At 69.8% G+C, this 56,562-nt stretch carries 53 protein-coding genes and 1 pseudogene (1 of these 54 only partly in view); 20 read left to right on the plus strand and 34 right to left on the minus strand.

What is annotated here, in order from left to right:
• A pseudogene (locus Q0568_RS11270) lies at nt 1–440 on the minus strand (DNA-directed RNA polymerase subunit beta); the annotation flags it as partial.
• A gap of 235 nt (nt 441–675) precedes the next feature.
• On the opposite strand from Q0568_RS11270, the gene Q0568_RS11275 reads away from it, so the two are divergent.
• The 3 genes from Q0568_RS11275 (at nt 676) to Q0568_RS11285 (ending at nt 2,666) form a co-directional block, all read left to right on the plus strand.
• The gene (locus Q0568_RS11275) at nt 676–1,545 is read left to right on the plus strand and encodes a spermidine synthase (protein WP_298866469.1); all 870 of its coding nucleotides are present in this window, start codon (nt 676–678) and stop codon (nt 1,543–1,545) included.
• Nucleotides 1,546–1,612: 67 nt separating this feature from the next.
• A complete protein-coding gene (locus Q0568_RS11280) occupies nt 1,613–2,143 on the plus strand; it encodes a hypothetical protein (protein WP_298866471.1) in 531 nt (176 codons plus the stop codon).
• 34 nt (nt 2,144–2,177) lie between these two features.
• Nucleotides 2,178–2,666, plus strand: a complete 489-nt coding sequence (locus Q0568_RS11285) for a SprT-like domain-containing protein (protein WP_298866473.1) — start codon at nt 2,178–2,180, stop codon at nt 2,664–2,666.
• A gap of 23 nt (nt 2,667–2,689) precedes the next feature.
• Here Q0568_RS11285 and Q0568_RS11290 read toward each other — a convergent pair whose 3' ends face one another.
• The 9 genes from Q0568_RS11290 to Q0568_RS11330 form a co-directional block, all read right to left on the minus strand.
• On the minus strand, nt 2,690–3,064 hold the full coding sequence (locus tag Q0568_RS11290) for a DUF3054 domain-containing protein (protein WP_298866475.1): 375 nt from the start codon (nt 3,062–3,064) through the stop codon (nt 2,690–2,692).
• 56 nt (nt 3,065–3,120) lie between these two features.
• On the minus strand, nt 3,121–3,783 hold the full coding sequence (locus tag Q0568_RS11295) for a 2-phosphosulfolactate phosphatase (RefSeq protein ID WP_298866477.1): 663 nt from the start codon (nt 3,781–3,783) through the stop codon (nt 3,121–3,123).
• Between the two features lie 131 nt (nt 3,784–3,914).
• The gene (locus tag Q0568_RS11300) at nt 3,915–5,384 is read right to left on the minus strand and encodes an ABC transporter permease (protein ID WP_298866479.1); all 1,470 of its coding nucleotides are present in this window, start codon (nt 5,382–5,384) and stop codon (nt 3,915–3,917) included.
• Complete coding sequence (locus Q0568_RS11305) at nt 5,381–6,142, minus strand: ABC transporter ATP-binding protein (RefSeq protein WP_298866481.1); 762 nt, start codon at nt 6,140–6,142, stop codon at nt 5,381–5,383. The genes Q0568_RS11300 and Q0568_RS11305 overlap by 4 nt, the downstream gene beginning before the upstream one ends.
• 85 nt (nt 6,143–6,227) lie before the next feature.
• Nucleotides 6,228–6,863: a response regulator transcription factor gene (locus Q0568_RS11310; RefSeq protein ID WP_298866483.1), complete on the minus strand. Its 636-nt coding sequence runs from the start codon at nt 6,861–6,863 to the stop codon at nt 6,228–6,230.
• A gap of 89 nt (nt 6,864–6,952) precedes the next feature.
• The gene (locus Q0568_RS11315) at nt 6,953–8,155 is read right to left on the minus strand and encodes a histidine kinase (protein ID WP_298866485.1); all 1,203 of its coding nucleotides are present in this window, start codon (nt 8,153–8,155) and stop codon (nt 6,953–6,955) included.
• Nucleotides 8,156–8,314: 159 nt separating this feature from the next.
• Nucleotides 8,315–9,106 carry a class I SAM-dependent methyltransferase gene (locus Q0568_RS11320; protein ID WP_298866487.1) on the minus strand — a complete coding sequence of 264 codons (792 nt, stop codon included), beginning with the start codon at nt 9,104–9,106 and terminating at the stop codon, nt 8,315–8,317.
• Nucleotides 9,107–9,122: 16 nt separating this feature from the next.
• Nucleotides 9,123–10,238: an AMP-binding protein gene (locus Q0568_RS11325; protein ID WP_298866490.1), complete on the minus strand. Its 1,116-nt coding sequence runs from the start codon at nt 10,236–10,238 to the stop codon at nt 9,123–9,125.
• Nucleotides 10,238–11,149 carry a 1,4-dihydroxy-2-naphthoyl-CoA synthase gene (locus tag Q0568_RS11330; protein WP_298866492.1) on the minus strand — a complete coding sequence of 304 codons (912 nt, stop codon included), beginning with the start codon at nt 11,147–11,149 and terminating at the stop codon, nt 10,238–10,240. Before Q0568_RS11330 ends, Q0568_RS11325 begins: the two co-directional genes overlap by 1 nt.
• Nucleotides 11,150–11,206: 57 nt before the next feature.
• Between Q0568_RS11330 and Q0568_RS11335 the strand changes: the two genes are divergently transcribed.
• Entirely contained in the window at nt 11,207–11,917 is a 711-nt protein-coding gene (locus Q0568_RS11335) for a peptidylprolyl isomerase (RefSeq protein WP_298866494.1), read from the plus strand.
• Nucleotides 11,918–11,979: 62 nt separating this feature from the next.
• Nucleotides 11,980–12,954 carry an o-succinylbenzoate synthase gene (locus tag Q0568_RS11340; RefSeq protein ID WP_298866496.1) on the plus strand — a complete coding sequence of 325 codons (975 nt, stop codon included), beginning with the start codon at nt 11,980–11,982 and terminating at the stop codon, nt 12,952–12,954.
• A 66-nt stretch (nt 12,955–13,020) separates the two neighbouring features.
• On the opposite strand, the gene Q0568_RS11345 is transcribed toward Q0568_RS11340, so the two are convergent.
• On the minus strand, nt 13,021–13,653 hold the full coding sequence (locus tag Q0568_RS11345) for a TetR/AcrR family transcriptional regulator (RefSeq protein WP_298866499.1): 633 nt from the start codon (nt 13,651–13,653) through the stop codon (nt 13,021–13,023).
• A gap of 138 nt (nt 13,654–13,791) precedes the next feature.
• Between Q0568_RS11345 and Q0568_RS11350 the strand changes: the two genes are divergently transcribed.
• Both Q0568_RS11350 and Q0568_RS11355 read left to right on the plus strand, forming a co-directional pair.
• On the plus strand, nt 13,792–16,752 hold the full coding sequence (locus Q0568_RS11350) for an efflux RND transporter permease subunit (RefSeq protein WP_298866501.1): 2,961 nt from the start codon (nt 13,792–13,794) through the stop codon (nt 16,750–16,752).
• Nucleotides 16,749–18,812, plus strand: coding sequence for a YhgE/Pip domain-containing protein (locus Q0568_RS11355; RefSeq protein WP_298866503.1), 2,064 nt, complete (start codon nt 16,749–16,751; stop codon nt 18,810–18,812). The genes Q0568_RS11350 and Q0568_RS11355 overlap by 4 nt, the downstream gene beginning before the upstream one ends.
• A 371-nt stretch (nt 18,813–19,183) precedes the next feature.
• Here Q0568_RS11355 and ccsB read toward each other — a convergent pair whose 3' ends face one another.
• From ccsB to Q0568_RS11380, 5 genes are read right to left on the minus strand one after another with little or no spacing between them, the layout of a single operon-like run.
• Complete coding sequence (ccsB, locus tag Q0568_RS11360) at nt 19,184–20,161, minus strand: c-type cytochrome biogenesis protein CcsB (RefSeq protein ID WP_298866505.1); 978 nt, start codon at nt 20,159–20,161, stop codon at nt 19,184–19,186.
• 1 nt (nt 20,162) lies between these two features.
• Nucleotides 20,163–21,854 carry a cytochrome c biogenesis protein ResB gene (locus Q0568_RS11365; RefSeq protein ID WP_298866507.1) on the minus strand — a complete coding sequence of 564 codons (1,692 nt, stop codon included), beginning with the start codon at nt 21,852–21,854 and terminating at the stop codon, nt 20,163–20,165.
• 34 nt (nt 21,855–21,888) lie between these two features.
• Nucleotides 21,889–22,677 carry a cytochrome c biogenesis protein CcdA gene (locus tag Q0568_RS11370; protein WP_298866509.1) on the minus strand — a complete coding sequence of 263 codons (789 nt, stop codon included), beginning with the start codon at nt 22,675–22,677 and terminating at the stop codon, nt 21,889–21,891.
• Complete coding sequence (locus tag Q0568_RS11375) at nt 22,674–23,294, minus strand: TlpA disulfide reductase family protein (RefSeq protein WP_298866511.1); 621 nt, start codon at nt 23,292–23,294, stop codon at nt 22,674–22,676. Before Q0568_RS11375 ends, Q0568_RS11370 begins: the two co-directional genes overlap by 4 nt.
• A gap of 51 nt (nt 23,295–23,345) precedes the next feature.
• Nucleotides 23,346–23,969 (minus strand): histidine phosphatase family protein, encoded by a 624-nt coding sequence (locus Q0568_RS11380; RefSeq protein WP_298866513.1) that lies wholly within the window; start codon nt 23,967–23,969, stop codon nt 23,346–23,348.
• Between the two features lie 195 nt (nt 23,970–24,164).
• On the opposite strand from Q0568_RS11380, the gene aspS reads away from it, so the two are divergent.
• Nucleotides 24,165–25,961, plus strand: a complete 1,797-nt coding sequence (gene aspS, locus Q0568_RS11385) for an aspartate--tRNA ligase (protein ID WP_298866516.1) — start codon at nt 24,165–24,167, stop codon at nt 25,959–25,961.
• A 124-nt stretch (nt 25,962–26,085) separates the two neighbouring features.
• On the opposite strand, the gene Q0568_RS11390 is transcribed toward aspS, so the two are convergent.
• The gene (locus Q0568_RS11390; RefSeq protein WP_298866519.1) at nt 26,086–26,913 is read right to left on the minus strand and encodes a TSUP family transporter; all 828 of its coding nucleotides are present in this window, start codon (nt 26,911–26,913) and stop codon (nt 26,086–26,088) included.
• A gap of 177 nt (nt 26,914–27,090) precedes the next feature.
• Here Q0568_RS11390 and Q0568_RS11395 point away from each other — a divergent pair, with 177 nt between their 5' ends.
• The 4 genes from Q0568_RS11395 to Q0568_RS11410 are packed head-to-tail and all read left to right on the plus strand — an operon-like array spanning nt 27,091 to nt 31,029.
• Nucleotides 27,091–28,233 carry an extracellular solute-binding protein gene (locus Q0568_RS11395; RefSeq protein WP_298866521.1) on the plus strand — a complete coding sequence of 381 codons (1,143 nt, stop codon included), beginning with the start codon at nt 27,091–27,093 and terminating at the stop codon, nt 28,231–28,233.
• Nucleotides 28,230–29,153: an ABC transporter permease gene (locus Q0568_RS11400; RefSeq protein ID WP_298866524.1), complete on the plus strand. Its 924-nt coding sequence runs from the start codon at nt 28,230–28,232 to the stop codon at nt 29,151–29,153. The genes Q0568_RS11395 and Q0568_RS11400 overlap by 4 nt, the downstream gene beginning before the upstream one ends.
• The gene (locus Q0568_RS11405; protein WP_298866525.1) at nt 29,150–29,947 is read left to right on the plus strand and encodes an ABC transporter permease; all 798 of its coding nucleotides are present in this window, start codon (nt 29,150–29,152) and stop codon (nt 29,945–29,947) included. The genes Q0568_RS11400 and Q0568_RS11405 overlap by 4 nt, the downstream gene beginning before the upstream one ends.
• Nucleotides 29,944–31,029, plus strand: a complete 1,086-nt coding sequence (locus Q0568_RS11410) for an ABC transporter ATP-binding protein (RefSeq protein WP_298866527.1) — start codon at nt 29,944–29,946, stop codon at nt 31,027–31,029. Before Q0568_RS11405 ends, Q0568_RS11410 begins: the two co-directional genes overlap by 4 nt.
• 67 nt (nt 31,030–31,096) lie before the next feature.
• Here Q0568_RS11410 and Q0568_RS11415 read toward each other — a convergent pair whose 3' ends face one another.
• Both Q0568_RS11415 and Q0568_RS11420 read right to left on the minus strand, forming a co-directional pair.
• On the minus strand, nt 31,097–33,511 hold the full coding sequence (locus Q0568_RS11415; RefSeq protein ID WP_298866528.1) for a DUF2156 domain-containing protein: 2,415 nt from the start codon (nt 33,509–33,511) through the stop codon (nt 31,097–31,099).
• Nucleotides 33,508–34,824, minus strand: a complete 1,317-nt coding sequence (locus Q0568_RS11420; protein WP_298866530.1) for an alpha/beta hydrolase-fold protein — start codon at nt 34,822–34,824, stop codon at nt 33,508–33,510. Before Q0568_RS11420 ends, Q0568_RS11415 begins: the two co-directional genes overlap by 4 nt.
• 196 nt (nt 34,825–35,020) lie before the next feature.
• Here Q0568_RS11420 and Q0568_RS11425 point away from each other — a divergent pair, with 196 nt between their 5' ends.
• Complete coding sequence (locus Q0568_RS11425; protein ID WP_298866532.1) at nt 35,021–35,200, plus strand: YegP family protein; 180 nt, start codon at nt 35,021–35,023, stop codon at nt 35,198–35,200.
• Nucleotides 35,201–35,257: 57 nt separating this feature from the next.
• Here the strand turns inward: Q0568_RS11425 and Q0568_RS11430 are convergent, their stop codons facing one another.
• The 8 genes from Q0568_RS11430 to Q0568_RS11465 form a co-directional block, all read right to left on the minus strand.
• On the minus strand, nt 35,258–36,013 hold the full coding sequence (locus tag Q0568_RS11430; RefSeq protein WP_298866534.1) for an amino acid ABC transporter ATP-binding protein: 756 nt from the start codon (nt 36,011–36,013) through the stop codon (nt 35,258–35,260).
• Entirely contained in the window at nt 36,010–36,750 is a 741-nt protein-coding gene (locus Q0568_RS11435; protein ID WP_298866537.1) for an amino acid ABC transporter permease, read from the minus strand. The genes Q0568_RS11430 and Q0568_RS11435 overlap by 4 nt, the downstream gene beginning before the upstream one ends.
• 70 nt (nt 36,751–36,820) lie before the next feature.
• On the minus strand, nt 36,821–37,642 hold the full coding sequence (locus tag Q0568_RS11440; RefSeq protein ID WP_298866539.1) for a basic amino acid ABC transporter substrate-binding protein: 822 nt from the start codon (nt 37,640–37,642) through the stop codon (nt 36,821–36,823).
• A gap of 203 nt (nt 37,643–37,845) precedes the next feature.
• Nucleotides 37,846–38,109 (minus strand): glutaredoxin family protein, encoded by a 264-nt coding sequence (locus Q0568_RS11445; RefSeq protein WP_298866541.1) that lies wholly within the window; start codon nt 38,107–38,109, stop codon nt 37,846–37,848.
• On the minus strand, nt 38,106–38,399 hold the full coding sequence (locus Q0568_RS11450; RefSeq protein WP_298866558.1) for a rhodanese-like domain-containing protein: 294 nt from the start codon (nt 38,397–38,399) through the stop codon (nt 38,106–38,108). The genes Q0568_RS11445 and Q0568_RS11450 overlap by 4 nt, the downstream gene beginning before the upstream one ends.
• A 103-nt stretch (nt 38,400–38,502) precedes the next feature.
• Nucleotides 38,503–38,601 carry an AURKAIP1/COX24 domain-containing protein gene (locus Q0568_RS11455; RefSeq protein WP_003792170.1) on the minus strand — a complete coding sequence of 33 codons (99 nt, stop codon included), beginning with the start codon at nt 38,599–38,601 and terminating at the stop codon, nt 38,503–38,505.
• Nucleotides 38,602–38,748: 147 nt separating this feature from the next.
• Nucleotides 38,749–38,940, minus strand: a complete 192-nt coding sequence (locus Q0568_RS11460; RefSeq protein WP_298866561.1) for a helix-turn-helix domain-containing protein — start codon at nt 38,938–38,940, stop codon at nt 38,749–38,751.
• 90 nt (nt 38,941–39,030) lie between these two features.
• Nucleotides 39,031–39,447, minus strand: coding sequence for a metalloregulator ArsR/SmtB family transcription factor (locus tag Q0568_RS11465; RefSeq protein ID WP_298866563.1), 417 nt, complete (start codon nt 39,445–39,447; stop codon nt 39,031–39,033).
• 120 nt (nt 39,448–39,567) lie between these two features.
• Between Q0568_RS11465 and Q0568_RS11470 the strand changes: the two genes are divergently transcribed.
• From Q0568_RS11470 to Q0568_RS11480, 3 genes are all read left to right on the plus strand, one after another.
• Nucleotides 39,568–40,998: a potassium transporter TrkG gene (locus tag Q0568_RS11470; protein WP_298866565.1), complete on the plus strand. Its 1,431-nt coding sequence runs from the start codon at nt 39,568–39,570 to the stop codon at nt 40,996–40,998.
• Nucleotides 40,991–41,662 (plus strand): TrkA family potassium uptake protein, encoded by a 672-nt coding sequence (locus tag Q0568_RS11475; protein ID WP_298866567.1) that lies wholly within the window; start codon nt 40,991–40,993, stop codon nt 41,660–41,662. The genes Q0568_RS11470 and Q0568_RS11475 overlap by 8 nt, the downstream gene beginning before the upstream one ends.
• 93 nt (nt 41,663–41,755) lie before the next feature.
• Entirely contained in the window at nt 41,756–42,826 is a 1,071-nt protein-coding gene (locus Q0568_RS11480; protein WP_298866569.1) for an alpha/beta hydrolase, read from the plus strand.
• 35 nt (nt 42,827–42,861) lie between these two features.
• On the opposite strand, the gene proC is transcribed toward Q0568_RS11480, so the two are convergent.
• The gene (gene proC / locus Q0568_RS11485) at nt 42,862–43,701 is read right to left on the minus strand and encodes a pyrroline-5-carboxylate reductase (protein WP_298866572.1); all 840 of its coding nucleotides are present in this window, start codon (nt 43,699–43,701) and stop codon (nt 42,862–42,864) included.
• Between the two features lie 64 nt (nt 43,702–43,765).
• Here proC and Q0568_RS11490 point away from each other — a divergent pair, with 64 nt between their 5' ends.
• Both Q0568_RS11490 and Q0568_RS11495 read left to right on the plus strand, forming a co-directional pair.
• Nucleotides 43,766–44,737, plus strand: a complete 972-nt coding sequence (locus Q0568_RS11490) for a cation diffusion facilitator family transporter (protein WP_298866574.1) — start codon at nt 43,766–43,768, stop codon at nt 44,735–44,737.
• 8 nt (nt 44,738–44,745) lie between these two features.
• Complete coding sequence (locus tag Q0568_RS11495; protein WP_298866578.1) at nt 44,746–45,648, plus strand: alpha/beta hydrolase; 903 nt, start codon at nt 44,746–44,748, stop codon at nt 45,646–45,648.
• A 193-nt stretch (nt 45,649–45,841) separates the two neighbouring features.
• On the opposite strand, the gene tadA is transcribed toward Q0568_RS11495, so the two are convergent.
• Nucleotides 45,842–46,294, minus strand: coding sequence for a tRNA adenosine(34) deaminase TadA (gene tadA, locus Q0568_RS11500; protein WP_298866582.1), 453 nt, complete (start codon nt 46,292–46,294; stop codon nt 45,842–45,844).
• 71 nt (nt 46,295–46,365) lie between these two features.
• On the opposite strand from tadA, the gene upp reads away from it, so the two are divergent.
• Nucleotides 46,366–46,998 carry a uracil phosphoribosyltransferase gene (gene upp, locus Q0568_RS11505; protein WP_298866584.1) on the plus strand — a complete coding sequence of 211 codons (633 nt, stop codon included), beginning with the start codon at nt 46,366–46,368 and terminating at the stop codon, nt 46,996–46,998.
• A 213-nt stretch (nt 46,999–47,211) separates the two neighbouring features.
• Here upp and Q0568_RS11510 read toward each other — a convergent pair whose 3' ends face one another.
• The 4 genes from Q0568_RS11510 to nadE form a co-directional block, all read right to left on the minus strand.
• A complete protein-coding gene (locus Q0568_RS11510) occupies nt 47,212–47,982 on the minus strand; it encodes a hypothetical protein (protein WP_298866586.1) in 771 nt (256 codons plus the stop codon).
• Between the two features lie 8 nt (nt 47,983–47,990).
• Nucleotides 47,991–51,500: a bifunctional RecB family nuclease/DEAD/DEAH box helicase gene (locus tag Q0568_RS11515; protein WP_298866588.1), complete on the minus strand. Its 3,510-nt coding sequence runs from the start codon at nt 51,498–51,500 to the stop codon at nt 47,991–47,993.
• Between the two features lie 87 nt (nt 51,501–51,587).
• A complete protein-coding gene (locus Q0568_RS11520) occupies nt 51,588–52,178 on the minus strand; it encodes a hypothetical protein (RefSeq protein WP_298866590.1) in 591 nt (196 codons plus the stop codon).
• A 175-nt stretch (nt 52,179–52,353) separates the two neighbouring features.
• Nucleotides 52,354–53,172, minus strand: a complete 819-nt coding sequence (gene nadE, locus Q0568_RS11525) for an ammonia-dependent NAD(+) synthetase (RefSeq protein ID WP_298866592.1) — start codon at nt 53,170–53,172, stop codon at nt 52,354–52,356.
• Nucleotides 53,173–53,232: 60 nt separating this feature from the next.
• On the opposite strand from nadE, the gene Q0568_RS11530 reads away from it, so the two are divergent.
• Nucleotides 53,233–53,802, plus strand: coding sequence for a nucleoside phosphorylase (locus Q0568_RS11530; protein WP_298866594.1), 570 nt, complete (start codon nt 53,233–53,235; stop codon nt 53,800–53,802).
• Between the two features lie 276 nt (nt 53,803–54,078).
• Here the strand turns inward: Q0568_RS11530 and Q0568_RS11535 are convergent, their stop codons facing one another.
• Nucleotides 54,079–56,562, minus strand: the 3' portion of a protein-coding gene (locus tag Q0568_RS11535) for an SMC family ATPase (RefSeq protein WP_298866598.1). It continues 609 nt past the right edge of the window; 2,484 of the gene's 3,093 nt are visible here — the last part of the coding sequence; its start codon lies off the right edge, out of view — the gene reads right to left on this strand; the stop codon is at nt 54,079–54,081.

The following is a 56,562-nucleotide window of genomic DNA, read 5'->3' on the forward strand; positions in this document are numbered from 1 at the left end:
AGCGGGAAGTCGCCCATGAAGACCGTCTGGGTCTTGATCTCACCGGTGAGGTGGTTCATGAACTCGGCCTCGACGTACAGCGGGGCGGCGTACGTCTTGCCGCGCTCCTTGCACTCGTCGATCGAGTACTTCTCGGGCTCGAGGTACGGGTTCGTGAACGAGAGCTGCATGGTCTCGCCCAGGTCCTCGATGGGGGAGATCTCCTCGAAGATCTCACCGAGGCCGGAGACCTGCGGGACGTCGTTGCGTCCGGCCTTCTTGGCCTCGGCCGCACGGGCCTTCCAGCTGTCGTTGCCGACGAGCCAGCCGAACGACTCGGTCTGGATTGCCAGCAGATCAGGGACAGCCAACGTGTCGGAGATCTTGGCGAACGAGAGGCGGGAGACTCCGCGGCCGTTCTTCTTGGTGGTGGATGTGGATGCGTTGCGAGCAGCAGCCAAGGGAGTAACCTCCGTGAGCCCGGGCAGGGGCTGGTAGTTTCCTAGACGTCGGTGGAGTGCGCACTCGAGACCTCGACGACTGCCGACCACCATATGAGGGCACGGAGATAGCGAGCGCAACTACCAACTATAGGCCCGATTCTGCGACATGGCAAGTATGATCCTTGACCAATCCGGAAAGCTGCGGTAAAAGCATCCGCATTCCCGGATCCGGATGCCGGATAGGCTCGTGCCCATGGGCAGAGCACGCGGGCGGGATGCCGAGAATCCGCGCATCCGGCTGCAGCACGGCGGCATCGCCGAGATCGCGCCCAGCGAGTTCACGAGCGGGTTCGAGCTGGTCGTCGACGGCACGCCGCAGTCCCACGTCGACCTCGACGACCCCCGGCATCTGCACTTCGAGTACGTCGTGCGGATGGGCGCGGTGATCGATCAGCTCGGCGCCACGGCATCCGCTCCTCTCAGCGCCGTGCACCTGGGCGCCGGCGCTCTGACCATCCCCCGCTACATCGCCGCGACCCGGCCGGGATCGCGGCAGCAGGTGATCGAGTGGGAGGCGCCGCTGGTCGAGCTGGTGCGCGAGCACCTGCCGTTGCCGAAGAACGCGGCCATCCGGATGCGGATCGGCGACGCCCGCGAGGGGCTGCGCCGACTGCCGCCCGCGCTGCGCGGTCACTGCGACCTGGTGGTCTCGGACGTGTTCTCGGGCGCGCAGACGCCGGCGCACCTGACCAGCGCGGAGTTCTACCGCGAGATCGCCGACCTGCTGGCTCCCGACGGCGTGCTGCTGGTGAACGTGGCCGACGGTCCGGGGCTGGCGTTCGCCCGCCGGCAGGTGGCGACGGCTGCCGCCGCGTTCGAGGATGTCGCGGTGCTGGCCGACACGCAGATCCTGAAGGGGCGCAGGTTCGGGAACCTCGTGCTGGCGGCATCAGCCTCGCCACTGCCGACGGAGTGGCTGCCGCGGATGCTGGCCGCGGGCCCGCATCCGGCGAAGATCGCCCAGGGCGACGAGGTGGCAGCCTTCGCCCGCGGCGCGCAGATCGTGACGGATGCCGACGCCACGGCCTCCCCGAAGCCGGATTCCTCGCTGTTCCTGAGGTGAGCCGGGCGTGCCTCGACGGGTTCTCGGAAGCGCGAGGCAGACTGGGACGACGCGGAGAGGAGCAGTCGTGAATGTGATCCAGGGTTATGACCCGGAGACTCTGCGCGAGATCGTCGACGAGCGGGAGTGCCGCATGCGGCTCGAGGAGATCGAGCACCAGCGCAGCCTGCCCCTGCTGATGGAGCGCGTGTTCCTGCTGAAGGTGCTCGACCGGCTCGACGAGGCGCTGGAAGCCGCCGAGGAGGCCGTGCGCCAGGCGCGCATGGCGGGCACGCGGAAGGACCTGCTGCGCGCCCGCGTGCTGCACGCGACGGTGCTGCAGAACCGTGGTGCGCACGAGGCTGCGGCCAAGGAGCTGCTGCACGTCGCCGACGAGGCGGAGGGACAGCGCTGGGCGGGCATCGCGGCGTTCGCGCACCAGCACCGCGGCCGCAACGCGTACGAGGCGCGGGAGTTCGCCGAGGCCAGGGAGAGCTTCAAGCGCTCGCTGTTCCTGCGCCGCGAGGCCGGCGCCGACGATGCCGAGCTGGAGAAGGCGCTGCGCGCCATCGAGGCCGCCGAGCGCCGCAGCACCGAGAACGTCGACGTCCTGATCTGATCCCGGTGTCGGCGGTCCGCCTTACGCTGATCTCATGGCCGATCTGAACCGCGTGCGCGTCTGGGCACAGGCGCTGATCGCCCTGCACCTCGACGAGTCGTGGACCTTCGATTTCGACCATGCCAAGCGCCGCGCGGGCCTGTGCGACTACCAGCGCAGGCGCATCACGGTCTCGCGCTATCTGGCGGCCCGGTTCGAGGACGACGAGATCCATCAGGTCCTGCTGCACGAGGTGGCGCACGCGCTGGCCGGGCACACCGCCGGCCACGGTGCCGTGTGGAAGCGCATCGCGCGCGACCTGGGCTACGTCGGCGGCACCACGCACCGCGGCGAGACCGCCACCGAGCTGGCGCCGTGGGTGGGGCGGTGCCCGTCGGGGCACACGACCTACCGGCACCGCAGGCCGTCACGCGAGACGTCGTGCGCGGTGTGCTCGCGCCGGTTCGACCGCCGCTACCTGTTCACCTGGACGCGCCGCGAGATCACCGCCGCCGACCGCCTGGCAGCGCAGCTCCCCCGCTGATCAGCAGCGGGATCCAGGCCGCCTCAGTCGGCTTCGCGGGGTCCGCGGTAGCGGCGCACCAGCAGCGCGATCAGGCGCCAGCCGAGCAGCAGCACTCCCACTACGAGCGTGGCGACGATGATGAACGGAGTCTCGGCCGTGTCGCCGGTGGCGAGGCGCAGCAGCATCCCGCCGGCCACCGTCACGACCCACGCGATCACCCCCCAGCCCAGCGACCACGGGCGCCGTGGGCGTGCGGGCACGAGCATCGCGAGCAGATGCCCGACGACGAGTCCGACGAGGAACGGCCAGGCCGTGACGAGGAAGCCCAGCGGGTCCTCACCGTGCGAGATGCGGCCGATGACCGCGAAGACCAGCACCAGGACGGCATCGACGATGAAGGCGGGGAGGAACCTCATCCTCCGACCCTATGCGCCGCCGCACCACGCACGGCGCGACGCGCGGATGCCCGAGATCAGGCGAAGCGCTCCAGCACGCCCTCGCGCAGCACGACGGCGGCATCCACGGCATCCGGCTCCGCGGCCTCCTCGGTGGTCGCCGGGCGGATGTCGGCGGCGACCATCCGGTCTGTCGACGGAACCCCGTCGGCGATCTCGCGACCGGAGCCGCTGGCCGCCAGCATGTGCCGGAGCGCCCGGCGCAGCGCGCGATAGCCCTCGGCGGCGACAGCCCCGTCCGGCGCGCAGTGGTCGACGCCCAGGTCGATGAGCGCTGAGACCACGGCGCCGACGCCGAGCTGGTCCTCCACGGCGAAGCGCAGATCGCCGGCGGGAGTCCGTTCGCCGGCGGCGATCACGGTGACCGAGGTTCGCGCGGCGCGGCGCTCCTGCAGCGTCATCACGGCGCGGGCGGTCGCAGCGGCGTTGCGGATGCCGCCCACCAGCACTACGGCGCCGGTCTCGGCCGCCGCGGTGACCACCGCAGCCCCGTTGGTCGACCAGTTCACGGCATCCGAGAGGTCGACCGTCCCGCCATCGGCGACGATGTTCGCCACGGTCGAGGAGAACCGCAGCACGTCCACCACCACGATGATGTCGGAGGCCTCGACGCGGGCGAGCCCCTCTGTCCCCCATTCGACACGGACCTGGTAATACGACTGATCGAACGGCGATGGCATCCCCTCAGCCTATGCCCGCACGCACATCCGACCCGCGCCGGCGCAGCGGTCCGGGCCGGATGGAAGACGCGGCCGGAGCGGCATCCGCAGCGACGAATTCCATCCGGCCCGGCACCGGCCTCGAGCGGCGGTCAGTCGGCGGCGAGCGCCTCGACGGGGGCGACGCGTGTCGCCAGGCGGGTGGGCGCGACGGCGGCGATCACGGTCAGCAGGGCGGTGGCCGCCACGATCACGACGACGGGGATCCACGGCACGGCCGGGAGGATGAAGCCGGCAGGCTGGAAGTCCGGCGGCATGGTCACCGCACCCAGCAGCGACTGCGCGGCCACCCAGCCGTACGCGGTCCCCAGCACGAGACCCGTCGCGGTGGCGGCGACCGTGATGTGCACGGCCTCCAGCAGCACCATGCGGCGCACCTGGCCGCCCGTCAGGCCGATGGCGCGCAGCAGCCCCAGTTCGCGGCGGCGCTGCACGACGCCGATGGTCAGCAGGTTCACCAGGCCCACGGCGGCGATCACGGCTGAGACGGCGACCAGCACCATCATCACGTTGGCGAAGGCGTCCATGGGCGCGAAGAACTCCGCCGGCACGTCGCCCCCGCTCAGCAGCAGCTTCTTGCACGACTCCAGCGCCACGGCGAACATCGTCACCAGGGCGACGCCCATCACCACGCCGATGGCCATCCGGCTTGAGCGTTCGGGATACCGCAGCGCGTTCTCGGCCGCCAGGCGGGCGGTGGCACTGCGCCCGAACATCCTGCCCACCAGACGCAGCACGAGCGGCATCACCAGGTCGGCGCCGGTGACGAGGCCGGTGAACGACAGCACGCCGCCGACGAAGGCCACGATCACGCCGTACGGTGCGATCAGGCCGATGACGACGCCGCCCGCCAGCAGTGCGACGCCCACGATCAGCAGCACCAGGGAGCCGATGTGCTTGCCGCGCAGCGAGGCGACCTCGTCGCGCGTGCGCTCGACCGAGCCGCCCAGCGCCTGCAGCGGGGTGACGGTCAGCACCCGGCGCGAGCCGATGTGTGCCGCCAGCCAGGTGGTCAGAGCCACGCCCACGGCGGGCAACAGGATGTACGGCTGTGCGAGCGAGAACGACTCGGGCGTGCGCTGCAGCAGCTGGGCGCCCACCAGCATCCCGAGCCAGGAGATCCCGAGTCCGATCGCGAGTCCCGTGGCGGCGCCGATGAGTCCCACGACGAAGCCCTGGCCGGTCACCTCGGCGCGCTGCGAGCGGGCGGAGGCCCCGATCAGCCGCATCAGCGCGATGCGACGTGTGCGACCGGCGATGATCGTGGCGAACGTGTTGGCCGTGACGACGGCGGCGACGTACATGGCGACGCCGGTCAGCAGGAACGACAGGATGGCCGTGACGATCGCCAGCGTGCCGCTGTCGCCGAGGAACGGATCGGACTGCAGCAGGGCGCCGATGTAGGCGGTGACCTCGACGAGGATCACCCCGAAGGCTGCGGCGAGGGCTGCGACCAGGATGCTGGCGCCCATCCCCCGCTCGCGCAGCCAGGCCAGCCGGTGTCCGGTCGCGCTGGTCTGCGGCACGACACTGTCGAGAGCGGCCGCGGCGAGGCCGGTCATGCCGCCACCTCCGCGGCCAGCATGTACGCGGCGATCTGCTCGGCGCTCTGCTGCGGGTGATCGGCGGTGATGCGCCCGTCACCGAGGAACAGCACGCGGTCGGCGTGGCTCGCGGCGATCGCGTCGTGCGTGACCATGGCGATCGACTGCCCGTGGTCGCGGCTGGCAGAGGCCAGCAGTTCCAGCACCTCGCGGCCGCTGCGGGAGTCCAGGTTGCCGGTGGGCTCGTCGGCGAAGACCAGGTCGGGCGCGGTGGCCAGGGCACGGGCGATGGCCACGCGCTGCTGCTGTCCGCCGGAGAGCTCGTGCGGGCGGTGGTTCAGACGGGATGCCAGGCCCAGCCGCTCGACGAGGCCGTCGATGCGGGCGCGTTCGATGGCCGACGGGCGGCGGCCGTCGAGTTCGAAGGGCAGCAGGATGTTGCCGATCGCGTCGAGCGTGGGCACGAGGTTGAACGCCTGGAAGATGAAGCCGACCCGGCGGCGCCGCAGCACGGTCATCTCCACATCGCTCAGCCCGGTGATCTCGGTGTCGCCGATCCACGCGCGCCCCTGGGTGGGAGCATCCAGGCCGGCCATGATGTGCATGAGCGTGGACTTGCCGGAGCCCGAGGGACCCATGATCGCGGTGAACTGGCCGCGACGGATGCCGACGCTGACGCCATCGAGGGCGCGCACACCGGCGTCGCCGGCGCCGTAGGACTTGCTGAGGTGCTGGACGCGGGCCGCGAGGCCGAGGTCCGAGGTCGTGATCTCCATGCCATCGACGCTATTTCCGGCATCCGCTCGGCCACATCGCCCGTGCGTCGCATCCTGCGTACATCCTCAGGATGATCCGGGCAGGTCAGTTCAGACCGTGCTCGAAGGCGAACACCACCAGCTGCACGCGATCGCGCAGGGCGAGCTTGGCGAGGATGCGGCTGATGTGCGTCTTCACGGTCGCCTCGGACAGGAACTCCCTGGTGGCGATCTCGGAGTTGGACAGGCCGCGCGCGGCCAGTGCGAAGATCTCCCGCTCGCGGTCAGTGAGGTCGCCGTACTGCGGCGGTACGGGTCTGGTCTCGGGGGCGAAGTGCGCGAACAGCTCGCGGGTGGCGGATGCCGCGATCACGCTCGACCCGGAATCCACGGTGCGGATGGCTGCCAGCAGGAACTCCGGCTCGGCATCCTTCAGCAGGAAGCCGCTGGCCCCCTGCTGGATGGCGCGCGCGGCGGCCTCGTCGAGATCGAAGGTCGTCAGCATGACGATGTGCGGCGGCTCGGGGTTCTTCAGCAGCTCGGCGGTGGCGGTCAGTCCGTCCATCACCGGCATGCGGATGTCCATCAGCACCACGTCGGGCTTGGTGCGGGTGACGACCTCCAGCGCCTCGCGGCCGTCGCCGGCCTCGCCCACCACGTCCATGTCGGGCTGCGATCCGACCAGCATCCGCACTCCTGCGCGGAACAGCGCCTGGTCGTCCACGAGCACGACCTTGATCATCCTGACCTCCCCCTTCTGACGCGGCGACCTTGCCGCACGTCCATCTTCCTCGCCCACGGAAGGCAGAACGCGCGTGATTACTTCGCGGGTCACGGCCGCGCGGCGGATGCCCCGATGGGCAGGACGGCGTGCACGATGAACCACGCACCCTCGGCGCCGGCGGTCAGCATGCCACCGGCCAGCTGGGCGCGCTCGCGCATGCCGACCAGGCCGTGCCCGCCACCGGCTCCCGCCTTCTCGGCTGCGATGCGGTTGCGCACCCGTATCTCGACGCGGTCGGGCAGCCAGGCCAGGTGCACGTCCACGTCGCCCTCACCGTGGCGCAGTGCGTTGGTGAGCGCCTCCTGCAGGATGCGGTAGACGGCGAGCTGGATGCCGGCGGGCGGCTCCCCCGGCGGCATCGGATCGACGGTGACGCGGGGCTCGACACCGGCCTGCCGCACGTGCGTGAACAGCGATTCGAGATCGGCGAGGGTCGGCTGCGGGCCGTCGCCCTGCCGATGACGCAGCTGGGTGAGCAGCATCCGCACGTCCGACAGCGCAGCCCGCGCCGTCTGCGCGATCGTGACCATGGCCTCTTCGGCCAGTTCGGGCTGCGCCTTCGCCGCGTAGCGTGCGCCGTCGGCCTGCGCGATGACGACGGCCAGCGAGTGCGCCACGATGTCATGCATGTCGCGGGCGATGCGCACGCGCTCGGCCTCTTCGGCGGCGGCGGCCTCGGCCTGCAGCTGCGCCTCGCGCGTCTGCCGGCCGTGTGCGATCACGCGCCAGAGCAGGCCCGCACCCCAGGCGATGACCAGGGCGAAGACGATGCTGGTGATGGCGAGCGCGGCGGTGACGCTCACGCTCCGGACGGTGCTGGCGATGCCCTGGCCCGACAGCGCGCCGAGCTGCTGCAGGGCGATGTAGACGCCGGCGATCACGCCTCCGCCCACGACCGAGCCGCCGCCCCACCACAGCACGCGCCGGCTGCCCCACGCGGAGGTCGCGAACAGCACGACGAAGATCGCCGCGTCGTAGAGCGCGGGCGAGAATCCGCAGGCCATCTGGAGGATCGCCGCCGCCCAGGCCGCACCCAGCGCGATGGCCGGGCTCAACCGGGCGATGGCAGCGGCACCCCACATGGCAGTCCCGACGATGGCCGTGGCCCCCAGCGCCAGCCACTCGGGCTGCAGCCACATACTCGTGCTGCCTGAGCTCATCATGAGCGAGACCGGCAGCGTGATCAGCAGTCCCAGCACGCTGCCGACGATGTCGAGCACCAGCCAGGCGCGGGGAACGGAGCGGATCACGCCTTCACGCTACGGGACGGGGCCACCGGCCGACATCCGCCTTCAGATGTATCCGGGCGGCGCGTTCATAACTCCGGAGATCCGGCGGTGATGCTCCGTGATCAACACGATTCGGGCAGTCTCGGCTCTGATTCTCCGGAGTCATGGCCACCGGAGTCCTCAGACCCGGCAGAGGATCTCGCCGTGCGGCACCAGGTACCAGCCGTCGCCGTCGGCCGCCCAGGCGCGCCACGCGTCGCTGATGCGCTGCAGATCGGCATCCGTCGCCATACCGGACGATGTCAGCTGGCGCGCCAGCGCGGACTCCACGATCCGGTCGGCCCACATCCCGCCCCACCAGGCGCGCTCGTCGGGGGTGGCGTAGCACCAGGTGGATGCCGTGGCCGTGATGTCCGTGAAGCCGGCGGCGCGGGCCCAGCCCAGCAGGCGTCGGCCGGCATCCGGTTCCCCGCCGTTGGCACGGGCGGCCCGGCGGTACAGGTCCAGCCACTCGTCCAGCTCGGGCAGCAGCGGGAACCAGATGAAACCCGCGTAGTCGGCGTCGCGGGCCGCGACCACGCCGCCCGGCCTGGTGACACGGCGCATCTCGCGCAGCGCCTGCACGGGATCGCCGACGTGCTGCAGCACCTGGTGCGCGTGCACGATGTCGAAGCTGTCGTCGGGGAAGGTCAGCGCGTGCACGTCCTGCACGGCGAAGTCGATGTTGGTCACGCCGCGCTTCGCCGCGAGACTGCGCGACAGATCGAGTGCGCCCTCGGAGACCTCGACGGCCGTGACATGGGCGACGCGGCTCGCGAAGTCGAGGGTGATGGTGCCGGGGCCTGCGCCGATGTCCAGCAGCGTGGTGTCGGGGGTGAGGCGCGCCTCTAGGTAGGCCGCGGAGTTCGCGATGGTGCGGTTGCTGTGCGAGCGCAGCACCGATGCGTGATGCCCGTGCGTGTAAGTCGCCATGCGCGCCAGCCTAGGGTCAGCGGAGCAGGCGGCGCAGGGCCTCGCGATCGGGTTTGCCCGATGCCAGGGTCGGCAGCTGTGAGAGAACATGGATGTGCGAGGGGCGGGCGGGCTTGCCGAGCTCTGCGGCGACTCGCTCGCGGACCGTCTCGAGCACGGCATCCGGGTTCTGCAGCTCTGTCGCGAAGACGACGGATGCCTCGCCCCAACGCTCATCGGTCGTCCCGATCACCACGGCCTGCGCCAGTCCCGGGATACCGCGGACGACCCGCTCCACGCGATCGAGCGACACGTTCACACCCCCGGAGACGATCACGTTGTCGATGCGGCCGTGCACGCTGACGACTCCGGCATCCGACACCGTTCCCGCGTCCCCGGTGCGGTACCAGACCACGCCGACGTCGTCCGGCACGAAGACCCTCTCGGTCAAGTCGGGGTCGCCGAGGTAGCCGGTCGCGAGCGTGGGACCCGCGATCCGCACCTCGCCGTCGATCTCGACCACGCGCACGCCGTCCAGCGGGATGCCGTCATAGACGCACCCGCCGGCGGTCTCGCTGGAGCCGTAGGTGCGCACAATGCTCGCCCCAGCCTCCAGGGCGCGCTCGCGCAGCGGTGCAGGCAGCGACTGCCCGCCGATGAGGATGGCGTCGTAGGCGGCGAGCGCCGTGCGGACGGCAGGCAACTCGGTGGAGGCGTCCAGCAGGGTGGACAGCTGCGCGGGGACCAGCGAGGTGAAGCGGATGCCGGCATCCAGCGCCGCAGTCGCATCCACGAAGGCCTGTGGACCGAAGTGCCCGTCCAGCATCACGGGTTCGTGCCCTGCGAGCAGCGAGCGCACGAGTACTTGAACGCCAGCCACATAACCCGCGGACAGCGGCAGCATCCACTGCCCATCTCCGACCCGCCGTGCGGTCGCCCGGGCACTGGCGGTCAGGGCATCCCCGCTCAGCACCACCCGCTTGGGGACGCCGCTCGACCCGGAGGTCGCGATGACCACCGCCGTGCTGTCCGGCACTTCGTCACCGGCATCCGGCGTGAACCCCAGCGCGATCGGCCGCCGGCCGTCCACCGCGGCGGGCAGCGCGTCGCGCACCGCCCGCGCGTCGGCGCCGTCGACCGGATGAAGTCTCATCAGAAGTGGTACGGGAACGGCGACCAGTCCGGATCGCGCTTCTGCAGGAACGCGTCACGGCCCTCCACGGCCTCGTCGGTGCCGTACGCCAGGCGCGTGGCCTCGCCGGCGAAGACCTGCTGGCCGACCATGCCGTCGTCGACGGCGTTGAAGGCGAACTTCAGCATCCGGATCGCGGTGGGCGACTTCGTCAGGATGGTGCGGGCCATGGCCAGCGCCTCCTTCTCCAGCTCGGCGTGCGGCACGACCCGGTTGACGGCGCCCATCTCGTAGGCGCGCTGCGCGGAATACTCCTCGGCGAGGAAGAACACCTCGCGCGCGAACTTCTGGCCCACCTGGCGTGCCATGTACGCGGAGCCGTAGCCGGCATCGAAGCTGCCGACGTCGGCATCCGTCTGCTTGAACTGGCCGTGCTCGGCGGAGGCGATGGTCAGGTCGCAGACCACGTGCAGGGAGTGCCCGCCGCCGGCCGCCCACCCCGGGACCACGGCGATGACCACCTTGGGCATGAAGCGGATCAGCCGCTGCACCTCGAGGATGTGCAGCCGCCCGGCGCGCGCCGGGTCGCCGACCTCCGTTGCCGAATCGCTGTACTTGTACCCGTCACGGCCGCGGATGCGCTGGTCGCCGCCGGAGCAGAACGCCCAGCCGCCGTCCTTCGGACTCGGGCCGTTGCCGGTCAGGAGCACGGCGCCGATGCGCGGGTCCTGCCGGGCGATGTCGAGGGCGCGGTACAGCTCATCGACGGTGTGGGGGCGGAACGCGTTGCGCACCTCGGGCCGGTCGAACGCGATGCGGGCGACGCCGCCGTCGCGGGACACATGCGCGGTGATGTCGGTGTAGTCCTCGGCGCCGGGCGCGAGCGCCCATTCGGTCGGGTCGAAGATGTCGGAGACGAAGTCGGCGGTCACGGCATCCAGCCTATTCCGGGGCGGGAGGGGCCGCGGCAGGTCGCGTACGATCATCGGGTGCGCAACTCCCTCACCGCTCCCTCCCGTGTCCGTCTGGCTCTGCTGGCGCTGAGCGCCGCGGCCGCACTCGCTCTCTCCGGGTGCGCCTCGACACCGGGTACCGGTGACTCTGCGGCCCCCGGCTCGTCTCCGGCTGCATCGCAGCCCGCGGCATCCGGCGCCTGCACGTACACGGCCGACGGGCGTCCCGCCGCGAAGAAGGTGACCGCGCCACCGGCCGACCCGACCGCGACCGGGCAGGTGCCCGTGACGATCTCGACCAGCGCCGGAGATCTGGCCGTGACTCTGGATGCGGATTCCGCGCCGTGCACGGTGGGCAGCTTCCTGTCGCTCGCGAAACAGGCCTACTTCGATGGCACGAACTGCCACCGCCTCACCACGCAGGGCATCTTCGTGCTGCAGTGCGGCGACCCGACCGGCACCGGCACGGGCGGTCCGGGCTACTCGTTCCCCGATGAGCTGAAGGGCACCGAGACGTACCCGGCGGGCACGCTGGCGATGGCCAACGCAGGTCCCGACACCAACGGCTCGCAGTTCTTCGTGGTCTACGCCGACACGCAGCTGCCGCCCTCGTACACGGTGTTCGGGCACCTCGATGCGGCCAGCACCCAGATCGTCGCCGGCATCGCAGCCGAGGGCACCGACAACGGTCAGCCCGACGGCAAGCCGAAGACGCCGGTGACGATCAAGGAGATCATCCAGGGCTGACAGCCCGATGCCGGCGGCGTCGGCCCGTGCGCAGCCGACGCCCGGCGCGGCATGATGGACGCATGACGCCGACGCTCGCCGAGATCACCACGACCGCGCGCGTGGTCGCCCTGCCGATGAACACCCGGTTCCGCGGGGTGGACGTGCGCGAAGCGCTGCTGTTCGAGGGACCGCAGGGCTGGGCGGATTTCTCGCCGTTCACCGAGTACGCGGATGCCGAGGCCTCGACCTGGCTGGCGGCTGCCATCGACTTCGCGTACGCCGAGCAGCCCGCGCCGCTGCGCGACCGCATCCCTGTGAACGCCACCGTCCCCGCCGTCGACGCTGCCCGCGTGCCCGAGGTGCTGGCCCGGTTCGACGGATGCCGCACGGCCAAGGTCAAGGTCGCCGAGCGCGGTCAGAGCGCGGCCGACGACATCGCCCGCGTGCGCGCGGTGCGCGAGATCATGGGTCCCGAGGGCCGCATCCGCATCGACGCCAACGGCGGCTGGAACGTCGACGAGGCCGAACGGGTCATCCATGCGCTCGCCGAGCTCGACCTGGAGTACGCCGAGCAGCCGTGCGCGACGGTCGACGAGCTCGCCGAGCTGCGCTACCGCGTCAAGCACACCGGCATCCTGATCGCCGCCGACGAGAGCATCCGCAAGGCCGCCGACCCGCTGGCCGTGGCGCAGGCGAAGGCAGCCGACCTCATCGTGATCAAGGCGCAGCCGCTGGGCGGCGCCCGGCGGGCGCTGCGGATCGTCGCCGAGACCGGGCTGCCTGCGGTGGTCTCCAGCGCGCTGGACACGGCCGTCGGGCTGTCGCAGGGGGCGGCGCTGGCGGCATCCCTTCCCGAACTCGACTTCGACTGCGGGCTGGGCACGGCCTCGCTGTTCGCCGACGACGTCGCCGAGGCGCGTCCGGTCGGAGGGTCGGTCTCGGCTGCGCGGGTGATTCCGGATGCCGCGGCGCTGGCGCGCCTGGAGGTCCCGGCCGACCGCCGGGACTGGTGGCTGGCACGGCTGGAGCGGTGCTTCGCGCTGCTGGGTGACTGAAGGCGACCCTTCACTTCGACTCGCTGACGCTCGCTCAGTACAAGCGACAGGCTCAGGGATCCAGTACTAGGTGCCTGAGGGCTGCGCCTTCAGCAGCTCCACCATGCGTCCAAGAGCCTGGCTTCCCGTGCGACGCAGCCGGTCCGTGCCGTCGCCGCTCATCACCCCGCGCACGGTCATGCCCTCCCAGACGATCATGAGCAGTCGCGCGGCCTCCTGCGCGTCGATCTTCAGCGCGAACTGCCCGGAGTCGACGATCTCCTGGATCAGCTCGGCGATCCCGCGCACCATCTCGTTCTCCTGCGCGAGGTAAGCCGTGCCGAAGGCAGGGTCGCGCAGCGCGCGGATGCGGATCTCGCTCATCATCATCACGCCCAGGCGGTCGTCGGGGCCGGCATCCATGATCTGCTGCACGAGCTCGACCGGGTCGCAGCCGTCGATCGCGCCGTCATCGACCAGAGCAGAGACCTGCTCGCGCACGACGCTCATCTTCGCCTCGCTGACCGAGGCCGCCAGTGTCAGGAACAGCTCGTCCTTGGACTCGAAGTTGGAGTAGAAGGCGCCGCGAGTGAAGCCCGCGCGCTCGCAGACCGCCTCGACGGTCGCGCCCTCCAGCCCGATCTCGGCGAATACCTGGGTCGCGGCCTCCAGCAGGCGCGCCCGCGTGTTCTCACGACTCCTCGTCGCCGGTGTCGACATCGTTCCTCCTGAAGCCCCACTCTGTCACGAGGCGGCCGCCGAATGTTCACACCCGGCGCACAGCATCCGCCCTCGCTCGCGACTTACGATACATGTACGTATTGAATACATCTTTGTATCGAACTGTGTGGAGGCCGAGTGTCCACTCTCCTGTCATCGCTGGGTCGCTGGTCGTTCCGGCATCCCTGGCGCGTGCTCATCAGCTGGCTGATCGTGCTGGGCATCGCAGGCTCAGGGGCGATCATGCTGGGCTCCGGCACGGACAACACGTTCTCCATTCCCGGCACCGAGTCGCAGGCCGGCCTCGAGCAGCTCGAGCGCACCTTCCCGCAGGTCAGCGGCACGAACGCGCAGTTCATCGTCGTCGCCGCGCCCGGGGACGACATCCGCGATGCCCCCTACAAGACCGACATCGAGAAGACCGTCAAGGACCTCGACGGACTGCCGGGCGTGCTGGCCGCCACCTCGCCGTACGACGAGAACATCACCGGGATGATCAACGCCGATCACACCGCCGCCATCGTGCGCCTGCAGTTCAAGGGGCAGTCCTCCGACGTGCCCGCGCAGGTGAAGGACGAGCTGAAGAAGACCGTCGACGAGCTCGGCACCGCACTGCCGAAGAGTTCGCAGGTCGCGCTCGGCGGCGACCTGTTCGCCATGAACATCCCCACCGTCACGCTGACCGAGGCCGTCGGCCTGGTGATCGCGCTGCTCGTGCTGGTCGTCACGTTCCGCTCCTTCGTCGTGGCCGGCCTGCCCTTGGCCACCGCGCTGCTGGGAGTGGGCATCTCGATGGCCGGCATCTTCGCCGCGACCGCGTTCGCGACGGTCTCCTCCACCACTCCGCTGCTGGCCCTGATGCTCGGGCTCGCGGTCGGCATCGACTACGCCCTGTTCATCGTCGCCAGGCACCAGGACCAGGTGCGCGCCGGCATCGATCCCGAGGAGTCCGCCGCGCGCTCGGTCGGCACCGCCGGCTCCGCCGTCGTGTTCGCCGGCATCACCGTGCTCATCGCGCTGATCGGCCTGGGCTTCGCCGGCATCCCGTTCCTGACGACCATGGGCATCGCCGCGGCTGTCGCCGTGGCCGTCGCCGTCATGATCGCCGTCACGCTCACGCCCGCACTGCTGGGCTTCGTGAAGGGACGCGTGGCGGGTCGAGCTGCGCACCGCGCGACAGGCCGGGCACGTCACGCGCGTCGCGCCATCTCCGCCGAAACCCCTCAGCAGCGCCGAAACCCCTCCGCAGCGACGTCGGCAGAGGGGGGGCTCGACAGCCATGAGGGGTCTCGGCGCAAGAAGGAGAAGGCCCTTCGACAGGCTCAGGGACCCACTTCCCAGCCGCGCCGCGGCTTCGCGCAGCGCTGGGTGGGCGGTGTCACCAAGCATCCTGTGCTCGTGACCGTCGCGGTCGTGCTGGGCCTCGGCGTCGTGGCCATCCCGGCGCTGAGCCTGAACCTCGCGCTGCCGAACGCCGGCGTGCTGCCGAAGGGCTCCGAGGCGCGCGTGAGCTACGACCTGACCGCGCAGGAGTTCGGGCCGGGCTTCAACGGACCGCTCATCCTCACCGGCACCATCGTCACGTCGAACGATCCGCTGAACCTCATGAAGGATCTCGGCGACGCGGTCGAGAAGCTGCCCGGCGTGAAGGAGGTGGCCCTGGCCACCCCGAACGAGACCGCCGACACCGGCATCGTGCAGATCATCCCCACCACGGCACCCGACGACCCTGCGACCGCCGACCTGGTGCGCGAACTGCGCTCCCACCATGACGAGTGGCAGAAGGAGTTCGGCATCGACCTGAAGGTCACCGGATTCACGGCCGTCGCCATCGACATCTCCGACCAGCTCGGCGCCGCGCTGCTGCCGTTCGGCATCTTCGTGATCGGCCTGTCGCTGATCCTGCTGGCCGTCGTGTTCCGCTCCATCTGGGTGCCGATCACGGCTGCCGCGGGCTATCTGCTCTCCATCGTGGCGGCGTTCGGCGTGGTGGGCGCGGTGTTCGAGTGGGGCTGGTTCGCCGATGCACTGCATGTGGCGCGCACCGGCCCGATCATCAGCTTCATGCCGATCATCCTGATGGGCGTGCTGTTCGGCCTGGCGATGGACTACCAGGTGTTCCTGGTCTCGCGCATGCGGGAGGACTATGTGCACGCCCCGCGCTCCGACCGGGCGACGGCGATCGAGGCCGTCCGCACCGGGTTCGCGGGTTCCGCTCGCGTGGTCACCGCCGCGGCTCTCATCATGTTCGCCGTGTTCGTGGCGTTCGTGCCCGAGGGCGACTCCTCGCTCAAGCCGATCGCACTGGGCCTGGCCGCCGGCATCGCGATCGACGCGTTCCTCGTGCGCATGACGCTGATCCCCGCCGTGATGGCCATCCTCGGCGATCGCGCCTGGCGCATCCCGCGCTGGATGGAGCGGATCCTCCCGCACGTCGACATCGAGGGCGAGGCCGTGGAGCGCGAGCGCAAGCTGGCCGAATGGCCGGGAGACGGCAGCATCCTGGCCGCCGACGACCTGTCCGTCGCCGAACTCTCCGGCGTGCACCTGCGACTGGCCCCCGGCGGATCGCTGATCGTCACCGGCGCCCCGTACCGCGCGCTGCGCGCGCTCTCGCTCACTCTCACAGGACGGGCGAAAGCGGATGCCGGGATGCTGCGCATCGACGGATACCTGCTCCCCGGCCGTGCGGCCTGGGTGCGCTCACGGGTCGGCATCGCGATGCTCGGCGAGGCGGATTCCTCCGCCCAGGTCGCCGAGGCGCTGCGCGGCCGCACGTCGCTGGTGATCCTCGACGGTGTCGACCGGCTCACCCCCGCCGACCGCGATCAGCTGGCCGCCCGCCTGCGGGATGCCGGTCCTGATGTCGCCGTGCTGGCCACCGCGACGGACGCTGCTGCCGCGCAGGCCCTTTTCGCGGACGCGCGCCGCACGCCGGCATCCGTCGTCGATCTGCGCACCCCGTCTCGCACTTCCGCCGACACCCCGACTTCTCGCCCAGACCCCGACCTGCGGACGCCCGCAGCACGGGGCGTCGACGACAGCACGGGGTCTCGGCGAACCGATTCCTCCTCCGACACGACCGAGGTGACCGCATGACTCTCCCCATCGAACGCGCGCGCTCGCGCCGACCCATCACCTGGCTGACCCTGATCGGCGTGCTGCTGCTGCCGGCGATCATCGGCGGCATCCTCGTCACGGCACTGCAGAACCCGACCGATCGACTCGAGTCCATGACCGCCGCGGTCGTGAACCTCGACAAGCCCGTCACCATCGACGGCCAGTACACGCCGCTCGGACGGCAGCTGGCGTCGGGCCTCGTGAAGGGCTCGGATGATGCGAAGTCCAACCTGACCTGGGTGATCTCCAACGAGAAGGATGCCGCGAAGGGTCTCGGTGACGGTACGTACCAGGCCGTCGTGACGATCCCGAAGTCGTTCTCGGCAGATGCCACCTCCGCGGGGGCCGCACTGCAGAAGGGCGGTGCGGATGCTCCCAAGCAGGCGAAGATCACCGTGACGACCCCGCCGGACGGGCGCGTCGCCGATGACCTGATCACGAACCAGATCGCCGCTGTCGCGGCATCCTCCACCGGATCGATGCTCAGCGAGGCGACGATCGGGAACGTGCTGGTCGGCTTCACGACCATCGGCGACCAGATCGGCACGGCCGCCGACGGCGCGGTCAAGCTCGCCGAAGGCGCGCGGTCTGCCGCCGACGGCGCTACGGCGCTTCCGGACGGGGCGACCAAGCTCGCCGACGGCGCGAACGGTCTGGCGGACGGCGCGAACAAGCTGGTCACCGGGGCCGCGCAGCTCTCCGGCGGTGCGGCATCGCTCGGATCCGGGCTCGACACCATCGCGTCCAAGGCCCGCGAGGCCGGCGCTGGGGCCACGCAGCTCGGACAGGGCCTCGACTCGGGCGCCGCGACGCTGGAGAAGAACGGTCTCGTGCCGGACCAGCTGTTCACCGGCGCCGACGGCGCAGCCGAGGCCACGGCCGGCGTCGCCAACGGAGTCGCACAGGTGAAGTCGGGTGTGGACGGTCTGATGCAGGCGTGCGGCATGGCCACGCCCGGCGCCGATCCTCTGCTCGACAAGGTCTGCGGAGGCCTGGCAGGCATGCAGCAGCAGCTGCCGGCGCTGAGCGACGGCGCGAACCTGGCCAGCCAGGCCGCGGCCGGAACCGCGGCGGGTCTGCACCAGTTCGACAAGGCCGCACCGGCCGAGATCGCCAAGCAGATGCGCACCGCGGGGGCTGCGGCGTCCCGGCTCGGCGGCGGACTCGGGCAGCTGGCAGCCGGCGTCGATCAGTCGGCCACGGGCGCCCGCGGCCTCTCCACGGGCGCGGCGCAGCTGGCGGACGGCGTCCGCGCGGTGGGCTCCGGCGCGACGCAGCTCGGCGACGGCGCAACCGCTCTCGCCGACGGCGCCGGTTCGCTCGCGACCGGCGTGGACTCCCTGGCCACCGGCACCAGCAGACTGGCCGACGGGCTGAAGACCGCCTCCACCTCGCTGCCGTCGTTCGACGAGCAGCAGTCCACGAAGCTCGCCTCCGTGATCGCCGACCCGGTGAAGGCTTCGGCATCCGACAGCATGTTCGGTCCGACCGCGATCCCCCTGCTGTCGGCAGTGGTGCTGTGGTTCGGGGCACTGGCGTCGTTCATCGCGCTGCGCGCCGTGCCCGGTGACGCGCTGACTTCACGGCGCTCGTCGTTCGGCATGGTGCTGCGCGGCTTCTGGCCCGCGGCGGCGCTCGGCGCGGGCCAGGGTCTGCTGGTCGCGCTGATCGTGCAGATCGTCGCCTCGTACGACGCCGCCACCTGGTGGGGCTTCGCCGGATTCGCCGTGCTGGCGGGCATCGCGTTCGCCGCGGTCAATCAGGCGCTGGTGGCCGTGCTCGGCGGGATCGGCCGCTGGGTCAGCGCCCTCGTGGGCGTGCTGGCCGTGGCCACAGGGCTGATCTCCACGATCCCCGGCTGGCTGGCGAGCCTCGGCGCCGCGATGCCCACGGCGCCCGCGCTGGGCGGCCTGATCATCCCCAACGGCTCAGCGTTCGCGGGACTGGTGGTGTGGGCGGTGCTCTCGCTGGGCGCCGCGACCCTGGCCGTCACGACCCGTCGCACGACCTCGACGAAGCGGGTGCTCGCCGCCGCCTGACCCTACCCGGGCACGGGATTTCCGCGGCAGTTCTCGCTCAGCCCCTCGCCCCGCGCGGCAGTTCTCGCTCAGCCCCTCGCCCCGCGCGGCAGTTCTCGCTCAGCCCCTCGCCCCGCGGACAGGATCGGATGCCGAGATATGCAGCGCTAACGGGATCTGCGGCGGAAGCAGGTGGGCCCCAGCTCGGGGCCGCCAAGACAGTCGCTGAGGCGGATCCTCTGCTTCGCGCGGCTGTTCTTGACTCCTGCGGCGCATATATCCGCAGCGCGCGCAGGAAACTACGGCGCGAACAGAAGTGCCGGACGCGAAACCAGAAGCCCTGTCAGCTCCGGCCCCGAAGTGAGCCGCGCCAGCTCCGCTGGTGCCTCAGCTCAGCTCAGGCCGGAGTATGAGTGCAGGCCCTTGAAGAACACGTTCACGACGGTGAAGTTGAACAGCACCGAGGCGAAGCCCGTGATGTTCAGCCACGCCGACGGGGTGCCGCGCCAACCGCGGGTGGCGCGAGCGTGGATGTAGCCGGCGTAGAGCACCCAGATGATGAACGTCCAGGTCTCCTTCACGTCGAAGCCCCAGTACCGACCCCAGGCGTCCTGCGCCCAGATGGAGCCGGCGATGAGGGTGAACGTCCAGAAGATGAAGCCGACGACGGCGAAGCGGTAGGCGAGGTTCTCCAGGCGCACGGTGTTCGGCAGGGTCCGCAGGAAGGCCGGACCGGCGTTCTCCACGCCCTCGGCGATGCGGCGCTCGCGTCGCGACTGCAGCAGCTGCATGACCGACAGGGCGAAGGCCAGAGCGAGGATGCCGACGGCCAGCGACGCCACGAACACGTGGATGACCAGCCAGGCCGACTTCAGCGGGTCGACCAGCGGCGTGACGATCACGTAGAAGTTCGATGCCGCAGCGCCCAGCAGCACGACCACCAGACCGGAGATGAACGTGCCCAGGTAGCGCAGGTCGATCCTGGTGAGCGTGACGAGGAACACGAGCACGATCAGCAGCGTGCCGGTCATGGCGAACTCGTACAGGTTCGCCCAGGGCACACGGCCCGCGGCCAGCCCTCGCGTGATGTCGGCCGTCAGATGGAACAGCCAGCCCAGCACCATCAGCGACGTGCCGATACGGGCCATCACGAAGCGCTGCTTGACGGGCTCGCCCTTGTCGTCGAGGGCGGGGGCGCCGTCGACCGGGGCCGGTGCCACCGTGCCGTCGGACATCACCAGCATCCGCTCCTCGGCTTTCACCGTCGACGAACGGCGCGCCAGGTCGAACGCGTAGGCGATGAAGGCGCCGGCGTAGATGGCGATGGCCGTCCACAGCGTCAGGATCGAGATGGAATCCAGATCGGGCATGTCATGCTCCCTTCACGGGGTGCCGCGAGGCGGCCGCATCGAGCAGCCGCTCGTGCCCGCGGACGAGGTCGTCCACGGCAGCGGCCAGGGTGGGATCCTCGCCACGCGCGAGGCCAGCGTACTCCAGGTGGACGGCTCCGTCATCGGATGCCGTGGCCTTGACCCACATCCGGCGACGGGGCACGAACAGCGCCAGCCCGAGCCCGGCCAGCGCCAGCAGCGCGAAGCCGAGCACCCAGATGGCCGAGTCGTCGTGGTTGATCTGCAGCGACACGTAGCGCTTGACCGACTGGGAGAAGTCCTTGGCGCCCTGGGGCGCCTCGTTGTCGAAGGTCACCGTGCCCAGTCCGTCGGGAAGATCGGCGGTCTCGCCCGGCTGCAACTGGATGGACTTGACGTCGGTGCCGCGCCCGTTGAGCTTGGTCATGCCGTTGGTGTCCAGCTGGTACACCGAGACCGGCTTGCCGCTGTCGATGCCGAGGTCGCCCTCGTACACGTCCAGCGTCAGCAGCGGGATGTTCAGGCCGCCGTGCGCAGAGGTGAACGCGCCCGAGTCGAGCTTGACAGCGGTCGGGTAGAAGAAGCCGATCAGGCCCAGCTGCTCCGGCATCCCATCCGAGATCTTCACCACGCCCAGCGAAGTCATGTTGGCGTCCTGCGGAAGGAACTCGACCGGCTGGCTGAAGACCTTCTCGCCCGCCTTGTTGCGCACCGTGATGGTGGGGGCGTAGCCGTTGCCGAGCAGGTAGATCTTGTCGCCGCCGATGCTCAGCGGGTGGTTGACCTCGACAGCGCCCTTGGTGGTCGTGCCGTCAGGTTCGCGCACGGACAGGTGGGCCTTGAAGTTCCCGGCCTGGCCCGCACCGGGCTTGCCGAAGCCCTGGTAGGTGACGTCGAACCTGTTCAGCGTCATGGCGTACGGCTCGAACGCGCCGTCGGAGACGAAGCGACCCTGGTTGATGGAGTTGTAGTCGATGAGCACGTTCACGAACGTCTGCCCCTCGACGATGACCTTCTGGCCGGTGTAGGCGTAGCCGCCGCCCACGCCGACCGTGATGAGGATGCCGACCAGCGCGATGTGGAAGACCAGGTTGCCGGTCTCGCGCCAGTAACCGCGCTCGGCCGACACCGACCAGACCCTGCCGCGGTCGTAGCGGGCCACGCGATAGCCGAGCGCCTTGAGCTGCTTCTCGGCCACATCGATGGCGCTGGCAGCATCCGTCGCCTCGCGCGTGACGGACCGGTGGTCCTCCAGCCGCGCCAGCCGTGCCGGAGTGCGCGGCGGCAGCGCGCGCAGCGCCTTGGCGTGGTGCTTGATGCGCGGGATGATGCAGCCGATCAGCGAGATGAACAGCAGCAGGTAGATGGCCGAGAACCACGGCGAGGAGTAGACGTCGAAGAGGCGGAGCTTGTCGAGCACCGGGAACAGGTCCGGGTTGTCGGCCTTGTACTTCACCACGCCGTTAGGGTCGGCGGAGCGCTGCGGGAAGACGGACCCCGGGATGGCCGCGATGGCCAGGAACAGCAGCAGGATCAGCGCGACGCGCATGGAGGTCAGCTGCCGCCAGCCCCAGCGCAACCACCCGATCAGGCCGAGCTTCGGCTGCGTGATCGAGTCGTCGACCGGCGCGGAATCGATGTGGTCGGCCGGGCGCAGCGGATCGGATGCCGCCGACGAGCCGTCCTGGGGCATCCGCTGTTTCGTTCCGGAGCCCTTGCCGCTGCCCTCAGAGGGGGAGGATGACACTGCTCATCACCGCCCCGATGCTCGACATGATCTGAGTCCACAGGCCCGCCACCATCAGCACGCCAAGAAGGATGAGGAGCGCGCCGCCGATGATGTTGACGGTGCGGATGTGGCGTCGCATGAACGCGGTCGCCGAGGTCGCCCAGCCGAAGCCCATCGCGACCAGCAGGAACGGGATGCCGAGGCCCAGCGAGTACGCCACGCCCAGCAGACCTGCACGCCAGGGATCGCCGAGAGTCCAGCCGACGCTGATGATGGCTCCGAGCGTGGGGCCGGTGCACGGCGCCCACCCGATCGCGAGCGTGATGCCCAGGAGGGGCGCGCCGATCAGACCCGTCGTGGAGTTGACCTGCATCTTGAACTGCCGCTGCGCGAAGCCGAAGAAGCCCAGGAACACCAGGCCCATCGCGATGACGACCACGCCCAGGATGCGGGTGATCAGATCGCCCCACTGCAGGAAGAAGACGGATGCTGCACCGCCGACGATCGTGTACGCGACGAACACGATCGTGAAGCCCAGGATGAACAGCAGCACGCCCAGCAGCATCCGGCGTCGCTGGGTCCCGGCCTGAGTCTTCACCCGGGTCGCTGAGCCCGTCGCTGCGTCGCCCCGCCCCGTCGAGACACCGGCCGCTCCCCCGATGAATCCCAGGTACCCCGGCACGAGCGGCAGGATGCACGGAGAGAGGAACGAGACGAGGCCGGCGAGCATCGCCAGCGGGATGGCCAGCCACAGCGCGCCGGCGCCGATGACGGCATCCGGATTCACGCCTTCTCCTTGAGCGCGTCCTCGATGAGCGTCGACAGGATGGAGACGCCGTCGATGGGGCCGATGATGCGCGCGGCCACGCGCCCCTGCCGATCGAGCACGAGGGTGGTGGGCGGCGCCTGGATGGGCACGACCTTGGCGAAGGCCAGCTTGGCCTGCCCGGAATCGGCGTCCATCAGGCTCGGGTAGGTTACGCCGTACTTCTCGGCGAACGCCTGGGCGGTGGCGGCCTGGTCGTAGATGTTCACGCCCATGAAGACCACATCGTCGGCCTTGTGCTTCTGGTAGGTGGCCTCGAGGTCCTTCGCCTCCACGCGGCACGGGCCGCACGTGGCGTACCAGAAGTTGACGACCGCGACCTGGCCCTTGATGGACGAGCTGTCGAACTTCTCGCCGGCAGCCGTGGTGCCGCCGAAGTCGACCGGCGCCTTGCGCTTGTCGGCGGGGATCTCCACGACCCGGAAGTCCTTGGTGGTGTACGCCTTCTGATCGCCGTTGAGATAGGCCTCGGTGGCCGAGTCGGGAGCGCATGCGCTCAGGCCGATGGCGAGGGCTCCGGCGAGCGCCGCAGCGCCGAAGCGCAGCACGTCGCGTCGGGAGGGCACGGGCGAGGACACGCTGGGAATCGTACGCGGGAATCCTATGAGTGCTCTGGAATGCCCACCCTCTCAGACGGCGCCGACGTCGATTCCGGATGCCGCAGGCTCGGCGTAGGCGACCTCGCGCCACACGTCGCCGACGCGCTCGAAGCTCGTCACGCTGGACAGCGCGCAGCGACGGGTGCGGGGGTCGTGCTGCAGGCGGATGCCGGCGACCGCCAGGTGCGTGATCCAGATCGGCGCCTGGTGCGAGACCAGCACCACGTCTCCTTCGTCCACGGCATCCCACGCGTCGTTCATGGCGGCCAGCATCCGATCCGCGATGGACCGGTACGGCTCCCCCCAGCTGGGCACCGAGGGGCGGCGCAGCTGCCACCAGTTCATCGGGTTGCGCAGCGCACGCGACATCCGCTTGCCCTCGAACACGTTCGTGGGCTCGATGATGCGCTCCTCGGTCGCGGGAGTCAGCTCGAACAGCTCGGCGAAGGGCACCGCCGACTCCTGGGTGCGCTGCAGAGGCGAGCACCGCAGCAGTGCGACCGGCCGGTCGAGTCCCTTGACGTGCTCGGCCGCTGCGCGGGCCATGGCGTGCCCTGCCTCACTGAGGTGGTAGCCCGGGAGTCGCCCGTACAGCACGTGCTTCGGGTTGAAGACCTCGCCGTGGCGGACGAGGTGAAGACGGGATGCCGGCATGCCCTCACCGTATCGCGGCTGCCGAGAACCGGAGGATCGCCCAGAACCGGACGATCAACGCCGTTTCCGTCCGGATCCCGGCAGTCCTCCGGTTCTCAGCAGACGCACTCCGCGCCGACCAGAGCGGATGCTGGGCCCCGCGACGCCCCACGTAGACTGGAGCGGTCCATATTCCCCGATCAGAAGGAATCCTCCGTGCTTCGCACACACACGGCAGGCTCACTGCGAGCCGAGCACATCGGTCAGACCGTCACCCTCTCGGGTTGGGTCGATCGTCGCCGCGATCACGGAGGCGTGGCGTTCATCGATCTTCGCGATGCGTCCGGCATCGCGCAGGTCGTCATCCGCGACGAGGAGGTTGCGCACCCGCTGCGCAGCGAGTTCGTGCTGAAGGTCACCGGCACCGTCGAGCGCCGACCCGAGGGCAACGAGAACCCGAACCTGCCCACCGGCGAGATCGAGCTCATCGCGACCGACGTCGTGGTGCTGAACGAGTCGGCTCCCCTGCCCTTCCAGGTCTCCTCCGGCCTCGCCGAGAGCGACCCGATCGGCGAGGAGACCCGTCTCAAGCACCGCTACCTCGACCTGCGCCGCCCGGCTCCCGCCGCCGCCATGCGCCTGCGCTCGGACGTCTACAAGGCCATCCGCGACGAGCTGCACGGCCGCGACTTCACCGAGGTCGAGACCCCGACGCTCACCCGCTCCACGCCCGAGGGCGCCCGCGACTTCCTGGTGCCCGCTCGCCTGCGCCCCGGCAGCTGGTACGCGCTGCCGCAGTCCCCGCAGCTGTTCAAGCAGCTGCTGATGGTGGGCGGCATCGAGAAGTACTTCCAGATCGCGCGCTGCTACCGCGACGAGGACTTCCGCGCCGACCGCCAGCCGGAGTTCACGCAGCTCGACATCGAGATGAGCTTCGTCGAGCAGGAGGACATCATCGAGATGATGGAGTCCCTCATCGTCGCGATGTGGAAGACCATCGACGTCGACGTGCAGCTCCCTCTGCCGCGGATGACCTACGCCGACGCCATGGCCAAGTACGGCTCCGACAAGCCCGACCTGCGCTTCGGCCTGGAGCTGGTCGAGGCCACCTCGTACTTCTCCGAGACGCCCTTCCGCGTGTTCCAGTCGGAGTACGTCGGCGCGGTCCTCATGCCCGGCGGCGCCTCGCAGCCGCGCAAGACGCTGGATGCCTGGCAGGACTGGGCCAAGCAGCGCGGCGCGCGGGGGCTTGCATACGTGCTCTTCAACGAGGACGGCACGCTGGGCGGACCGGTCGCCAAGAACCTGTCCGAGGCCGAGCGCGAGGGCCTCGCGGCGCTGGTTGGCGCCAAGCCCGGCGACTGCGCGTTCTTCGCCGCCGGCTCCACGAAGGAGAGCCGGGCCCTGCTGGGCGCCGCGCGCGTGGAGATCGGCCGCCGCCTGAACCTGCTGAACCCCGACGAGTTCGCGTTCACCTGGGTGCTGGATGCCCCGATGTTCGAGCCGGCGGCGGATGCCGTGGCCTCGGGCGACGTGGCCGTCGGCGCCGGCGCGTGGACGGCCGTGCACCACGCGTTCACCGGCCCCAAGCCGGAGTTCGAGGACACGTTCGACACGGATCCGGCATCCGCTCTGGCCTATGCGTACGACATCGTCTGCAACGGCTCCGAGCTGGGCGGCGGCTCGATCCGCATCCACCGCGAGGACATCCAGAAGCGGGTCTTCAAGGTGATGGGAATCAGCGAGGAGCAGGCCGACGAGAAGTTCGGCTTCCTGCTGGATGCCTTCAAGTTCGGCGCCCCGCCGCACGGCGGGATCGCGCTGGGCATGGACCGCGTCATGCAGCACCTGACCAAGACCGACTCGATCCGCGAGGTGATCGCGTTCCCGAAGTCCGGCAACGGCTTCGACCCGCTCACCGAGGCGCCCGGCCCGATCACCCCCGAGCAGCGCGCCGAGGCCGGCGTGGACTTCGTCCCCGAGGACGAGGACGAGGAGCCCGCCGAGGCCTGAGCGCTCGAACCGCAGCCGCCGAGACCCCTCCTGACCGCCGAAACCCCTCGTGGGCGACGCGACTCAGGAGGGGTCTCGGCGCTGCGGAGGGGTCTCGGCGGAGGGCTGCGAGAATGCGTGAGGGTCAGCGCAGCGCGGCGAGGAACGGCTCGAGGTTCTCGTTCCACACGTCCACGCCGAGCTTGCCGATCAGACCCACCACCACGATCAGGAACACCACGCGGATGAACGTGGAGCCGCGGGCGATGGCCATCCGCGAACCCAGGTAACTGCCGGCCACATTCGCCACCGCCAGGATCGCCCCGAACAGCCAGAGCACCGCGCCATGCGGGATGAACAGCAGCAGCGCGCCGAGGTTCGTGGCCAGGTTCACGATCTTGGCCTTGGCGCTGGACTGCAGGAAGTCGTAGCCCAGCAGCGCCACGAGCGTGATCACCAGGAACGTGCCTGTGCCCGGCCCGATCAGCCCGTCGTAGAACCCGATCACCAGCCCGATCGCCCCGGCCGTGATGTGGTGCCTTCGACCCTGGTAGCGCAGCTTCGTCGCGGCCCCGAGCTCGGGCCGGAAGAACGTGAAGATCGCGACTGCCAGCAGCGCGATCACGATGATGGGTTTGAAGGCGGATGCCGGCAGCACGATCGCCACGGCCGCTCCACCGAACGATCCCGCCAGCGCGATGACCACCATCGGTATGGCCGTGCGCAGGTCGGGTTTCGCACGCCGGTAATAGGTCACGGCGGATGTCGTCGTCCCGAAGACTCCGGCGAGCTTGTTGGTGGCCAGCGCCTGCACCGGAAGGATGCCGGGGATCAGCAGCAGCGCCGGCAGCTGCAGCAGCCCGCCGCCGCCCACCACCGCGTCGATCCAGCCGGCGCCGAAGGCGGCCACGACGATGAGCACGAGCATGCCCCAGGTGAGCTGTTCGAGACCGAGGAGCGTTCCGATGTCCATCAGCTATCAGGATGCCAGACGCACGACTCCCCACTCTCCACGCCCCGAAATGCGAGACTCCGGGGCACACAGTCCGATAACCTCGCGTTAACCGGCCGAGCCCCGGGACGTCACCGGAGACGCATAGCGTTCCTCCCGTTCCCGACCCGGCACCGACCGGAGATCCGAGAGGAAGACATGGCAATCAACACCCGCCGCGCGCGCCTGGGCGCCGGCATCGCACTGGCCACGGCCGCGGCACTGCTGCTCACATCGTGCTCGGGCGCCACGACCGACGGCGGCTCCGACGGCGGCGACGCGCCCAAGGCGGCCACCGCGACCTCCGTCACAGACTTCGGCTCGTTCGCGGATCTCGAGGCCGCGGCGAAGAAGGAGGGGCAGCTGAACGTCATCGCCCTCCCGCACGACTGGGCCAATTACGGCGCCATCCTCGACGCGTTCAAGAAGAAGTACCCCGAGATCACCATCAACGAGCAGTCGCCCGACGTCTCCAGCGCCGAGGAGATCCAGGCGGCCAAGACCAACAAGGGCCTGGACACCGCCCCCGACGTGTTCGACCTGGGCCTGGCCGTCGCGCTGGCGAACACCGACGTGTTCGCCCCCTACAAGGTGCAGACCTGGGACGACATCCCCGCCGAGCTGAAGGAGTCCACCGGGCTCTTCGTGGGCGACTACGGCGGGTACATGTCCATCGGCTACGACTCCTCGAAGTTCCCCGAGCCGAAGAGCCTCGACGACCTGAAGAGCTCGAAGTTCAAGGGCTCCGTCGCGATCAACGGCGACCCCACGCAGGCCGGCGCGGCCTTCGCCGCCATCGGCCTGGCCACCGTGCAGTCCGACGGCACACTGGACGACTTCCAGCCCGGGATCGACTACTTCGCCGAGCTGCAGAAGTCCGGCAACTTCCTGAAGGTCGACCCGACCCCGGCCACCGTGGCCAGCGGCGAGACCCCGGTCGTGTTCGACTGGGACTACCTGAACGCCGCCTACTCCAAGGACGTCAAGAACTGGAAGGTGACCGTCCTGCCCGGAGTCGGCTACGCCGGCTACTACAACCAGGCCATCAACAAGGATGCCTCTCACCCGGCCGCCGCCCGCCTGTGGCAGGAGTTCCTGTACAGCGACGAGGGCCAGAACCTGTACCTGGGCGGCGGCGCGCGTCCGGCCCGCATGGAGGCCATGACCACCGCCGGCACGATCGACGCCAAGCTGGCGGCCACGCTCCCGAAGGTGCCGGAGAAGACGGTCGTGCCCACCGAGAAGCAGAGCACCGACGCCGGCAAGCTGCTCGGCGAGAAGTGGGCGGCGGCGATCCAGTGACGACCGCCGTCACCGCGGGGGCGGATGCTTCGGCATCCGCCCCCGTTCCCGCACTCGCCGGAACGGCTCGGCGCAGTGCATCCTGGGCGTGGCTGGGGCTGACCCCGTTCGCCGCCTACGTGCTGCTGTTCCTGGCTCTGCCGACCGTGCTGGCCATCGGCAGCGGGTTCTTCACGAAGACCGGCGCATTCACCTGGAGCAACCTGTCGGCTCTCACCGACCCGGTGGTGCTGGAGACATTCGCCAACTCCGCCTGGGTGTCCCTGCTCACGGCCGTCGCCGGCGCCGTCGCCGGCGCCCTGGTCTGCTACGCCATGCTGGGCCTGAACCCCGAGGGAGCCATCCGCCAGTCGGTGGATGCCGCCTCCGGAGTGCTCGCGCAGTTCGGCGGCGTGATGCTGGCCTTCGCATTCATCTCGACCATCGGCATCCAGGGCGTGATCACCGTGCTGCTGAAGGACGCGTTCGGGATCAACATCTTCGCCGAGGGCAACTGGATCTACGAGGTCCCGGGACTCCTCCTGCCCTACATCTACTTCCAGGTCCCCCTGATGGTGATCACGTTCATGCCCGCCCTCGCCGCGCTCAAGCCGCAGTGGGCCGAGGCCAACGCCACCCTGGGCGGCACCCGCCGCAGCTTCTGGATGCAGATCGGGTTCCCCGTGCTGGCTCCGTCGTTCCTGGCCAGCCTGCTGCTGCTGTTCGCCAACGCGTTCTCGTCGTACGCGACAGCCGCCGCGCTCATCAGCCAGGGCTCGCAGATCGTGCCGCTGCAGATCCGCGCGGCGCTCACCAGCGAGACGGTGCTGGGCCGTGAGAACCTGGCCGGCGCGCTGGCGCTGGGCATGATCATCGTGGTCGGCATCGTGATGGCCGTCTACTCGCTCATCCAGCGCCGGGCTGCGAGGTGGCAGGCATGAACGCGCTCGCCCCCTCTCGCCTCACGCGCTGGATCGTCGGCATCCTCGTCGGCGCGTTCTTCGCCATCCCGCTCATCTCGACGTTCCTGTACACGCTGCGCGACGACAAGAAGGGCGGCTACTCGCTCGTGCACTGGGCGGCACTGTTCGATCCGGCGTCTGCGAGCATGATCAAGCCCATCTGGACTGGCCTGGGCAACTCGCTCGTGCTGTCGGTGGTGACGGTCGTGATCGTGCTGGTGCTGCTGGCGCCGACCATGATCCTGGTGCACCTGCGCTTCCCGAAACTGCGGCAGTACTTCGAGTTCCTGGCGCTGCTGCCCATCTCGATCCCCGCCATCGTGCTGGTGGTCGGCCTCTCGCCGATCTACCTGCAGATCGCGCGGATGATGGGCACCGGCACGTGGACCCTGGCCTTCGCGTACGGCATCACCGTGCTGCCGTTCGCGTACCGCGCCATCCAGGCATCCATCGACGCGGCCGACCTTCGCACCCTCGCCGAGGCCGCGCGCACCCTGGGCGCGAACTGGTTCAGCGTGGTCGTCAAGGTGCTCGCACCCAACATCCGTCAGGGTCTGCTGGCGGCATCCCTCATCTCGGTGGCCGTGGTGCTGGGCGAGTTCACGATCGCCTCGCTGCTGAACCGGCAGGTCTTCCAGACCGCCATGGTCGTCGTCCGCAACCAGGACCCGTACCTGCCCGCCATCTTCACTCTGCTGGCGCTGCTGCTCGTGTTCGTCCTGCTGCTCATCATCGGCCGCGCCGCGCGCGGCACGCGAAAGGCCCGCTCATGACCACTCCCCTTCCCGCCACGCAGGACAACGCGCTGCTCGCCGATGCCGGCGAGGGCACCGCCGTGCAGCTGCAGGCCATCGTGAAGAGCTACGGCGGCAGCACCGTGCTGCACGGCATCGATCTCGACATCGCCCCCGGCGAGTTCGTCTCGCTGCTCGGCCCGTCCGGCTGCGGAAAGACCACTCTGCTGCGAGTGCTCGCGGGGCTGGAGGGCTCCGACGCCGGCGTCGTGCTCCTGGGCGGTCACGACGTCTCGCGGGTGCCCACCAACAAGCGCGACATCGGCATGGTGTTCCAGTCGTACTCGCTGTTCCCGCACCTGCGCGTCACCGAGAACACCGCCTTCGGCCTGCGTCGACGCGGAGTAGGGAGAGCGGATGCCGCCAAGCGCGCCCTCGACGCGCTGGCGCTGGTGGGGCTCGAGGAGCACGCCGGCAAGTTCCCGCACCAGCTCTCCGGCGGACAGCAGCAGCGCGTGGCACTGGCCCGAGCGCTGGTCACCGAGCCCAAGGTGCTGCTGCTGGACGAGCCGCTCTCGGCGCTGGATGCCAAGGTGCGCGTGCAGCTGCGCGACGAGATCCGCCGCATCCAGCTGCGCCTGGGCATCACCACGGTGTTCGTCACGCACGACCAGGAGGAGGCACTGGCCGTCTCCGACCGGATCGCCGTGATGAACGAGGGCCGCATCGAGCAGATCGGCACGCCCGAGGAGCTGTACGGCACGCCCGCCACGGCATCCGTGGCGGCGTTCGTCGGCCTCTCCAGCATCGTCGCGGGCACCGCCGACGGCGCGGAGGTGGAGGTCTGGGGACGGCGCCTGCCCCTGCAGACGCCGTCGTCCGGCCCGGTGGACGTCTACCTGCGCCCCGAGAACGTCGCCTTCGCCGAAGGAGCGGATGCCGACGCCCGCGGCACCGTGGAGCAGTCCACGTTCCTGGGCAGCATCCGCCGCACCGTGGTGCGCACCGACGCCGGCGAGCACGTCACCGTGCAGCATTCCCCCCGGATCCGCCCGGAGTTCGGGGATGCCGTCGGCATCCGCCTGCTGCCCGAACCCGTCGCCGCGCGGCCGCACGACTGAGACGACGCCCCTTTGGCAGGCTCAGGGAGCCAGCCACGGGCTGCTGAGCCCGTCGAAGCACCGGGGCTCAGTCGCGCAGGGTGCGCGCCAGTGCGACATACTCCGACGGCGTGACATGCGGCAGGTAGGCGCGGGCGATGGCCATGCCGATCGCCGGCAGCTGCGCGGCATCGGGATAGGCCATGTGCATGGCCAGCCGGTCGGGGTGGAACTTCGCCTTGAAGCTCAGCAGCGACCGGAACCCGTAGGCGGGCTCCAGCACGCCGCCGAGCCAGGTCAGCAGCCCCAGCATCCCCTGCGTGCGCCCGTCCGAGGCATCCGCCTGAACGGTCTGCGCGAGCGGAGCGCCGGACAGGCTCATGAACGCCAGTCCCTCGGCCTTCATCCGCAGTGCGGCGGACGCCAGCAGGAACTCCATCACGCCCGGCATCGAGCCATCCGCCCGGCGCATGAAGTCCAGCGTCCAGCCGACCAGCTCGCCGCCCTCGTGCACGGGCAGCCAGCTGGTGATGGCCTGCAGCTCGCCCTGCGGACCGATGGCGATCATCAGCGCCGTGTCAGGATCGCGCAGCTCCTCCACACCGCCCAGTGTGAAGCCCATCTCGGGCAGTGCCTTCTCGGCGATCCACTGCTCGCTGAGTGCGTCCAGCTGCACCGACATGCCCGGTGTCAGGTCGACCCAGCGCGTCCACTCCGCGTGCAGGCCGTCCCGGTCGGCGCGCCGGTACGGCTGGCGCACCTTCGCCCACGCCTTGCCGTCCAGCGAGAAGCGCTCCAGCGGCACCACGGTCTCCTCGGCCACGGGCATGTCCGACCAGCCCAGTGCTCGGGTGCTGCGCAGCGTATCGTCGTGCACGCTGTACAGCACGGGCGAGAGTCCCTGCCGATCGCAATGGTCCACGAAGCCGCGCACCACGGCATCCGCATCCTCTCCCACCGGATCCCCGACGCTGATGGCGAAGCCCGACACCACGCGGTACGCGATGCCGCCGCGGCCGTCGGGCGTGAACCAGTGCCGGTTGCCCTCCCAGGTGCCCAGGAACCCCATGGTGCCGCTGTGCACGCGCAGCAGCCCGCGGTAGCGCTCGTCGTCCACGCTCTCCGGCGCCCTCGCCGGGCTCCGCAGCAGTCGCATCATCGCCACGATGAACACAGCCCAGAACACCGGGCCGATGGCCTGTCGGGCGATGTTCGCGATGCCAGCGATGCGATGCACGACGTGCGCATGCGCGAAGCCCGCAGGCAGGAACCGTCGCAGCGCGTCCAGGGCGCTGGTGAGCGGTTCGACGCCGGACGACACGACCATCGCGATGTCGGCGCCCGCCAGCACGACCAGTGTCAGCACAGTCGTGACGGCCAAGCGCCTGCCCGCACCGCGCTCCGCGCGCACGCCGAAACGCCGGCGGGTGAGCACCAGCAGCACGCAGACGGCCAGCGGCACCACGATGCCCACCACGGCGAACCCGGGGAAGTACCGATCGATGACCGCCAGCTCCACCGGATGCCGCAGATCGTCGCTGCCGATGCTGATCGCGGCCAGCACCGCCACGATGAGGTTCACCGCGACAGCCAGCAGCAGCGCAGCCCGGCGCCCTGCACGCAGGCCGATAGCGGCGACGACGGCGAGTACGAGCGGCACCAGGCTCATCAGCAGCGGCCCGAAGCCTGCGGCGAATCCACCACCGACCCCGACCGCGCAGTGATCCGAGAGCCTCGTGCCGCAGCGCGTGAGCAGGGCATCGACGCCCGCACCGCGCAGGCCCTGCACGAGAGGGGACAGCGGGCCGACGCCCCGACCGGTGATCAGCACGACCAGCGGGCCGATGCCGGTGACCGCGACGACGGCCGCGACCAGGGTGCGGACCTCGCCGAACGAGCTGCGGCGCCAGGGGACGTGGACCCGGCCTCGTGCGAAAAGGGCGCCGGCGACCAGGCCGATGACGGCCGCGCACAGTCGGTACACACTGTCGATGTCGCCGCTGTACAGCGTGAACATGATCAGCGCAGACAGGCCCAGCAACCGGATCCGCCTGCGCCACAGCACGGGCGCGAAGGCGCTGGCCACCATGGCCGCACCGACCACGCCGACGGCGGGATCGAGCACCTCGCGCGAGATCCGAGCCCAGGCCGCGCCCTGCTCGGTCGACAGGTCCTGCACCCCCACGCCGGCCAGCATCGCCGGGATGCCGGTGCCGAGGAACGCGACCACCGTGCGCCAGGACCCGAGCAGTCGCTCGGCATATGCCAGGCCCACCGCCGCGAGGACCACCGTCAGGACCAGTTCGATGACGGAGTCCGGCACGATCAGCGCGGTCAGCGGCGTCCACCACTGTCCCGCCTCGAGGCCCTCCGGGCTGACGGAGAGCCGCTCGGCATGCGCGCCCCGCAGCGTGCCGAAGGCCAGGCCGGTGAGCGTGATCAGCAGGCAGAAGCCCACGGTGACGGGGTGCGCGCGCAGCATCCGCAGCAGGCGGACCCTCATGGCTGGAGCCCCCAGAGCGGCGCGAGCACCCGCAGCCCCTCGTCGAGGCCGCCGGACAGCGCGGGTCCGACATGCCCGGCGCCGGGCACGGCGTAGTAGGTGGTGCTGAATCCGGCGGCCTTTGCGAGCTCGGCCGCATGCTGCGCGTGCGGTCCGTAGACGTGATCGGAGCCGCCGGCGGTGAACACCGCCGTGCGCCCCGCGTAGGCGCCGGGGTGCGCGGCCAGCACGCTGGCGGGCTTGTTGGCGTCGAACGCCGCCCTGTCTCCGCCGAACACCAGGCTCACCACCGGCTTCGGACTCTCCATGCCCGGCCACTCCTCGCCGGAGATGTCCAGCAGCGACCCCCAGATCTCGGGATGCTGCGCGCCGTACAGGAACGAGCACGCCCCGCCGTTGGAGTATCCGCTGATGGTCCAGTTCGCGGGTCCCGGCAGCACGCGCAGGTGAGTGCGGATCCAGTTCGGGATGTCGACGTTGAAGTACGTGTTCACGCCGCCGAACGCCTTCGAGTCCGCGCATCCGGGATTCTGCCGCGACGATCCCAGCTGGTCCGCGACGATCACGATGGGGCCCAGTCCGTCGTGCTTCGCGGCGTACGCGTCGACGGCCGTCTTGATGGCGGTGGGGGTGGGGCTCCCGGGCAGGCCCATCATCTGCACCATCACGGGCAGCGCCGGCGGATCCTTCACGAGAGCCGCCGGCGGCAGGTAGATCGATGCGTCGCGCGGCACGAACCCGGCCGTGGAGGGGATGCGCTGCGCACCGGACAGCTGCCTCACCTCGCCCTGGCGCGGCATGTCTGCCGGAGCCTTCCAGGTGGCGTACAGCGGCTGGGGGTCGGCAGAAGCGGTGGGCGTCGCCAGGGGCTTCGGCAGCGCCCCGACGGGCGCCAGCGTCGAGATCTCCAGCAGGTCGCCGAGATTGCGATCCAGCCCGAAGGCCGCGTTGATGCCGAGGGTCGCCGAGACCAGCGCGAAGACGATGGTGAGCACCGCCGTGATCTTGCGCAGCGCCTTCGAGTCCCACAGGCTCACGATTCCCAGCGCGACCGCGGCGAAACCGCCTGCCGCCCACCACTTGACCTGTCCGGGCAGCGGCGTGCCGAAGGCGTCCACGGCATCCAGCATCCAGTTCAGCGCCAATCCCAGTGCGCTGCCGACCGCGATGGCCAGCACGGCGCGCAACAGGCGGCGGGGCGTGTAGCGCCGCACGAGAAGGATGGCCACGCACAGCGCGGTGATGCCCCACGCGGTCCACGGCACCGGCCCCGCGAGGATGTCCGCATTCAGCACCCAGTTCAGCATCCGCATTTCCCGTCCCACTCGGGGAGCGCCCCGGCCTGCCAATGCTAGGACTCGCCGGCTTCGAGCCGGCCACGAGCGAGCTATGCGAATGCTGATGGTCGCGGGTTCGGCGCGGATTGCCCCTTCCCGGCGGTCGCGACCGCGTATTAGCGTGATGCCAGGAGGGCGATGACGCCCCGAACCCTCAGGGAGAGGAATCGACATGGCTGGCAAGTACGAGCTGTATCAGGACAAGGGCGGCGACTGGCGGTTCCGCCTGAAGGCCGGCAACGGAGAGGTCATCGCCACGGGCCAGGGCTACTCGTCGAAGTCCGGAGCGCTGAACGGCATCGACTCGGTGCGCCGCAACGCCGACTCCGACGTCGTCGAAGTCGAGCACTGACATGCGAGAAGGGTGGGATGCCGTGGCATCCCACCCTTCTTCGCGTCTGCGGCCCGGTCAGAGCACGCGCGACAGGAAGTCCTGCGTGCGCGGATGCTGGGGGTTGGCCAGCACCTCGCGCGGGTCGCCCTGCTCGAGGATGTGCCCGCCGTCCATGAAGATCAGCCGGGAGCCGACCTCGCGGGCGAAGCCCATCTCGTGCGTGACCACCAGCATGGTCATGCCCTCGTCGGCCAGCTGCCGCATCACCTGCAGCACCTCGCCGACCAGCTCGGGGTCCAGCGCCGACGTGGGCTCGTCGAAGAGCATCATGTCGGGGTTCATGCACAGCGCGCGTGCGATGGCCACGCGCTGCTGCTGCCCTCCGGAGAGGTGGCTGGGATAGGCATCCGCCTTCTCGGCCAGCCCGACCCGGCCCAGCATCTCCCGCGCGACCTTCTCGGCCTCGGCCTTGCCGCGCTTCTTCACCTGTCGCTGGGCGATGGTGAGGTTGCCCAGCACGCTCATGTGCGGGAACAGGTTGAACTGCTGGAACACCATGCCGATGCGCTGGCGCACCCGGTCGAGGTCGGTGTCCTCGTCGACGACGTCGATGCCCTCGATGAAGATGTGCCCGCCGGTGGGCTGCTCGAGCAGGTTCACCGAACGCAGCAGCGTCGACTTGCCGGAGCCCGACGGCCCGATGATGCAGACGACCTCGCCCGCCACCACCGTCAGGTCGATGCCCTTGAGCACCTCGTTGTCACCGTAGTGCTTGACCAGCCCTTGGATGTCGATCGCCGGGGCGTGGACATCGATCAGATCCGTGCTCATCTCTCCCTCGCCATCCGCCGCTCCAGCCACGCGGTCAAGCGTGTCAGCGGAATCGTCACGACCAGATACAGGAGCGCCGCCATCACCATCGGAGTCGCGTTCGCGTAGGTCGACAGACCGTTGCGCGCATATGTCGTCAGCTCATACGTCAGCGGCGTCGCTCCCGCGATGAAGAACAGCGACGTGTCCTTCAGCAGCAGCACGAACTCGTTGGTGAGCGGCGGGATGATGATGCGGAACCCCTGCGGGAGCACGATGAAGAACATCGTCTTCATCGACGACATGCCGAGAGACCGCGAAGCCTCCGTCTGCCCCTTCGGCACGGCCTGGATGCCGGCCCTGATGGTCTCAGCCATGTACGCGGAGGACACGACGATCAGTGCGAGCGTCGCCGCGCCGACGGGTCCACCGGGAATCTTGACCTTCAGAGCGATCGGCAGCATGAGTGCGAAGCCGAAGATCGTCATCAGCGCCGGGATGCCGCGGAAGAACTCGATCCAGATCGTCGCCGCCCAGCGGAACGGCGGGATGCTGCTGAGCTTCATCAGCGCCAGGATGATCGCGAGGATGAGGCCACCGGTGAACGACTCGATCGTGAACAGCAGGGTGTTCTTCAACCCGACGGTGATGATGCCGGGCAGCATCTTCATCGCGACCTCGGGATTCGCGAACTGCGTTGCGACCGTCGGCCAGTCGGTGGCGAGCACCGCCCAGACGATCAGCGCGATGATCACCACATAGATGGTGTAGTGATAGACCCGTGTTCGGGTCCGCTTTCTCAAAGCCATTTCTGCGTGCCTGCGCCGATCAGTTGGCCGTGAAGTACTTGTCGTAGATCGTCTTGTACTCGCCGTCGTCCTTGAGCGCCTTCAGCTCCTTGTTGATGGCCTCGCGCAGTTCGGTCTTCTGCCCCTTCGCGAACGCGAAGCCGTAGCTCTCGTCCGTGTTGTACGTCTCGACGATCTTGTAGCTCTTGTCAGCCTTCTCGTGCTCGACGTTGACCGGCTGGTCCTGCAGGATCGCGTCGATCTGCCCGCCCTGAAGAGCCGGCCAGAGCACGCCGTCGTCGGAGTACTGCACGAGGTTGGCGCCCTTCGCGTGCTCCTTCGCGTAGTTCTCACCCGTGGTGCCCTGCTGCACTCCGACGTTCTTGCCCGAGAGATCGTTGATGCTCTTGATCCCCGAGTCCGCCTTCACCAGCAGCGACTGCAGCGAGTCGTAGTAGGGGTCGGAGAAGTCGATGTTCTTCTTGCGCTCGTCGGTGATCGTCATCGCGGAAGCACCCATGTCGCACTGGCCCGCAAGCAGCGCGGCGCCGGACTGCAGAGTGTCGAAGTTCGTCACCTGGAACTGCACCTTCAGGTCGAGCTTCTTCGCGATGGCGGTGAGCAGATCGACATCGAATCCGGTGTACTGGCCGGAGCCGGTGGTCTCCTCGTACTCGAAGGGCTTGTAGGGGATGTCCGAGCAGACCGTGATCTGTCCGGACTGCACGAGGCCGTAGTCCGGGCCCGACGCCGCCTTGCTGGGCGTGTCCGTGCCCGAGCCCGGGTCGCTGGCGCAGCCGGTGAGCGCGATGGCGGCGGCCGCGACGACAGCGAGGCCTGCGAGAAGGGGACGACGGTTCATGGTCACTCCAATGTGACGGGCGATACGCCCGGGAACGGGTTTGGGATTCATCTTGACATGAGGGGGCTTCGCCCACCAACGTATGGCGATGGCTCGTGATCACAGTTGAGTTTCGACTATGCACATTTGTATGAAGCACTATGGACAGAAGTCGTGAACTCTGCTGAGTTCTGCTGATCACAACTCAGAGCCGCGGAGAGCGATCACGTGACCGCCGCTTCGAGAGCATCCTTCAGGCGCTCCGGCGAGAGCCGCCACTGCGCGTGGAAGCGCCCGTCGATGAGCACGACCGGGATCTTCTCCCACCACAGCTCGTACAGCGCCGGGTCGTCATTGATGGACTTCTCGACGATCTCGAGCCGCTCGGCCGCGGCATCCGGAAGCTCCGCCACGACCGCATCGACGACCTCGCTCGCGACCTCGCAGAGGTGGCAGTCCGGCTTGCCGATGAGGGTGAGCGTGGTCACTTCTCCACCGGATGCCCCTGCGCGATCCACTCGCTGGTGCCGCCCTCCACGTTGGTGGCGTCGTACCCCTGCGACTCCAGGGCTCGCACCGCGCGGGACGAACGACCGCCACCGTGGCAGATCACGTCGAAGGCCTCGTTCGGAAGCTCCTCGAGGCGGTCGACCAGTTCCGACATGGGGATGCTGATCGCCCCGGGAACGTGACCGGACGCGTACTCGTCGGGCTCGCGCACGTCGATGAGGGGCACACCGTGACGGGCGGCGAGCTGGGCGACGTCGATGGACTTCATGGTCTTCCTTCACTGATCGAGCACGTCGGGGGCGGCGGCCAGACGCCAAGCGCCCCCTTCGACCGGCTCAGGGACCAGTGAGGAGGCGCTCGTGTCGTGCCGCTTACTTCTTGTTGCGGCGCTGGTGGCGAGTCTTGCGAAGCAGCTTGCGGTGCTTCTTCTTCGCCATGCGCTTGCGGCGCTTCTTGATGACTGAACCCACGGAAACCTCACTAAGTCAGGGGCTGGATGCCACGAAGGCGGGCACCCGGGTACGGGCACGGAAAATGCCTCAGACGATTCTAGCAAACGGTGAACCCGCGCCCGAACCGCACCGGACCATCCTACGTCCGCTCGAGGGCGGCCTCGTTCACCCGGCGTCGGCGATGGGGCGCCGCAGCGCCTCGACCACAGCCGACTCGGGGACGCGGTAGCTGCGGCCGAACCGGATCGCCGGCAGGTCGCCGGCGTGCACCAGCCGGTACACGGTCATCTTCGACACGCGCATGAGCTCGGCGACCTCGGCCACCGTCAGGAACTTGACGTCTTGAACATCGGGCATCCCACGTACCCCTTTCTGCTGATGCACAGCATATGGGGTAGCTGTGACGGCTGTAAACCGCTGTGATGGAAGTGATTCGTGTGAAACGCGTCAACTGCCGAGCCGCTTGAACGCACTGGTCACGACATGCTTCGCCGACGCCGCGGCCCTGCCCACGACCTCCGCCGCATGCGCGGCGCCGTCGGGCAGCGGCACGACCGGATAGTCGATGTCGGGCGCCTGATCGCCGTAGGCATCCATCAGGAAGGGGACGAGCCAGTCGTCCACGACCTCCAGCGGCGCGACCGCCAGGCTGTAGAAGCGACGCTGCCCCTCCTCGCGCACAGTGACCAGCTCGGACTCGCGCAGCACCTTCAGGTGCTTGGACACGGTGGGCTGGCTGACCCCCAGCTCGCTGACGATCTCCGTGACGCTGGTGCCGGCATCGCCGTCGGCGGAACGGCTCAGCAGCAGCTGGAGGATGTCGCGCCTCGTGCCGTCCGCGATCACGTCGAAGATGTCGGTCATGCCCTCAGGGTAGTCGCCGAGTGCCTGCTCTCCTAGCCTGGGCCGTGTCGTCCGGGCCCTCCGGAGTACCATGTGCAAGGCTCGGCGAAGGTCGTCGCGCGCGCGAGTGAAGGGGGATCGATGTCGGGCATCCTGTCGGCATCCTCTCCTCGAGGCGGACTCAAGGCCGCGGCGCGACGGGTGCGGCACATCATCACGGCGTCGCCCTCGCGCTTCGCGATCGTCATCTTCGCGGCCCTCATCCTGCTCTTCACCGCGCTGCTCTCGCTGCCGATCTCGTCGGCGTCCCGGACGATCACGCGGCTCAGCGATGCGCTGTTCACCGCAGTCTCCACGATCTGCGTCACCGGGCTCTCCACCGTGGACATGAGCACGCACTGGTCGGGCTTCGGCCAGGTGGTCATCTTCATCGGCGTGAACATCGGCGGACTGGGCGTGCTGACCCTGGCCTCGCTGATGGGTCTGGCCATCTCGAAGCGACTGGGACTGAGCGCCAAGCTGATGGCCGCCGGCGACACCAACCCGCTGCGCGCGCACGGCGGGCCGGTCAATGAGAGTCAGACCGTGCGGCTCGGCGAGGTCGGCAAGCTGCTGACCACCGTGGCGCTCTCGGCGCTGATCATCGAGGGCGGCCTGGCCGTGCTCCTCTACCCGTCGCTGATCATGACCGGCGTGAGCCCCGTCTCCGCGCTGTGGGAGGCGCCGTACTTCGCGGCCATGTCGTTCACCAACACCGGATTCGCCCCCAATGCCGGCGGCGTGGCGGCGTTCGGCGACGACTACCTGGTGCTCATCCTGCTGATGGCGGGCGTGTTCCTCGGCAGCATCGGCTTCCCGGTGATCTACTCGCTGGCGAAGCACGTCTGGCACTTCAAGCGCTGGTCGCTGCACTCCAAGCTGACCCTGGTGACGACTGTGCTGCTGTTCTTCGCGGGCGCCGCCGTCTTCCTCCTGCTGGAGTACGACAACCCGCGCACCTTCGGATCGATGGATGTCGTGGACACCACCGTCCAGGCCTTCTTCCTCTCCGCGATGACACGCTCCGGCGGGTTCAACGTGATCGACATGTCCGATCTGAACGGGTCGTCCATGCTCGTGGCGTGCATGCTCATGTTCGTCGGCGGCGGCTCGGCATCCACCGCCGGCGGCATCAAGGTGACCACGCTCGCGGTGCTGGCGATCGCGGTGTGGTCGGAGGCGAAGGGCCGCCAGTCCGTGGAGGCGTTCGGGCGTCGCATCCCCTCCGACGTGCAGCGCGTGGCCCTCTCGGTCGTCGCTTGGGGTGCCACCATCGTGGCCATCTCCACCATCGCGATCACGCAGATCACGAAACTGCCGGTGGTGGATGTGCTCTTCGACGTGATCTCCGCGTTCGGCACCGTCGGTCTCAGCTCGGGCGTCACCGAGGCGCTGCCGGACGCCGGGTCCTACGTGCTGGCGGCGACCATCTTCATGGGGCGCGTTGGTACAGTGACTCTCGCCGCGGCGGTCGCCGCGACATCCCGTTCGCAGCTGTACTCGCTGCCCGTGGAAAGGCCGATCGTTGGTTGACATGGTTCGCGGCGACGCGCCGGTGCTCGTGATCGGCCTGGGGCGCTTCGGCGCCGCCTGCGCGGGCGAGCTGGACAGGCTCGACCGGGAGGTGCTCGCGATCGACGAGGACCTCACCCTCGTGCAGAAGTGGTCCGAGCGCGTCACGCACACCGTGCAGGCGGATGCCCGCAACATGGACGCGCTGCGCCAGATCGGGGCACAGGACTTCCAGGTCGCGGTCGTGGCCGTCGGCTCCCTCATCGAGGCATCCGTTCTCATCACGGCCAACCTCGTCGATCTGAAGGTGCCGCAGATCTGGGCCAAGGCCGTCTCGCAGTCGCACGGCAAGATCCTCGCCCGCGTGGGCGCCAACCACGTCATCTACCCCGAGCGCGAGGCCGGCGAGCGCGTCGCCCACCTCGTGAGCGGACGGATGCTGGACTTCATCCGGTTCGACGACGACTTCGTGCTGGCCAAGATGTACCCGCCCAAGTTCATCCGCGGCGTGAAGCTGAACGAGTCCGGCGTGCGGACCAAGTACAAGGTCACCGTGGTGGGCGTGAAGAGCCCGGGCAAGCCGTTCCGCTACGCGGAGGCGGACACAGTGGTCACCAACCACGACCTCATCATCGTGTCCGGGACGAACAGCGACATCGAGCGGTTCTCCGGCCTGGACCGCTGAAAACCTGAAAGTCGGTTCACATTATCGCCTCCGGGCGTTAGAGTCGTGCTCAGCACGCGGCACCGTGGCCGCGTCCCGCACGAAGGACCCCGCATGAGCACTCCCGAAAGCACCCTGTTCGACGGGATCACCTCCCGTGTCATCACCACGTCGCGACTGGCGACGCAGATCCTCGAACGCGTCGGCGACGACCAGGCGGCTCCTCCGCGGCGCACCGTCGTGCTCGTGCACGGGAACGTGTCGTCGGCACTGTTCTGGCAGGAGGTCATGCTGGGCCTCCCGGCGTCCCTGCGCGTGATCGCGGTCGACCTGCGGGGGTTCGGCGGCAGCGGATCGCAGCCGGTCGACGCCACCCGGGGTCTGCGTGACTACAGCGACGACATCGCCGAGCTGCTCTCGGAGCTCGGCGTCGTCTCGGCGCACCTGGTCGGCTGGTCGATGGGCGGCGGCATCGTGATGCAGTACGCGCTCGATAACCGGGTCGAGAGCCTCACCCTGCAGGCGCCGGTGTCGCCGTACGGGTTCGGCGGGACCCGTCGCGACGGCTCGCGGCTGACCGACGACGATGCCGGATGCGGTGGCGGCGGCGCCAACCCCGACTTCGTGCAGCGCCTGCAGGACGACGACACCACGGCCGACGCGCACACCTCGCCGCGCAGCGTGTTCCGCTCCAGCTACGTGTCCGCGGGATACTCGTCCCCGCACGAGGACGTGTGGGTGGCATCCATGCTGAGCACGTCCACGGCGGCCGGGAACTACCCCGGCGACGCTGTCGCGAGCGAGAACTGGCCCGGGTTCGCGGCGGGCGCGAGCGGCGTGCTGAACACCATGGCGCCGCAGTACTTCAACGTGGCCGGCATCGTCGATCTCGACGAGAAGCCGCCCGTGCTGTGGGTGCACGGCACGGCGGATGCCATCGTCTCGGACACCTCGTTCTTCCATCTCAACCACCTGGGTGTGCTGGGGATCATCCCCGGCTGGCCCGGTGCCGACGCCGCTCCCTCGCAGGAGATGGTCTCTCAGACCCGCGACGTGCTGGATGCCTACGCGGCGGACGGTGGGAAGGTGACCGAGCTGAACTGGGAGGGCGTCGGCCATGCCCCTCATCTGGAGCGTCCGAAGGAGTTCTGCGCGGCGCTGGTGGCGCACATCGAGAGCGTCTGAGCGCGGCATCCTGGGATCCGGCAGCCGGCGCCCGCTCACGCGCCGGCTGCGAGCTCCTTCGCACGCGCGAGCGCGGCAGCGGTCGCCCGGGCGAACATGTCGTCGAGATGCGCGTCCTGCATCACGGCGATGGCGCGCTCCGTGGTGCCCTTGGGGCTGGTCACGCGGCGGCGCAGCTCGGCAGGATCCTCGCCGGATGCCGCAAGCAGCTCGGCCGCGCCGATGAAGGTCTGCTCGGCCATGAGCCGGGCGTCGGCATCCGAGAATCCCATCCCGGATGCCGCCTTCGTGAGCTCCTCGATGAGCAGGAACACGTAGGCGGGGCCGGAGCCCGAGACGGTGGAGAGCGGGTCGATCTGCGACTCGGGCACCTCGATGACCGCACCGACGGTCTCGAACAGGGCGCGCACGATCGCCATGTCCTCGGGGGTCGCGGAGGCACCGGCTGCGATTCCGGTGACCGCCCGGCCGACCGTCGCGGGGGTGTTCGGCATGGAGCGGATGCTGTGCACGCCCGCACCCAGAGCATCCGCGAAGGTGTCCAGCGTGACGCCGGCGGCGATGCTGACGACGATGGCGTCCTCGCGCAGCACGGGGGCGATCTGCCGCAGCAGGTCTGGCACCATCACGGGCTTGACGCCCACGATGACGATGCGGGCCTTCGATGCGGCATCCGTGTTGCCGTCCGGGTTCTCCCCCAGCGCGACGCTGGTGACGCCGGCGAGGGATGCCAGGGCGTCCGCCTTCTCCCTGGTGCGGTTCGTGGCGACGATGCCGCCGTCCACCGGCACACCCGAGGCGACCACGCCCTGCAGGATCGCTCCTCCCATCGAACCGGCACCGAGGAACGCGAGAGAGGGAAGCGAATCGACCATGCCGCCATCCTACGAGCCGCGAGGTCTCCTCTGGATGTGCGGATGCGAGCCCTAGACTCGTGGCATGAGCGCATCCGGTGGCAGCAAGGCGATCATCGCGGCATTCCTGGCGAACATGGGCATCGCCCTCGCGAAGTTCATCGCCTGGGCGCTCTCCGGCTCCGCCTCGATGCTGGCCGAGGCCATCCACTCCGTCGCCGACTCCGGCAACCAACTGCTGCTGATGCTGGGCGGCCGCAAGGCGCAGAAGAACGCCGACCGCGAGCATCCGTTCGGCTACGGCCGCGAGCGCTACGTGTCGGCTTTCGTCGTCTCGATCGTGCTGTTCTCGCTGGGCGGCCTGTTCGCCGTCTACGAGGGCGTGCAGAAGCTCATCGACCCGCACGAGCTGGATCGCGCGTGGTGGTGGCTGCCGCTGGCCGTGCTGGTCGTCTCGATCGCGCTGGAGTCGTACTCGCTGCGCACGGCGGTGCGCGAGAGCAACGCGGTGCGCGAGAAGGGCCAGTCGTGGGTGTCGTTCGTGCGTCGCTCCAAGGCGCCCGAGCTGCCGGTCGTGCTGCTGGAGGACACCGGGGCACTGACGGGCCTGACGTTCGCGCTGCTGGGCGTGGGGCTCACGCTCATCACCGGCAACCCGCTGTTCGACGCCCTGGGCACGCTGATGATCGGCCTGCTGCTGATCGTGATCGCGCTGATCCTGGGAGCGGAGACGAAGAGCCTGCTGGTGGGCGAGGGCGCGAACCAGACCGACTACGACCGCATCGTCGATGCCATCTCGGGCGGCCCCGATGTGCAGAAGCTCATCCACATCAAGACCCTGTACCTGGGCCCCGATGAGCTGATGGTGGCCGCGAAGATCGCACTGGCCGCCGACAAGCCCGTTCGTGACGCGGCAGCCGACATCGACGAGATCGAACGGCGCATCCGCGCCGTGGTTCCTGCCGCACGCGTGATCTACCTGGAGCCGGATGTGTACCGGCCGGCGCTGGATCCGGAGCCCCCGACGGACGCGTTCGTGCTGAAGTCCTCCGACTGACCGCCGTCGTGACCTCCCCTCTCGACGAGCTCCACGCCGAGCTGGCCCGCCCGGACCTGCCCCCGGCCACCGAGCAGAAGCTGCGCAATGTGCTGACCGTGCTGCAGAGCGACTCCCAGGCGCACCTGGAGTCGCTGGCGATGGTCGACCCCGGCCCGCAGGCCGTCGTCTCATTCGGCGACATCGAGCACGCCGACCTGATCGTGTTCCTGCTGCACGGCATCGACACCGGACTCGATCAGTTCCCGGATTGGGCGGATGCCGCGCAGCGGCTGTGCGCGGATGTGATCCGCTCCTGCGTGGTGCGGGGCGAGCCGCGCAACGTGGCCGTGATCGCCTGGTTCGCCTGGGATTCCGGCACCCACGTGTCGGCGCTCGCGACCAAGCACGCCACCGTGGGCGCGGCGCGCCTGGCCGTGGACATCGACCGGCTGGAGCCGCGCAATGCGCACGCCCGCGTGGCGCTGGTGACGTACTCGTACTCGTCCACGCTGCTGGGCGAGCTGTTCGCGATGAACATCGGCGAGGACGTGCATACAGCGTTCTCCATCGCGTCGGCCGGCGTCACGCACGCGGCCAGGGTGGCGCTGACGGAGGCCATCGCCCGCGAGGACCTGGTGCTGTATGCCACCGAGGGCGCGAACGACAGCATCGCGCCGCTGGGCAGGCTCGGGCAGCATCCGGTCGACCCGCGTGACATCGCCGGCGCGATCGTCTACAGCAGCGACGGCGGCGAGGCACCCGCCGTGGACGGCGGGTCGACCGTCGGTGCGGCCGTGGAAGGTCACGCCTCGCAGACCGCCGTCGACGAGCACGGCCGGCACGTCGGGTACTACGACGAGCACGCGCAGTCGTACCTCACGCTGGTCGCGAGGCTGGCGGATGCCGCCGTGGCGGTTGCCCGGGGCTGACCTTCGTGGGGCCTCACGCAGGGCGGATCTTCGCGGGGCGCAGATGGTCGCCTCCCACGGGCTGAGGCAGCAATTCGGGCCCCGCGAGCAAGGTGCGTCTCCGCCCGCGTGTGTCGCGGGTCGCATATGGTGCACTCCCGCGAGCTGAGGCAGCCATTCGGGCCCCGCGAGTGAGGGCGCCGACTCGCTCTGGCTAGCGGCGCGACTCGAAGAAGGCGCGCAGCTGCGCTGTCGCCTCGTCGGAGCGGATGCCGCCGATCACCTCCGCGCGGTAGGGCAGCCGCCGGTCGCGCAGCAGGTCGTACATGGAGCCGGCCGCTCCGGCCTTGTCGTCCCAGGCTCCGAACACCACGCGTCCGATGCGGGCCTGCAGGATGGCGCCCGCGCACATCACGCAGGGTTCGAGGGTGACGACGAGCGTGTGGTCCTCGAGGTTCCAGCCGCCGTGGGCTTCGGCGGCGGCGCGCAGTGCGACGATCTCGGCGTGGCCGGTCGGATCGTGGGTGACCTCGCGCAGGTTGTGCCCCTCGCCGACGATGCGTTCTTCCCGATCCAGCACCACGGCCCCGACCGGCACATCGCCCGCAGCACTGGCCGCTGCGGCCAGCGCGAGCGCGCGCGTCATCGGCTCGTCGTAGGCGGTCATGCGGTCGAGCCTAGTGCGCAGTGATGAAGGCCTGTGCGGCGGCGAGGGCCACCGCCCAGTAATCTGTACCCATGCGCGTTCATGTGGCCGACCATCCCCTCATCACTCACAAGCTCACGGTGCTGCGGGATGAGAACACCCCGTCGCCGGTGTTCCGCCAGCTGACCGAGGAACTGGTGACGCTGCTGGCCTACGAGGCCACACGCAATGTGAAGGTGTCCCCGATCGAGATCCAGACGCCGGTCACCAAGACCATGGGCGTGAAGATCGCGGAGCCGCGGCCGATCGTCGTCCCGATCCTGCGCGCCGGCCTCGGCATGCTCGAGGGACTGGTCAAGCTCATCCCCACCGCCGAGGTCGGGTTCCTCGGCATGGTGCGCGACGAAGAGACCCTGCTGCCGAGCACGTATGCCGAGCGCCTGCCCGCCGATCTCAGCGACCGGCAGTGCTTCGCCATCGACCCGATGCTCGCCACCGGCGGCTCCCTGGGGGCGGCGATCCAGTTCCTGTTCGACCGCGGCGCCAAGGACGTCACGGCGATCTGCCTGATCGGCACGCCCGAGGGCGTCGCGGCGATCGAGGAGCTCGTCGGCGACCGCGACGTGACCCTCGTACTGGGCGCGCTCGACGAGCGACTGAACGACAAGGGCTACATCGTGCCCGGCCTCGGCGACGCCGGCGACCGTCTGTACGGCACGGTCTGATTTCAGCGGTCTGATCTCAGCGGTCTGATCTGAGCGGTCTGATCTCAGCGGGGCCCCCAGCGGCCGCCCCGCTTCGCGCGGCTCTTCTCGACCGACGCTGCGCATATCTGCGCCGCGTCGGTCGAAGACTGCCGCGCGACGGTGAGAACAGGCGCGCACAACGAGAAGAGCAGCGCGAGCGAGCACACCCGCGGGTGGAGCGGATGCCGGGTATCAGACGCTCAGCACGTACGCGCGCTCGTCGCCGTAATGCGCGAAGCCCGCGCGGGCGAGGATCGGGGCGGAGGTCGAGATGCGGCCCTTCACGATGGCCGTGATCGCGCCGAGTTCCGCGCCGATGCGCAGCCGCTTCGCCAGCACAGCCCGGTAGGCGCCGTGACCGCGGGCGTCGGCGAGCGTCGCCGCGCCCCACAGCCGCACGAATCCGTCGACGATCGTGCATCCGCCGGTGCTGACGGCCCTGCCGTCCAGGCGTGCCAGCACGCGTGCGCCCTCGCCTGATTCGAGTCCCGATGAGACTTCGTCCAGTTCGTCCCGCAGTCCCTGCTCGTCGAGCGGATGCTGGTCCCACACCGCCACGTTGACGGCATCCACCTCGCGCACCTGCTCGAGAGTACGGACCACCTCGGCCGTGACGCCCTCCGGGACCTCGACGGAGAGCCCGTCGATGGGCCGGGCGAACACGGCGACCGTGTCGGTGTGCACCGCTCCTCGGCGCTGCAGCTCCACCTCGAGATCGGGGCTGTCGGAGGCGTTGGTCCAGAACGTCAGCGACGGTTCCCCCCAGGCGCGGGTGCGCTCGATCGCGTGGTCGAGCACGCCCGCCGCATCCAGCTGCGACTGCACCATCGACGCCTTCACCCCGCCACCGAGGCGGGCCGGGTAGCGCACCAGCTGCAGCCCGGTGTTCTCGTGCTTGCCGTCGCGGGGGAACCAGACCCAGGCCGCCGAGGCGCGCAGGACGTCGTCGAGTGTGTGTGTCATCGGACCTCTCACGAGCGGTCCGCCCCGACCAGGTGGGCGAAGGCGCTCAGACGCGCGACGCCCTCCGGCGTCCACGGCAGATCGTCCAGCAGCGCCGGCGAGTGCACCAGATAGGCGACGCTCTTCGCGCGCGAGATGGCGACGTTCAGCCGGTTCTGCAGCAGCAGGAACTCCGGCCCGCGCGGGGCATCGCGCCCGCTGGAGGCGGCGAGCGAGGTGATGGAGACCACGGCCTCCTTGCCCTGGAAGTTGTCGACCGTGCCGACGGCGACCTCTCCGAAGCCGGCACTGGTGAGCTCGTCGTGGATGAGCTGCTTCTGCGCGTTGTAGGGGGCGACCACGATGATGTCCGACTGCTCGAGCGGGCGTGGGACGGCTCTCTCCATCCCGTCCGTGTACGCACGGCCGACCAGATCGCGCACGATGCGCAGCACCTCGGCTCCTTCCTCCGGCGACTGCGTGGCGTTGCCGCGATGCCGCAGCGGGATCACGTGCAGCCCGGGTTCGACGCCCTCGACGACACGGCCGTCGGTGCCGTCGGCGGAGGCCAGCCGGCCGGCGTACGACAGTTGCGAGACGGGCTGCGCGACTTCAGGATGCATGCGCCACGACTTCTCGAGGAAGTAGCCGAATGCGGGGTCGATGACCGAGTCCCCGTCCATCACCCAGCCCAGCGCCGAGGTGTTCACCGGCTCGGGGTGCGTGCCCTGGCTGACCTGCGGGAGCTGCTGCGGATCGCCCAGCAGCAGCAAGCGCTGCGCTCCTGCTGCGACGGCGATCGTCGACGCCAGTGAGAACTGCCCGGCCTCGTCGATCACCAGCAGGTCGAGGCCCTTGCGGTCCACTCGGCGGGTGTTGCTGAAGTCCCAGGCCGTGCCGCCGACGACGGCTCCGCCCTGGGCATGCTCGGCCAGGAACGCCGCCATGCCGTCGCGCCCCAGCGACGTGTAGGGGTGCTCACCGGCATCCCCGCTCTTCGGCTTCTTGGCGACCTTCGCCGCAGGCACGCCGTCGGCGACGACGCGCTCCAGCAGGTTCTCGACGATGGCGTGCGACTGCGCGACCACGCCGACCCGGAACCCGTGCTCGTTCACCAACCGGGCGATGACCTGTGATCCGGTGTACGTCTTGCCCGTACCGGGAGGGCCCTGCACGGCCAGGTAGCTGTCGTCCAGATCGAGGATGCCGCGCACGATGGCGTCGATGCGGTCATCACCGGCATCCGGCAGCCCTGCACCCGACCGCGTGCGCGGGGCGATGCGGCGCAGGATGTCGGTGGCGGCGTCGGCGGGGAATCCGGGTGCGGCGTGGTGCACCGAGGCCGCCCACTCCTCGATGGCGCCCTGCTGGCTCGCCGCGTTCGGCGGTGATGCCGGTGCGAGGGCGATCGGCAGCGCGTCCCAGGTCTGACCACCGACAGTGCGTTCGCGCACCAGGAAGCCATCGTCGAGCACCTCGACGATCTCGACCTCGTGCGGCACGTGGATCACCCGCGATGGCGCGGACGCCGCGAACGGCGTGGGCACGTCGTACAGCGCGAACGGCCTGCCGCCGACGCCCACGGTGCTGCCGGGCGCCACCTCGCCGCGCAGCCGCAGCAGCCGGGTCTGCGCACGCTGACCCTCGGCGACGCCCCAGTCCTCATCGACGCCGCTGCGGGGCTCGTCGATCCGCAGCACGTCGCGCGTGGACGCCCAGACCGAGACGGGCTCCCGCAGCCGTTGGAAGTGCCCCTGCCAGAAGCTCTTCGCCTCGCGAGGGTAGTAGTCGATCGCGGCGGCGGCGACGCGGAACTCCTCGCCGCTGCGCCCCTCGTGCTCGGCGTGCAGCGCCTCGGCCTGCAGGGCGAGGGACAGTGGAGACGGCTCGTAGGCGCGGGTCTCCGGGTCGTCGGGCGGCGCGGGCACCACGCCCTCCTGCCGGGCCAGCCCGACCAGCCAGTTGCGCAGCCGCCGGGTGGAGACGCAGTCGTAGCGGTTGTAGTCGGCCAGGTCGTCGAGGATCTCCTGCGCCTCGGCGTCCTTCCCGGCATGCTGCAGTGCTCGCGCCTGCACGTACTGCACGATCGAGTCATCGCCCTTCTGCACGTCGCTGGTGCGCACCTCGGCGCCCATGTACAGCGGTTCGAGCTTCTTGATCGAGTACGAACGAGATCCGATCCGCACCGACCGCAGCACGATCGGGTACAGGTCGACGAAGACGCCCTTGCGCAGCAGCCGGTCGACATCCGCCTCGCCCACCCCGTAGCGCGCGGCCATGGCCGACAGGTGCGCGGTCTCGTAGGGCGCGTAGTGGTAGATGTGCATGTCGGGATGCGCCTGTCGGCGCAGCTTCACGAAGGCGAGGAAGTCCAGCAGCGCCTGCTTCTCGTCGGCGAAGGTGTGCGCCCACAGTGCGGTGTACTGCTCGTCATCGTCGACCCAGCCGAACAGATAGTCGATGCCCCACAGCGGCGGCTCGCCAGGCTCGGTGTGCAGCGGATCACCCTCGAAGTCGAAGAACATGTCACCGCGGCTGGGGCGTGGCATCATGCCGATCGCACTCGCCGAGACCAGCTCGTACGGCGGCACGTCACCGGGCTCGAGCGCCAGTCCGGCCTGCAACCGCGCCTGCGCTCGCAACGCGGTGAAGGTGTCGGAATTCATCCCGTCGGGGGCATCGGATGCCGCGGCCAGATCGTCGATGGTGAGGATGCCGGCCGCGCGCAGCCGCTGCCGCTGCACGGGCCGCATGCGGGCGACCATGAGCAGGTCGCGATGCGCGAGCACCTGCGCCTCACAGGTCGCGCAGCGCCCGCAGGCGGTGATCTGCAGCTCGCCGCGGTCGTCGCCCCACGCCAGCGGTGCGCCTGCGGCTCCCGCCTCGATCGCCCGGTCGGCGATGATGGCACGCAACCGGGCGCGGCGCACGTGGAACAGCGGCAGGACATCGGCGACGCGGTGCGTGCTGATACTGCCGTCACCGAGGATCAGGTCCACCTCGTCGGAGCGCGGGATGCCCAGCGCGTCGAGCTGATCGACATATGCCGCCAACTGCATGAGCGCTGTCGAGCGAGCCGTGCGGGCGAGCTTGGAGTCCTGCACGCGCCAGCGCCTGGTGCTCTCGCCTGGAACCGGCTCGTCGCGCTTCAGGAAGTCGGCGAACCCGACGAACTCCGATGTCGAGAACGCGGCCTGGTAGATCACGGATGCGTCGGATTCGAGCGCCCGCACGGTGTCGGCCACCACGCCGTCGAGGGCATCGACATCCCGGGAGGACACCTTCGGCAGCACGACCACGCCCGCACCGCCACCGGAAGACTCGCCGAACTCGGAGAGGTATTTCTCGAGCACGGTGATCTCGTACGCGTCGCCGAGCCGGGCCGCGCGCTCGAGCGTGGCATCCTCCGGGTCCTCGACGGCGGGGATCCGACCGAGCTTGGCGTCGAGTGCTCGCGCCCAGGCGAACTCGCACTCCGCCGCGAGCTTCAGATCGCTCGCACTCCAGACCACGCGATTCTCCGCCGTGATGACCCGCACGATGCCCCTCTCCGTTGCCTGACTCCGAGGCTATCGGCAGGGTGGGACATCGTCGCCGTACCGTGGCGACCGAGGTCGCGGCACGGGCTACGGGATCATCGCGACGACGTCCCGCACGAGCCGAGCGCGGGCGAGCATCGTGCACGGCCGCGGGTCGTCGAGGGCGAGCAGCACGACACGATCATCGCCGATCGTCAGCGCGGCGAGCAGATCGTCGTGCCGGGCGACGCGTGCGCGCACGGCGGCGCCCCAGGCCGGCTCCGGCGGCTGGGTGTCGTGCGCCCAGGCCGGTGCGACCAGCAGCGAATCGGCGGAGTCGCCGATCGGCACCAGCAGGCGGATGCCTCCGGTCGGGGCATCCGCGGCCACGATCTCCCGGCGTCGGGGCGCCCGGCGCGATCCGTCCTGCGCCCGCAGCACCCAGGTCTCCGCGCGCACCGTCGTGCCCGAGACCCGGAAGCGAAGTCGGCCACGGGCCGCCGTGACCCGCCAACCGCGAGGCAGCGCCACTGCGGCATCCCGCGGATCGGCCGGCCCGTCTGCGTCGAGCGAGGCATCGTTCCGCGTGCTCGCCCACGTCGCGCGCGCGGCGGCGATACGGCGATGAGTGGCCTCCGCTCCGCGCAGCCGCTCCCAGACGATGCCGCAGGCCGCACCGATCAGCAGCACGACGAGCACCGCAATGAACCGAGTCCGCCCTCCGCCGAGCGCAGCATCCCGCGATCGTCGCCACCGCCGTGCCCGGCACGATCGCGCCGACTGCCGTCCACGGGACCCTCCCCCGGCGGGACCCGCCGGAGGGTGCGTCAGCTCCGGTCACGCCGCGGCGTCCGAACGGGGCTCGCGAACCGGCTCAGCGCCACCAGGCATCCCACGGGGTCACGGGCAGGTGCCGCTTGTGCCTGGTGGCGAGGTACTTGCCCTCGATGCGCTCGGCGACCTCCGCGGGCACCGCGCGGCCTTCGAGGTAGTCGTCGATCTGCTCGTACGACAGGCCCAGTTCGTCCTCGTCGGCACGGCCGGGTGTGCCGTCCAGCAGGTCGGCGGTGGGCACCTTCAGATACAGCCGCTCCGGCGCACCGAGGTGCTGCAGCAGCATCCGTCCCTGCCGCTTGTCCAGGCCGGCCAGCGGGGTGATGTCGACCGCCCCGTCGCCGAACTTCGTGTAGAAGCCGGTGACGGCCTCGGCCGCGTGGTCGGTGCCGATCACCAGCAGGCCGGCGTGGCCGCCCAGCGCGTACTGCGTGACCATGCGCACCCTGGCCTTGATGTTGCCGCGGTTGAAGTCCGTGAGCCGCTCGCCGAGCCCTTCGGCGATGTCCTGCTCCAGCCCGTCGACGCCGTGCTGGATGTTGATGGTCAGCGAGCGGTCCGCGGCGATGAAGTCGATGGCGGCCTCGGCATCCGCGGCATCCGCCTGCACCCGGTACGGGAGCCGCACCGCGACGAACTGCGCCTCGCCGCCAGAGTCACGAACGCGTTCGACGGCGAGCTGTGCGAGCCGGCCCGCGAGGGTGGAGTCCTGCCCGCCGGAGATGCCCAGCACATACCCTTTCGCGCCGGTGGCGTGCAGGTAGTCCACGAGGAACGCGATTCTCGTCTCCACCTCGGCTGCGGGATCGATCTCGGGCTTCACGCCCAGCTCTTCGGCGATCTTCTGCTGCAGGGTCACGGGGCCTCCTTCTGCCTGCATCCAGTCTCCCCCACCGATCCGCCCTGACAGAATGTCTGTGTGAAACTTCTCGTCGCCGCCCTCGAATCCGAGCTCCAGGCGTTCCCCGCTCGGCTCGCCGGATTCGACCGCCTGGTGACCGGACCCGGCAAGCTCATGGCGGCGTTCGGCCTGACAAGGGCGCTGGAGGCTCGGGACGCCGGCGACCCGTACGACGAGATCGTCGTCGTCGGCACGGCCGGCACGGTCAGCGACGACGTGGAGTCGGGCATCTACGACGTCGCCGCCGCGATCCAGCACGATGTGCAGGATCTGGACGGCGTGGTCGGCCGGCATGTGTCGCTGCCCGCGCGCGTGGAGACGGGCCGGGAGGGCGTCACGATCGCGACCGGTGACATCTTCGTCGACGACGCGGATGCCACAGCGCGCATCCGCTCGCTGGGCGGCGTCCTGGTGGACATGGAGACGTTCGCGTTCGTGTGGGTCGCGCAGCAGTTCGGCGTGCCGATCCGGGTGCTGCGGGTTGTCTCCGATCGCGCGCAGGACGGCGCCACGCAGGTGTGGGACGAGGTCGTGGCGGCGTGCAGCGCGCAGCTGTGGGACTTCGTGCAGCGCGAGTACGACTTCTGAGGTCGCGCGGCGCTTCGCGCTGCAGTTTCTGACAGTTCCCGCGCTTCGCGCTGCAGTTTCTGACAGCTCCCGCGCTTCGCGCTGCAGTTCCTGACAGTTCCCGCGCTTCGCGCTGCAGAAATCGGCTCGCGCTGCGCATATACGCGCCGCGCGGATCGAGAAGAGCAGCGCGGGTCGGGAAGAGCCGCGCGGGTCAGGAAGAGCCGCACGGATCGGGAAGAGCCGTGCAGGAGAGAAGTGCCGCGCGGAGCTGCCGCCACCGATGCCTGCGCGAGCTCAGCCCCGCGGGGCGTCGATCACGCTGGGCCCGTCGGGCAGTGCGCGCACGGTCAGCTGCGCGGGGATCTGCTCCTGCATCGCCTCGACGTGACTGATCACGCCGACCGTTCGACCGCCCTGACGCAGCTCGTCGAGGGTGCGCATCGCGGTCTCCAGGGTGTCGGCGTCGAGCGATCCGAAGCCCTCGTCGATGAACAGGGTGTCGAGCTGGATGCCGCCTGCGCGAGAGGTGACGACCTCGGCCAGTCCCAGTGCCAGCGCGAGGGATGACAGGAACGTCTCGCCGCCGGACAGCGACTTGGCGGGCCTGCTCTGCCCGGTGAACGCGTCGAAGACGACGATGCCGAGCCCTGATGCCTTGCCGCGGGCGGCGAGGGCATCGGAGTGCTGCAGCTCGTAGCGGCCGGCGGACATGTCCCGCAGGCGCAGGTTGGCGGCCGCGACGATCTCCTCCAGCTCGGCGGCCAGCACGAACGTCTCGAGGTTCATCTTGTGGGTGTTGCCGGAGCGTCCGGCGAGCGTGTCGGCGAGGCCCCGCAGGACCTCGAACTCTTCGGCCTCGGCAGCCGAGGCCGCGTGTTCGGATGCCGCGGCAGCGACGGTGGACGTGAGCGTGGACTGCACAGCGCGAGCCCGGCTGTCCTGATCGACGACCCGCAACCAGGCCGCGCGGGCGGTGGCGGCACTCTCCCGCGCGGGTGCGAGATCGATCGACTCCTCGGGCAGCGTCCTCAGCTCGAGGTCGAGCAGCAGCGCACGCTCCTTCTCCCGTGCCACGCGATGCGCGGTGACCCGCTCGTCGAGTGCCTGGATCTCGGATGCCGGCAGCAGGGCGTCCTCCGCCGCCGCGACATCGTCGAAGTCGGAGGCGTCGATGGCCTGATCGCGCTCGAGACGGGCCTCGCCCGCACGCTCCGCGGCCTCTGCGTTCGCGTCGATCGCATCGGCCACGGCTGCCGCCGCCGCGATCTGCCGCTGAGCCTCGGCCACGCGCTCGGCGACGGTCGAGTAGTCGCCCCGCGCTTCGGCGATCGCCTGATCAGCGTCGGCGATGCGCTGCTGGATCAGTGACAGTGCGGTGCGGGCCGCGCCCAGGGAATCGGATGCCGTGGCGCGTCGCGCCTCGACATCGGCCGCATCCTGCCGCAGAGCATCGAGCTCGGTCGTGAGCGTCTGCGCGCGCTCCGCCGCCTGCAGCGCCGCCTCGTGCGCGGCGCGGGCCTGTGCGAGCTCCTCGGCGGCCTGCTCGGCCGTGCGTCCACCCGCGCGCTCCGTCGCAGCAGCACGGGCCGCCGTCACCGTGGAAACCGCGGCCGACGCCTGTCGCTCGGCGTTCGCCGCCGCATCGCGAACAGCCTCCGCCGCAGTGATGTCCTCCGCCGTCACCGGATCCACGTGCGCGGCGGGCGACGGATGCTCGACGGAACCGCACACCGCGCACGGCTCCCCCGCGACCAGCGCCTCGGCCAGCTCGCCGGCGTAACCGTCGAGTCTGCGCCTGCGCAGCGCGGACAGCTCCGCCTGAGCGCGGGTGTGCGCATCGCTCGCCTCGGATTCCGCGCGGGCTGCTGCGGCGAGCTCGCCGGTGAGCCGCTCGACGTCGAGTACGCCTGCGGCTCGTGCCTCCGCGTCTGCGACGGTTCTGGAGGCTGCTTCGGCCAGCGCGCCCTCGGTGCGGGCGGTGTCGCGACGAGCGGTGAGCTGCGACAGCCGCTCAGGGAGGGATTCGCGTTCGAGGTCGACCGCCTCGAGCGCGGCGCTCAGCGCGCGCTCCGCCTCACGGCTCGTCGCGAGCTCCTTGCTGCGCTGGAGAGCGGATGCCTCGAGCTCGGCCGCGCGCTGCCACGCACCGCTCTCGCGCGTGCGGTCGGCGGCCCAGGTGCGGTAATGCGACGTGAAGTCCGTGTGATCGGATGCGCCACCCTTCACTTCGTCTCGCTGACGCTCGCTCAGTACAGGCGACAGGCTCAGGGACCCCGGATCCGGGCTCGGCGACCCGGTGGCGACGTCCGGGGGTGACGGAACGCCCTCCGCGGTGGCCGCCTCGACAGCATCCGCCTCCGCCTGCGCGGCCGACTCGGCTGCGGAGAGCGTCCGTGATGCCGCCGTGATCAGCGCCCGCAGGGCCTCGGCCGCGCGTCCGCGATCCCGCCGGATCGCAGCGGCGGCGATCTCCTCGGCCTGCGCGTCCAGCTCGGCCAGTGCCGCACGAGCGCGGTCGCGGTCCACCTGGCCCTGCCGCTGCTCCTTCAGATCGGCCAGTGCAGCATCCGCCGCACTGAGCGCCTTCTCCGCCGCGTCACGCTCGGTGCCGAACCGTTCCACCTGGTAGTCCGCACGGGTGATCGCCCGACGCAGGCGCTCGATGCGGGCATCCGTCGTATCGGGTGCGGCATCCGCGTCCTCGCCCCACAGCTCGGCTTCGGCGGTCACCCGCTCAGCCTCGTCGAGCTTCGCGTCCACCTTCGCGCGCCGAGAACT

Source organism: uncultured Microbacterium sp., assembly GCF_937927635.1.
Lineage (GTDB): Bacteria > Actinomycetota > Actinomycetes > Actinomycetales > Microbacteriaceae > Microbacterium.

Excerpts from the sequence above, each read along its gene's own strand:
- Q0568_RS11275 (WP_298866469.1), top strand. The coding sequence starts at position 676 with ATGGGCAGAGCACGCGGGCGGGATGCCGAGAATCCGCGCATCCGGCTG.
- Q0568_RS11285 (WP_298866473.1), top strand. The coding sequence starts at position 2,178 with ATGGCCGATCTGAACCGCGTGCGCGTCTGGGCACAGGCGCTGATCGCC.
- Q0568_RS11290 (WP_298866475.1), bottom strand. The coding sequence starts at position 3,064 with ATGAGGTTCCTCCCCGCCTTCATCGTCGATGCCGTCCTGGTGCTGGTC.
- Q0568_RS11295 (WP_298866477.1), bottom strand. The coding sequence starts at position 3,783 with ATGCCATCGCCGTTCGATCAGTCGTATTACCAGGTCCGTGTCGAATGG.
- Q0568_RS11300 (WP_298866479.1), bottom strand. The coding sequence starts at position 5,384 with ATGACCGGCCTCGCCGCGGCCGCTCTCGACAGTGTCGTGCCGCAGACC.
- Q0568_RS11305 (WP_298866481.1), bottom strand. The coding sequence starts at position 6,142 with ATGGAGATCACGACCTCGGACCTCGGCCTCGCGGCCCGCGTCCAGCAC.
- Q0568_RS11310 (WP_298866483.1), bottom strand. The coding sequence starts at position 6,863 with ATGATCAAGGTCGTGCTCGTGGACGACCAGGCGCTGTTCCGCGCAGGA.
- Q0568_RS11320 (WP_298866487.1), bottom strand. The coding sequence starts at position 9,106 with ATGGCGACTTACACGCACGGGCATCACGCATCGGTGCTGCGCTCGCAC.
- Q0568_RS11325 (WP_298866490.1), bottom strand. The coding sequence starts at position 10,238 with ATGAGACTTCATCCGGTCGACGGCGCCGACGCGCGGGCGGTGCGCGAC.
- Q0568_RS11340 (WP_298866496.1), top strand. The coding sequence starts at position 11,980 with ATGACGCCGACGCTCGCCGAGATCACCACGACCGCGCGCGTGGTCGCC.
- Q0568_RS11345 (WP_298866499.1), bottom strand. The coding sequence starts at position 13,653 with ATGTCGACACCGGCGACGAGGAGTCGTGAGAACACGCGGGCGCGCCTG.
- Q0568_RS11355 (WP_298866503.1), top strand. The coding sequence starts at position 16,749 with ATGACTCTCCCCATCGAACGCGCGCGCTCGCGCCGACCCATCACCTGG.
- ccsB (WP_298866505.1), bottom strand. The coding sequence starts at position 20,161 with ATGCCCGATCTGGATTCCATCTCGATCCTGACGCTGTGGACGGCCATC.
- Q0568_RS11365 (WP_298866507.1), bottom strand. The coding sequence starts at position 21,854 with ATGCCCCAGGACGGCTCGTCGGCGGCATCCGATCCGCTGCGCCCGGCC.
- Q0568_RS11380 (WP_298866513.1), bottom strand. The coding sequence starts at position 23,969 with ATGCCGGCATCCCGTCTTCACCTCGTCCGCCACGGCGAGGTCTTCAAC.
- Q0568_RS11390 (WP_298866519.1), bottom strand. The coding sequence starts at position 26,913 with ATGGACATCGGAACGCTCCTCGGTCTCGAACAGCTCACCTGGGGCATG.
- Q0568_RS11395 (WP_298866521.1), top strand. The coding sequence starts at position 27,091 with ATGGCAATCAACACCCGCCGCGCGCGCCTGGGCGCCGGCATCGCACTG.
- Q0568_RS11405 (WP_298866525.1), top strand. The coding sequence starts at position 29,150 with ATGAACGCGCTCGCCCCCTCTCGCCTCACGCGCTGGATCGTCGGCATC.
- Q0568_RS11410 (WP_298866527.1), top strand. The coding sequence starts at position 29,944 with ATGACCACTCCCCTTCCCGCCACGCAGGACAACGCGCTGCTCGCCGAT.
- Q0568_RS11415 (WP_298866528.1), bottom strand. The coding sequence starts at position 33,511 with ATGAGGGTCCGCCTGCTGCGGATGCTGCGCGCGCACCCCGTCACCGTG.
- Q0568_RS11420 (WP_298866530.1), bottom strand. The coding sequence starts at position 34,824 with ATGCGGATGCTGAACTGGGTGCTGAATGCGGACATCCTCGCGGGGCCG.
- Q0568_RS11425 (WP_298866532.1), top strand. The coding sequence starts at position 35,021 with ATGGCTGGCAAGTACGAGCTGTATCAGGACAAGGGCGGCGACTGGCGG.
- Q0568_RS11430 (WP_298866534.1), bottom strand. The coding sequence starts at position 36,013 with ATGAGCACGGATCTGATCGATGTCCACGCCCCGGCGATCGACATCCAA.
- Q0568_RS11440 (WP_298866539.1), bottom strand. The coding sequence starts at position 37,642 with ATGAACCGTCGTCCCCTTCTCGCAGGCCTCGCTGTCGTCGCGGCCGCC.
- Q0568_RS11450 (WP_298866558.1), bottom strand. The coding sequence starts at position 38,399 with ATGAAGTCCATCGACGTCGCCCAGCTCGCCGCCCGTCACGGTGTGCCC.
- Q0568_RS11460 (WP_298866561.1), bottom strand. The coding sequence starts at position 38,940 with ATGCCCGATGTTCAAGACGTCAAGTTCCTGACGGTGGCCGAGGTCGCC.
- Q0568_RS11465 (WP_298866563.1), bottom strand. The coding sequence starts at position 39,447 with ATGACCGACATCTTCGACGTGATCGCGGACGGCACGAGGCGCGACATC.
- Q0568_RS11470 (WP_298866565.1), top strand. The coding sequence starts at position 39,568 with ATGTCGGGCATCCTGTCGGCATCCTCTCCTCGAGGCGGACTCAAGGCC.
- Q0568_RS11480 (WP_298866569.1), top strand. The coding sequence starts at position 41,756 with ATGAGCACTCCCGAAAGCACCCTGTTCGACGGGATCACCTCCCGTGTC.
- proC (WP_298866572.1), bottom strand. The coding sequence starts at position 43,701 with ATGGTCGATTCGCTTCCCTCTCTCGCGTTCCTCGGTGCCGGTTCGATG.
- Q0568_RS11490 (WP_298866574.1), top strand. The coding sequence starts at position 43,766 with ATGAGCGCATCCGGTGGCAGCAAGGCGATCATCGCGGCATTCCTGGCG.
- tadA (WP_298866582.1), bottom strand. The coding sequence starts at position 46,294 with ATGACCGCCTACGACGAGCCGATGACGCGCGCGCTCGCGCTGGCCGCA.
- upp (WP_298866584.1), top strand. The coding sequence starts at position 46,366 with ATGCGCGTTCATGTGGCCGACCATCCCCTCATCACTCACAAGCTCACG.
- Q0568_RS11510 (WP_298866586.1), bottom strand. The coding sequence starts at position 47,982 with ATGACACACACACTCGACGACGTCCTGCGCGCCTCGGCGGCCTGGGTC.